Annotated in this window: 50 protein-coding genes and 1 tRNA gene; 23 read left to right on the top strand and 28 right to left on the bottom strand. The window is 73.2% G+C overall.

From position 1 onward, the window contains the following. Positions 1 to 99 precede the first annotated feature (99 nt). On the top strand, positions 100 to 1,200 hold the full coding sequence (locus ACZ4NB_RS20260; RefSeq protein ID WP_467663345.1) for a zinc-binding dehydrogenase: 1,101 nt from the start codon (positions 100 to 102) through the stop codon (positions 1,198 to 1,200). Positions 1,201 to 1,255: 55 nt separating this feature from the next. Here ACZ4NB_RS20260 and ACZ4NB_RS20265 read toward each other — a convergent pair whose 3' ends face one another. Then, complete coding sequence (locus tag ACZ4NB_RS20265; RefSeq protein ID WP_467663347.1) at positions 1,256 to 2,257, bottom strand: urea transporter; 1,002 nt, start codon at positions 2,255 to 2,257, stop codon at positions 1,256 to 1,258. A 72-nt stretch (positions 2,258 to 2,329) separates the two neighbouring features. After that, the gene (locus ACZ4NB_RS20270) at positions 2,330 to 2,986 is read right to left on the bottom strand and encodes a TetR/AcrR family transcriptional regulator (protein ID WP_467663349.1); all 657 of its coding nucleotides are present in this window, start codon (positions 2,984 to 2,986) and stop codon (positions 2,330 to 2,332) included. Between the two features lie 97 nt (positions 2,987 to 3,083). On the opposite strand from ACZ4NB_RS20270, the gene ACZ4NB_RS20275 reads away from it, so the two are divergent. Together ACZ4NB_RS20275 and ACZ4NB_RS20280 are read left to right on the top strand one after the other, a co-directional pair. Next, positions 3,084 to 4,235 carry an acyl-CoA dehydrogenase family protein gene (locus ACZ4NB_RS20275; protein ID WP_467663351.1) on the top strand — a complete coding sequence of 384 codons (1,152 nt, stop codon included), beginning with the start codon at positions 3,084 to 3,086 and terminating at the stop codon, positions 4,233 to 4,235. A gap of 152 nt (positions 4,236 to 4,387) precedes the next feature. Then, positions 4,388 to 5,041, top strand: coding sequence for a TetR/AcrR family transcriptional regulator (locus ACZ4NB_RS20280; protein ID WP_467663672.1), 654 nt, complete (start codon positions 4,388 to 4,390; stop codon positions 5,039 to 5,041). Here the strand turns inward: ACZ4NB_RS20280 and ACZ4NB_RS20285 are convergent. Further along, positions 5,022 to 5,483: a MaoC family dehydratase gene (locus tag ACZ4NB_RS20285; RefSeq protein WP_467663353.1), complete on the bottom strand. Its 462-nt coding sequence runs from the start codon at positions 5,481 to 5,483 to the stop codon at positions 5,022 to 5,024. The two genes, ACZ4NB_RS20280 and ACZ4NB_RS20285, sit on opposite strands and share 20 nt — an antisense overlap. 340 nt (positions 5,484 to 5,823) lie before the next feature. Between ACZ4NB_RS20285 and soxR the strand changes: the two genes are divergently transcribed. Then, a complete protein-coding gene (gene soxR / locus ACZ4NB_RS20290) occupies positions 5,824 to 6,381 on the top strand; it encodes a redox-sensitive transcriptional activator SoxR (protein ID WP_467663355.1) in 558 nt (185 codons plus the stop codon). A 25-nt stretch (positions 6,382 to 6,406) separates the two neighbouring features. On the opposite strand, the gene ACZ4NB_RS20295 is transcribed toward soxR, so the two are convergent. The 5 genes from ACZ4NB_RS20295 to ACZ4NB_RS20315 all read right to left on the bottom strand — a co-directional run bounded on the left by ACZ4NB_RS20295 (position 6,407) and on the right by ACZ4NB_RS20315 (position 10,596). Continuing rightward, positions 6,407 to 7,849 carry an amidase gene (locus tag ACZ4NB_RS20295; protein WP_467663357.1) on the bottom strand — a complete coding sequence of 481 codons (1,443 nt, stop codon included), beginning with the start codon at positions 7,847 to 7,849 and terminating at the stop codon, positions 6,407 to 6,409. Positions 7,850 to 7,942: 93 nt separating this feature from the next. Continuing rightward, positions 7,943 to 8,056, bottom strand: a complete 114-nt coding sequence (locus ACZ4NB_RS20300; protein ID WP_467663359.1) for an MFS transporter small subunit — start codon at positions 8,054 to 8,056, stop codon at positions 7,943 to 7,945. Next, positions 8,053 to 9,456, bottom strand: coding sequence for an OFA family MFS transporter (locus tag ACZ4NB_RS20305; protein WP_467663361.1), 1,404 nt, complete (start codon positions 9,454 to 9,456; stop codon positions 8,053 to 8,055). The genes ACZ4NB_RS20300 and ACZ4NB_RS20305 overlap by 4 nt, the downstream gene beginning before the upstream one ends. 105 nt (positions 9,457 to 9,561) lie before the next feature. Further along, positions 9,562 to 9,882: a 3-keto-5-aminohexanoate cleavage protein gene (locus ACZ4NB_RS20310; protein ID WP_467663363.1), complete on the bottom strand. Its 321-nt coding sequence runs from the start codon at positions 9,880 to 9,882 to the stop codon at positions 9,562 to 9,564. Between the two features lie 99 nt (positions 9,883 to 9,981). After that, positions 9,982 to 10,596 carry a hypothetical protein gene (locus ACZ4NB_RS20315; RefSeq protein ID WP_467663365.1) on the bottom strand — a complete coding sequence of 205 codons (615 nt, stop codon included), beginning with the start codon at positions 10,594 to 10,596 and terminating at the stop codon, positions 9,982 to 9,984. Between the two features lie 254 nt (positions 10,597 to 10,850). Here ACZ4NB_RS20315 and ACZ4NB_RS20320 point away from each other — a divergent pair, with 254 nt between their 5' ends. Continuing rightward, positions 10,851 to 13,691: a penicillin acylase family protein gene (locus ACZ4NB_RS20320; protein WP_467663367.1), complete on the top strand. Its 2,841-nt coding sequence runs from the start codon at positions 10,851 to 10,853 to the stop codon at positions 13,689 to 13,691. Positions 13,692 to 13,815: 124 nt separating this feature from the next. Continuing rightward, positions 13,816 to 14,838, top strand: coding sequence for a LysR family transcriptional regulator (locus ACZ4NB_RS20325; protein WP_467663369.1), 1,023 nt, complete (start codon positions 13,816 to 13,818; stop codon positions 14,836 to 14,838). Positions 14,839 to 14,890: 52 nt separating this feature from the next. On the opposite strand, the gene ACZ4NB_RS20330 is transcribed toward ACZ4NB_RS20325, so the two are convergent. Together ACZ4NB_RS20330 and ACZ4NB_RS20335 are read right to left on the bottom strand one after the other, a co-directional pair. Further along, positions 14,891 to 16,207: an MFS transporter gene (locus ACZ4NB_RS20330; RefSeq protein WP_467663371.1), complete on the bottom strand. Its 1,317-nt coding sequence runs from the start codon at positions 16,205 to 16,207 to the stop codon at positions 14,891 to 14,893. 299 nt (positions 16,208 to 16,506) lie between these two features. Next, a complete protein-coding gene (locus tag ACZ4NB_RS20335) occupies positions 16,507 to 17,784 on the bottom strand; it encodes an exo-beta-N-acetylmuramidase NamZ family protein (RefSeq protein WP_467663372.1) in 1,278 nt (425 codons plus the stop codon). Between the two features lie 201 nt (positions 17,785 to 17,985). Between ACZ4NB_RS20335 and ACZ4NB_RS20340 the strand changes: the two genes are divergently transcribed. The 3 genes from ACZ4NB_RS20340 (at position 17,986) to ACZ4NB_RS20350 (ending at position 21,213) form a co-directional block, all read left to right on the top strand. Next, entirely contained in the window at positions 17,986 to 18,756 is a 771-nt protein-coding gene (locus ACZ4NB_RS20340; RefSeq protein WP_467663374.1) for an SDR family oxidoreductase, read from the top strand. A 162-nt stretch (positions 18,757 to 18,918) separates the two neighbouring features. Beyond that, on the top strand, positions 18,919 to 20,580 hold the full coding sequence (locus ACZ4NB_RS20345; protein WP_467663376.1) for an AMP-binding protein: 1,662 nt from the start codon (positions 18,919 to 18,921) through the stop codon (positions 20,578 to 20,580). A gap of 27 nt (positions 20,581 to 20,607) precedes the next feature. Beyond that, positions 20,608 to 21,213: a TetR/AcrR family transcriptional regulator gene (locus ACZ4NB_RS20350; protein WP_467663378.1), complete on the top strand. Its 606-nt coding sequence runs from the start codon at positions 20,608 to 20,610 to the stop codon at positions 21,211 to 21,213. Positions 21,214 to 21,287: 74 nt separating this feature from the next. On the opposite strand, the gene ACZ4NB_RS20355 is transcribed toward ACZ4NB_RS20350, so the two are convergent. From ACZ4NB_RS20355 to ACZ4NB_RS20385, 7 genes are all read right to left on the bottom strand, one after another. Next, positions 21,288 to 22,502, bottom strand: coding sequence for an acyl-CoA dehydrogenase family protein (locus ACZ4NB_RS20355; protein WP_467663380.1), 1,215 nt, complete (start codon positions 22,500 to 22,502; stop codon positions 21,288 to 21,290). 7 nt (positions 22,503 to 22,509) lie between these two features. Then, positions 22,510 to 23,613: a phosphotransferase family protein gene (locus tag ACZ4NB_RS20360; protein WP_467663381.1), complete on the bottom strand. Its 1,104-nt coding sequence runs from the start codon at positions 23,611 to 23,613 to the stop codon at positions 22,510 to 22,512. A 157-nt stretch (positions 23,614 to 23,770) separates the two neighbouring features. Next, positions 23,771 to 24,700, bottom strand: a complete 930-nt coding sequence (locus tag ACZ4NB_RS20365; protein WP_467663383.1) for an MBL fold metallo-hydrolase — start codon at positions 24,698 to 24,700, stop codon at positions 23,771 to 23,773. A gap of 130 nt (positions 24,701 to 24,830) precedes the next feature. After that, positions 24,831 to 25,193: a DUF202 domain-containing protein gene (locus ACZ4NB_RS20370; RefSeq protein WP_467663385.1), complete on the bottom strand. Its 363-nt coding sequence runs from the start codon at positions 25,191 to 25,193 to the stop codon at positions 24,831 to 24,833. Positions 25,194 to 25,196: 3 nt separating this feature from the next. Further along, complete coding sequence (locus ACZ4NB_RS20375; protein ID WP_467663387.1) at positions 25,197 to 25,607, bottom strand: YidH family protein; 411 nt, start codon at positions 25,605 to 25,607, stop codon at positions 25,197 to 25,199. 43 nt (positions 25,608 to 25,650) lie between these two features. Next, positions 25,651 to 26,184 carry an NUDIX hydrolase gene (locus tag ACZ4NB_RS20380; RefSeq protein ID WP_467663389.1) on the bottom strand — a complete coding sequence of 178 codons (534 nt, stop codon included), beginning with the start codon at positions 26,182 to 26,184 and terminating at the stop codon, positions 25,651 to 25,653. A 123-nt stretch (positions 26,185 to 26,307) separates the two neighbouring features. Continuing rightward, the gene (locus ACZ4NB_RS20385) at positions 26,308 to 27,201 is read right to left on the bottom strand and encodes a DMT family transporter (RefSeq protein ID WP_467663391.1); all 894 of its coding nucleotides are present in this window, start codon (positions 27,199 to 27,201) and stop codon (positions 26,308 to 26,310) included. 212 nt (positions 27,202 to 27,413) lie between these two features. Here ACZ4NB_RS20385 and ACZ4NB_RS20390 point away from each other — a divergent pair, with 212 nt between their 5' ends. The 6 genes from ACZ4NB_RS20390 (at position 27,414) to ACZ4NB_RS20415 (ending at position 33,752) form a co-directional block, all read left to right on the top strand. Continuing rightward, on the top strand, positions 27,414 to 29,069 hold the full coding sequence (locus tag ACZ4NB_RS20390) for an FAD-binding dehydrogenase (protein WP_467663393.1): 1,656 nt from the start codon (positions 27,414 to 27,416) through the stop codon (positions 29,067 to 29,069). Between the two features lie 238 nt (positions 29,070 to 29,307). After that, positions 29,308 to 30,303: a hypothetical protein gene (locus tag ACZ4NB_RS20395; protein ID WP_467663395.1), complete on the top strand. Its 996-nt coding sequence runs from the start codon at positions 29,308 to 29,310 to the stop codon at positions 30,301 to 30,303. A gap of 89 nt (positions 30,304 to 30,392) precedes the next feature. Further along, positions 30,393 to 31,148, top strand: a complete 756-nt coding sequence (locus ACZ4NB_RS20400) for a molybdopterin-dependent oxidoreductase (protein ID WP_467663397.1) — start codon at positions 30,393 to 30,395, stop codon at positions 31,146 to 31,148. Continuing rightward, positions 31,132 to 31,761, top strand: coding sequence for a cytochrome b/b6 domain-containing protein (locus ACZ4NB_RS20405; protein ID WP_467663398.1), 630 nt, complete (start codon positions 31,132 to 31,134; stop codon positions 31,759 to 31,761). Before ACZ4NB_RS20400 ends, ACZ4NB_RS20405 begins: the two co-directional genes overlap by 17 nt. A 153-nt stretch (positions 31,762 to 31,914) precedes the next feature. After that, the gene (locus tag ACZ4NB_RS20410; RefSeq protein ID WP_467663674.1) at positions 31,915 to 32,478 is read left to right on the top strand and encodes a helix-turn-helix domain-containing protein; all 564 of its coding nucleotides are present in this window, start codon (positions 31,915 to 31,917) and stop codon (positions 32,476 to 32,478) included. After that, positions 32,475 to 33,752 carry an MFS transporter gene (locus ACZ4NB_RS20415; RefSeq protein ID WP_467663400.1) on the top strand — a complete coding sequence of 426 codons (1,278 nt, stop codon included), beginning with the start codon at positions 32,475 to 32,477 and terminating at the stop codon, positions 33,750 to 33,752. The genes ACZ4NB_RS20410 and ACZ4NB_RS20415 overlap by 4 nt, the downstream gene beginning before the upstream one ends. On the opposite strand, the gene ACZ4NB_RS20420 is transcribed toward ACZ4NB_RS20415, so the two are convergent. Next, a complete protein-coding gene (locus ACZ4NB_RS20420; protein ID WP_467663402.1) occupies positions 33,728 to 34,885 on the bottom strand; it encodes a sensor histidine kinase in 1,158 nt (385 codons plus the stop codon). The two genes, ACZ4NB_RS20415 and ACZ4NB_RS20420, sit on opposite strands and share 25 nt — an antisense overlap. Beyond that, complete coding sequence (locus ACZ4NB_RS20425; RefSeq protein ID WP_467663403.1) at positions 34,885 to 35,652, bottom strand: response regulator transcription factor; 768 nt, start codon at positions 35,650 to 35,652, stop codon at positions 34,885 to 34,887. Before ACZ4NB_RS20425 ends, ACZ4NB_RS20420 begins: the two co-directional genes overlap by 1 nt. 473 nt (positions 35,653 to 36,125) lie before the next feature. Between ACZ4NB_RS20425 and helR the strand changes: the two genes are divergently transcribed. Beyond that, positions 36,126 to 38,342: an RNA polymerase recycling motor ATPase HelR gene (gene helR / locus ACZ4NB_RS20430; protein ID WP_467663405.1), complete on the top strand. Its 2,217-nt coding sequence runs from the start codon at positions 36,126 to 36,128 to the stop codon at positions 38,340 to 38,342. 182 nt (positions 38,343 to 38,524) lie between these two features. Here the strand turns inward: helR and ACZ4NB_RS20435 are convergent, their stop codons facing one another. After that, on the bottom strand, positions 38,525 to 38,926 hold the full coding sequence (locus tag ACZ4NB_RS20435; RefSeq protein WP_467663406.1) for a (2Fe-2S) ferredoxin domain-containing protein: 402 nt from the start codon (positions 38,924 to 38,926) through the stop codon (positions 38,525 to 38,527). A gap of 84 nt (positions 38,927 to 39,010) precedes the next feature. Between ACZ4NB_RS20435 and ACZ4NB_RS20440 the strand changes: the two genes are divergently transcribed. From ACZ4NB_RS20440 to ACZ4NB_RS20455, 4 genes are all read left to right on the top strand, one after another. Next, positions 39,011 to 39,211, top strand: a complete 201-nt coding sequence (locus tag ACZ4NB_RS20440; RefSeq protein ID WP_467663408.1) for a hypothetical protein — start codon at positions 39,011 to 39,013, stop codon at positions 39,209 to 39,211. Continuing rightward, positions 39,204 to 39,515 carry an EthD family reductase gene (locus tag ACZ4NB_RS20445; protein WP_467663410.1) on the top strand — a complete coding sequence of 104 codons (312 nt, stop codon included), beginning with the start codon at positions 39,204 to 39,206 and terminating at the stop codon, positions 39,513 to 39,515. The genes ACZ4NB_RS20440 and ACZ4NB_RS20445 overlap by 8 nt, the downstream gene beginning before the upstream one ends. Positions 39,516 to 39,670: 155 nt before the next feature. Then, positions 39,671 to 41,098 (top strand): cytochrome P450, encoded by a 1,428-nt coding sequence (locus tag ACZ4NB_RS20450; RefSeq protein WP_467663411.1) that lies wholly within the window; start codon positions 39,671 to 39,673, stop codon positions 41,096 to 41,098. A gap of 365 nt (positions 41,099 to 41,463) precedes the next feature. Then, positions 41,464 to 43,098: an ABC-F family ATP-binding cassette domain-containing protein gene (locus tag ACZ4NB_RS20455; RefSeq protein WP_467663413.1), complete on the top strand. Its 1,635-nt coding sequence runs from the start codon at positions 41,464 to 41,466 to the stop codon at positions 43,096 to 43,098. Positions 43,099 to 43,108: 10 nt separating this feature from the next. Here ACZ4NB_RS20455 and ACZ4NB_RS20460 read toward each other — a convergent pair whose 3' ends face one another. The 8 genes from ACZ4NB_RS20460 to ACZ4NB_RS20495 all read right to left on the bottom strand — a co-directional run bounded on the left by ACZ4NB_RS20460 (position 43,109) and on the right by ACZ4NB_RS20495 (position 51,873). Continuing rightward, positions 43,109 to 43,783: an HAD family hydrolase gene (locus ACZ4NB_RS20460; protein WP_467663415.1), complete on the bottom strand. Its 675-nt coding sequence runs from the start codon at positions 43,781 to 43,783 to the stop codon at positions 43,109 to 43,111. Positions 43,784 to 43,891: 108 nt separating this feature from the next. Continuing rightward, positions 43,892 to 44,653, bottom strand: a complete 762-nt coding sequence (locus ACZ4NB_RS20465; protein WP_467663417.1) for a Bax inhibitor-1/YccA family membrane protein — start codon at positions 44,651 to 44,653, stop codon at positions 43,892 to 43,894. Positions 44,654 to 44,750: 97 nt separating this feature from the next. After that, entirely contained in the window at positions 44,751 to 46,115 is a 1,365-nt protein-coding gene (locus tag ACZ4NB_RS20470; RefSeq protein ID WP_467663419.1) for a hypothetical protein, read from the bottom strand. A 3-nt stretch (positions 46,116 to 46,118) separates the two neighbouring features. Then, a complete protein-coding gene (locus tag ACZ4NB_RS20475) occupies positions 46,119 to 48,662 on the bottom strand; it encodes a hypothetical protein (protein ID WP_467663421.1) in 2,544 nt (847 codons plus the stop codon). A gap of 28 nt (positions 48,663 to 48,690) precedes the next feature. After that, a complete protein-coding gene (locus ACZ4NB_RS20480) occupies positions 48,691 to 50,202 on the bottom strand; it encodes a caspase, EACC1-associated type (protein ID WP_467663423.1) in 1,512 nt (503 codons plus the stop codon). Between the two features lies 1 nt (position 50,203). Continuing rightward, positions 50,204 to 50,689, bottom strand: a complete 486-nt coding sequence (locus tag ACZ4NB_RS20485) for an effector-associated constant component EACC1 (RefSeq protein ID WP_467663425.1) — start codon at positions 50,687 to 50,689, stop codon at positions 50,204 to 50,206. Positions 50,690 to 50,718: 29 nt separating this feature from the next. Continuing rightward, the gene (locus ACZ4NB_RS20490) at positions 50,719 to 51,681 is read right to left on the bottom strand and encodes a pseudouridine synthase (RefSeq protein WP_467663427.1); all 963 of its coding nucleotides are present in this window, start codon (positions 51,679 to 51,681) and stop codon (positions 50,719 to 50,721) included. A 107-nt stretch (positions 51,682 to 51,788) separates the two neighbouring features. Then, positions 51,789 to 51,873, bottom strand: a tRNA-Leu gene (locus ACZ4NB_RS20495). A 308-nt stretch (positions 51,874 to 52,181) separates the two neighbouring features. On the opposite strand from ACZ4NB_RS20495, the gene ACZ4NB_RS20500 reads away from it, so the two are divergent. The 3 genes from ACZ4NB_RS20500 to ACZ4NB_RS20510 all read left to right on the top strand — a co-directional run. Further along, entirely contained in the window at positions 52,182 to 53,507 is a 1,326-nt protein-coding gene (locus tag ACZ4NB_RS20500; RefSeq protein ID WP_467663429.1) for a M20/M25/M40 family metallo-hydrolase, read from the top strand. A 148-nt stretch (positions 53,508 to 53,655) separates the two neighbouring features. After that, complete coding sequence (locus ACZ4NB_RS20505) at positions 53,656 to 53,889, top strand: chaplin (RefSeq protein WP_467663431.1); 234 nt, start codon at positions 53,656 to 53,658, stop codon at positions 53,887 to 53,889. A gap of 187 nt (positions 53,890 to 54,076) precedes the next feature. After that, the coding region (locus tag ACZ4NB_RS20510) for a chaplin (protein ID WP_467663433.1) at positions 54,077 to 54,521 on the top strand (445 nt) is incomplete at its 3' end.

Raw genomic sequence — 54,521 nt, forward strand, 5'->3', positions numbered from 1 at the left:
TCGCTGCAGTTCTGATCCTGCCGGGCGGCGGGGGCCACAGCGTCCCCCGCCACGAGGCCCGCCCGTCCCGCCCGCCGCCCCGCGCACCGAGGAGTCCTTGTGGTCCGCGCCGCCGTACTGCCCGCCGTCAACGCCCCGCTCCAGGTGACCGAGATCGACCTGCCCGAGCCCGGCCCCGGGCAGGTCCGTATCCGACTCGCCGCCGCCGGCGTCTGCCACTCCGACCTCTCGCTGTCCAACGGCACCCTGCGCCAGCCCGCCCCGGCCGTCCTCGGCCACGAGGGAGCGGGCACCGTCACCGCGGTCGGCCCCGGCGTGACCACGGTGGCTGCCGGCGATCCGGTCGTCCTCAACTGGGCGCCGTCCTGCGGGGACTGCCACTTCTGCGGGCTCGCCGAGCCCTGGCTGTGCGCCCACTCCGGCCTCGCCGCGAACGCCCCGTACGCCCGACTCGCCGCCGACGCCACCGAGCTCTACCCGGGCCTGGGCACCGCCGCCTTCGCCGAGGAGACCGTGGTGCCCGCGCACGCCGCGCTGCCGCTGCCGGCCGGGGTGCCGCTCGCCGACGCCGCGCTGCTCGGCTGCGCGGTGCTCACCGGCTGGGGCGCGGTGCACCACAGCGCGCGGGTGCGCGCGGGGGAGTCGGTGGTGGTCTTCGGCGTCGGCGGGGTGGGGCTGGCCACGCTGCAGGCGGCACGGATCGCCGGGGCGGGCCCGATCGTGGCCGTGGACGTCTCCCCGGACAAGGAGGAGCTGGCCCGCTCGGCCGGTGCCACCGAGTTCGTGGTGGCCGACGGCGCCGCGTTCTTCGAGAAGGAGGGCGCCAAGCGGATCCGCAGGCTCACCGGGGGCGTGGGCGCCGATGTCGCCATCGAGTGCGTGGGCCGCGCCGACACCATCCGGACGGCCTGGACCTCCACCCGGCGCGGCGGCCGGACGACGGTCGTCGGCATCGGCGGTCAGGACCAGCAGGTGACCTTCTCCGCCCTGGAGATCTTCTACTTCGGCCGGACCCTCTCCGGCTGCGTCTACGGCAACAGCGACCCCGCCCGCGACCTCCCCGTCATCGCCGCGCATGTCCGCTCCGGTGCCCTGGACCTCTCCGGCCTGGTCACCGACCGGATCGGCCTCGACGGCATCCCGGCCGCCTTCGAGGCGATGCTGGCCGGCAAGGGCGGACGGGCGCTGGTGGTCTTCTAGCGGAGGCCGGACGACCGACCGGACGACCGACCGGGCGGCGGCACCCGGCGCCGGCTCATTCCCCCGCCGGGTCCGCCGCCGCGGCCCTCCTCTCCGCCCTGCGCAGCCGGGGGAAGGCCGGTGCCGCGGTCAGGAAGGCCAGCGAGACCAGGACGAACGGCCAGGTGAAGGCGTGGCCGCCGGACGGTGCGAAGACGGCGGCCAGTGCCGGGGTGAGCACCGTCGCGGCGCCGGCGCCGGCCACCGCGTACGCCAGGCTCCAGCCGTCCGCGACGAGGAAGACCCCGCACAGCGCCATCGCGACCAGCACGGCGTTGTAGCCCAGCGCGCCCTCGGCCACCTGCTCGGCGGGGGCGCCCAGGGCCCATGCGGTGCCGATGCCGACGGCGCTGCCGACACAGGCCAGTGCGCCCGCCCGCCGGCAGGCGACGAAGATGCCGGCCAGGAAGATCAGGCCGACGTACCACTGCGGCATGAAGAAGATCTGCCCGACGTTGGCGAAGAAGGCGTGCCAGAGGTCGGAGAAGGTGAGGGCGGCGGGCCCGACGGCCGGGCGGGGCAGCGCGGCCGGACCCGCGTCCTGGTGCCAGACCCGCTGGAATCCCGGCGCGGCGATGGTCAGCGCGCTGGCCGTCAGGCAGAAGGGCAGGGTGAAGGCCGGCAGGTCCCAGGTGGCCAGTATCCGGGCGGCGGCACCGGTCAGTACGGTGACCACCGCGCTGCCGGCCAGGGCGAGCAGGGCGGTGGAGGGGCGGTCGGCGCCGAGGAACACCGCGCAGCCGACCGCCACCAGGCAGGCGTTGAACCCTTCGAGGCCCGCGGTGATCCGGTCCCGGTCCACGCCCAGGAAGCGGGCGGTGGCGGTACCGACGGCCGTGCCGATCAGCCCGTAGAGCCCGTAGCCCCAGCCCGCCGCGAACAGGCCGATCGAGAACACCGCGCCGGTCAGCGCGTTCGGCAGGAAGTCGACCTGCGCCTGTCCGCGCAGCACCTCGATGACGAACCGTCCGTAAGGCGTCTGAAAGGGGCCGTTGATGGCCGTGCCCCACTGGCGCACGCCGCCTCCTGCTTCCCGCACCGCGCCCCTGCCCGTCAGAGGCTGGTGCACTTTACAGCCGGCGACCGGTGCTCATGAGCGCGTGGGGCCCGGCGGCGGTGCCGTCTCGGGGTGCTGCAGCGCCAGGCCGTCCACCAGGGCGCGCAGACCGGTCTCGAACGCGCCCTCGTCCACCTGGCGCTGATGCTCCGCGAGCAGATGCGCCTGGCCCAGGTGCGGATAGTCGGCGGGGTCGTACGCGCTCGGGTCGTCCACGAAGCCGCGGGCGAACGAGCCCAGGGCGGAGCCCGCCACGAAGTAGCGGACCATCGCGCAGACCCGGGTGGCCTGTGCGGGCGGCCAGCCCGCCTCGACCATGCCGCCGAACGCCGCGTCGGCCATCTTCAGTCCGGCCGGGCGCCGGCCCGGCCCCTGGGCCAGGAACGGCACGATGTGCGGATGGGCGGCGAGCGCCGCGCGGTAGGAGCGGGCCCAGTCCAGCAGCCCGGCGCGCCAGTCCGTGCTCTTCTCGAATGTCGACACATCGACCTTGGCGATGACCGTGTCGGCGACCGCGTCGAGGATCTCGTCCTTGGTCGTGAAGTGGTTGTACAGGGACGGCCCGCTCACGCCCAGCTCCGCCGCCAGCCGCCGGGTCGACAGCGCCGGCAGCCCTTCGGAGTCGATCAGCGCAAGCGCCGTGGAGACGATGCGCTCGCGGCTCAGCAGGGGCTTGCGGGGTCGGGCCATGGCGCACATAGTAGAGGCGCCCAGCGAAAACTAGCAGTGCTAATTAACGGCGTGCGACGAGGGCGCGCGGCACTGCTCATGGTCAGGAGGGGGCCGGATGGATCTGGAGCTCAGCGCGGAGCAGGCCGCGGTGCGGCGGCTCGCCCGGGACTTCGTCGACCGCGAGGTCGCGCCGCACGCCGCCGCCTGGGACCGCGCGGAGAAGGTCGACCGCGGCATCGTCGAAAAGCTCGGCGACCTCGGCTTCCTCGGACTCACCGTTCCGGAGGAGTACGGCGGTTCCGGCGGCGACCACCTCTCCTACGTCCTGGTGACCGAGGAGCTGGGCCGCGGCGACTCCGCGGTGCGCGGCATCGTCTCCGTCTCGCTCGGCCTGGTGGCCAAGACCATCGCCTCCTGGGGCGAGGAGCGGCACAAGCGGGAGTGGCTGCCGCGGCTGACCTCGGGCGAGGCGGTCGGCTGCTTCGGCCTGACCGAGCCGGGCACCGGCTCCGACGCGGCGCAACTCGCCACCCGGGCGGTCCGGGACGGGGACGACTACATCGTCGACGGCGCCAAGATGTTCATCACCAACGGCACCTGGGCCGATGTGGTGCTGCTCTTCGCCCGCACCGGCGACGCCCCGGGCCATCGGGGCATCAGCGCCTTCCTCGTGCCGACCGACAGCCCCGGCCTGACGCGCCGTGAGATCCACGGGAAGCTGGGGCTGCGCGGCCAGGCCACCGCGGAGCTGGTGCTGGACGGCGTACGGGTTCCGGCCGCCGCGATGCTGGGCCCCGAGGGCAAGGGCTTCTCGGTGGCGATGTCCGCGCTGGCCAAGGGGCGGATGTCGGTCGCCGCCGGCTGTGTGGGCATCGCCCAGGCCGCACTGGACGCCGCGATCGGCTACGCGGGCCGGCGCGAGCAGTTCGGCAAGCCGATCGCCCGGCATCAGCTGGTGCAGGAGCTGATCAGCGATATCGCGGTGGATGTGGAGGCCGCGCGGCTGCTGACCTGGCGGGTGGCCGATCTCATCGAGCGCGGTGAGCCGTTCGCCACCGCCGCCTCCCAGGCCAAGCTGTTCGCCTCCGAGGCCGCGGTGCGCGCCGCCAACAATGCGCTCCAGGTCTTCGGGGGCTATGGCTATATCGACGAGTACCCGGTCGGCAAGCTGCTGCGCGACGCCCGGGTGATGACCCTCTACGAGGGCACCAGCCAGATACAGAAGCTGGTCATCGGCCGTGCGCTGACGGGGGTCTCGGCGTTCTGACCCCCTCGTGCGGGCGCCGGGCCGCGCGCCGCGGCCCTCGGGCCTGTCCGGTCCCGCCACCGGACAGGCCCTAAGCGCTTGCTCAGTAGCGCGGTATGGTGTTCGATCCGTCCAAGGAACGTCCCTGGCGGATCGAGGAGCGGGGTGCGGCGATGGGTGCGGCGGCGGAGCAGGCTGCGGAGGAGAACCAGGAGTGGGCCGGGGTGACCCCGGACGCAGCGCGGCGGCTGGTCGGCGCCGCCGTCGAGGCGTTCGCCGAGCGCGGCTACCACGCCACCACCACCCGCGACATCGCCGGCCGGGCCGGTATGAGCCCGGCGGCCCTCTACATCCACTACAAGACCAAGGAAGAGCTGCTCTACCGCATCAGCGGCATCGGCCACGAAAAGGCCCTGCGCATCATGGGCGCCGCCGCCGAGGCCGAGGGCGGCGCCACCGAGCGGCTGCGCGACGCGGTGCGGACCTTCGCCCGCTGGCACGCCGAGCACCACACCACCGCCCGGGTCATCCAGTACGAACTCCAGGCGCTGAGCCCCGAGCACTACACCGAGATCGCCGGTCTGCGCCGCCGGACGGACCATCTGCTGCGGCAGATCATCCAGGACGGCGCGGACAGCGGGGAGTTCCGGGCCGACGACGTACCGGGCACCACCCTGGCGGTGCTGTCGCTGTGCGTGGACGTCGCCCGCTGGTTCTCGGCGGACGGCCGGCGCACCCCCGACGAGGTCGGCGCGCTCTACGCCGACCTCGTGCTGCGGATGGTGGGCGCCGACCCGGCGGGCCCCGCTACAGGTAGAAACGGCTGACCGACTCCGCGACGCACACCGGCTTGTCGCCGCCCTCGCGCTCGATCGTCACCACCGTGGTGAGCTGCACACCGCCCGTGACCTCGGCGACGTCGGCGATCTTCGCGGTGGCGCGCAGCCGCGAGCCGACCGGCACCGTGGCCGGGAAGCGCACCTTGTTCGTGCCGTAGTTGATCCCCATCTTCACGTTGTCGACCCGCATCAGCTGCGGCACGAAGGCGGGCAGCAGCGACAGCGTCAGATAGCCGTGCGCGATGGGGGTGCCGAACGGGCCCGCCGCGGCCCGCTCCTGGTCCACATGGATCCACTGGTGGTCGCCGGTGGCGTCCGCGAAGAGGTCGATCCGCTTCTGGTCGATCTCCAGCCAGTCGCTGGTGCCCAGTTCCTCGCCGACCGCGGCCCGCAGCTCGTCGAGCGACGCAAACACTCGGGGCTCTGCCATCTCCGTCTGCCTCCTTGGATCCACCTACGCCGCCGTGCACCGGGTGCCGCCGTCGCACACCGGGCCGACGCTGAGCAAGCACTTACTAAGCGCTTGCTCAGCATGCGGGTGCGGATACCCGCTGTCAACGCTTGCGGAAGAGCCGCGGCTACGGGCCAGCCCTTAGGGCCTGTCCGATGGATCCTGGCCGGGCCCGCGGCTTCTGGCACGGCACCTCGCGGCGTTGCCGAATCATCCCGATAGCTCCGCTATCGAGACGCTCCGGCGCCTTGCGATGCACCGCACCAGACGCCGCGGTCTTTCCGACCCTGACCCATCGGACAGGCCCTAGGCTGGAGAAGTGCCCCAGCTTCCGTTCAAGGTTCATGAGCTCTCCGTCGGCCAGCTCTCCGCGCGCAGCGGCGCCGCGGTGTCCGCGCTGCACTTCTACGAGTCCAAGGGGCTGATCAGCAGCACCCGGACGGCGGGCAACCAGCGCCGCTACTCCCGGGACGCGCTGCGCCGGGTCGCCTTCGTACGGGCGGCGCAGCGGGTCGGGATCCCGCTCGCGGTGATCCGGGACGCGCTGGCGGAGCTGCCGGACGAGCGCACCCCCAACCGCGACGACTGGGCCCGGCTCTCCCAGGTGTGGCGCTCCGAGCTGGACGAGCGGATCAGCCAACTCGTCGAGCTGCGCGACCGGCTGACCGACTGCATCGGCTGCGGCTGCCTCTCGCTGGAGAAGTGCGCGCTGTCCAACCCCTACGACAACCTCGGCGAACAGGGGCCCGGCGCCCGGCGGCTGCGGGTCGACCGCCGCGCCAAGGACCCGGAGCCCGCGCCGTCCGGACCCGAGGACGGCTTGCCGCGTCAGGAGGCCGTGCCGTCGCCGTGCGGCCCGCAGGGCGCGCAGGGCTGAGCGCGGGCGGTCGTCGGGCCCGCACTCACCACAGGGCCGGCTTGCGGGCCGCCCACGGGCGGGCCTGCTCCAGCTGTGCGGACAGCGCGATCAGCGTCGCCTCGTCGCCGTACCGGCCGGCGAACATCACACCGATCGGCAGCCCCTCGGAGTTCCAGTGCAGCGGGACGTTGACCGCGGGCTGGCCGGTGGCGTTGCAGAGCGCGGTGAACGGGGTGAAGCCGCCGAGGGCGGCGAACTCGGCCTGCGGATCGTCGTCGTTGCGCAGTGCGCCGACGGCCACCGGGGGCGTCGCCAGGGTCGGCGAGAGGATCACGTCGTAGCCGGTGCCCGGCGGCATCAGGCCGTCGGCGAGGGACTGGGCGAGCATGCGGAAGGCGTACATCGAGCGCGCGAACTCCGTCCCGGAGACCTGCCCGCCGCGCTCGCGCAGATAGCGGGTGAGCGGCATCAGCAGCTCCTCGCCCTCCGGCGGGACCGGCTGGTTCGCGGCCATCACGGACCAGACACGGGTGAACGCCTCGCGGATCGAGTCGTCCGACGGCAGCGAGAGCTGCTCGACCTCGTGGCCGAGGCCGGTCAGCAGCGCGGCGGTGTCGTCGGCGGCCGTGCGGCAGTCGGGGTGGATCTCGACGCCCGGGATGGGCGCCCCGGTCAGGCAGGCGATCCGCAGCCGGCCGGGATCGCGCAGGGCGTACGAGGCGAAGGTCTCGCCGGGCGGCAGCGACGGCGCCGCGTACGGGTCGCCGGGCATCGTGCCCGCCATGACGTCCAGCAGGGTGGCCGCGTCGGCGACCGTACGGGCCAGCGGGCCGGAGGTCGCAAGTCCCGTGATGTCGTGCATCAGCGGACCGCTGCTGATCCGGCCGCGGCTGGGCTTGATGCCGTACAGCCCGCAGACCGACGCCGGGATGCGGATCGAGCCGCCGCCGTCGCTGGCGTGCGCGACGGGGGCCAGGCCGCCGGCGACCGCCGCGGCCGCGCCGCCGCTGGAGCCGCCGGCCGAGCGCGTCAGGTCCCAGGGGGTGCGGGCGGGCGGGGCGAAGCCGTTCTCGGTGTAGCAGGGCAGCCCGAATTCGGGGGTGTTGGTCTTGCCGAGCAGGATGGTGCCGCCCGCCCGCAGCTTGCCGGTGACGTGGTCGTCGACCGCCGGCACGTTCTCGGCCAGCGCCTGCGAGCCCATCGTGCAGCGCACCCCGGCGACCTGGTGGAGGTCCTTCATGGGGACCGGTACGCCGTGCAGCGGCGGCAGTTCGCGGCCCTCGCGGCGGGCCGCGGCGGCCTCGCTCTCGGCCTCCGCGGCCTGCTTGCGGGCGATCTCGGGGGTACGGGTGATGAAGGCGCCCAGTGTGTCGTCGAGCCGATCGATCCGCGCGAGGTAGTGCTCGGTCAGCTCCACGGGGGAGAGCTCCCCGGACCGGATCCCCTCGGCCTGTTCGAGCGCGGACAGATCGTGTAGCTCGGCCATGGACGTCTCCCTCCTACGGGTGCCCGCGCGGCCCTGGTGCCGTACGGGCGCGGGGGCCGGTGCCCGCGCCGGGTGCGCTGCCGGTGCGGGTGATCAGCCCGTGAACAGTTGTTTCAGCTTGAGGGTGAGTTCGTAAAGGCCGTACAGGAAGGGGACGGCCACCCACAACCAGACCAGGGCGAGGAGGAGGGCGCGGCGGGCGGTCACTGCTCGGCTCCCTTCACATCGGCGGGCGCGGACCCGGTCGCGGCACGGCGGCCGGCGGCCGACCGCTCGTCGGACGCGGGTGGTTGGCGGTGGCGGGGGTGCACGGGCCGGACCAGCTCGTTGGCGGCGAAGCCCACGGCCAGCAGCCCGATCATGATGAAGAAAGAGGTGGAGTACAGGTCCGGGCCGCTGCGGCCGGCGGCCTTCCGGCTGTCGGCGACGGCGTTGACGATCAGCGGGCCGAGCACGCCCGCGGTGGACCAGGCCGTCAGCAGCCGGCCGTGGATCGCACCCACCTGATACGTGCCGAACAGGTCCTTCACATACGCCGGGAGGGTGGCGAACCCGCCGCCGTAGAACGACAGGATCACCGCCGCGCAGACGATGAACAACGGCTTGGAAGCATCGCCGGCCAGCGCGATCAGCAGATACATCAGGGCGCCGACGCCGAGGTAGAGACGGTAGGCGTTCTTGCGGCCGGCCAGGTCGGACGCGGAGGACCAGACGATCCGGCCGAGCATGTTGGCCAGCGAGAGCAGGCCCACGAAACCGGCCGCGGCCGACGCGCTCACCGGTGCCGCGGTGCGGGCGAAGAAGTCGGAGACCATCGGGGCGGCCTTCTCCAGGATGCCGATGCCCGCGGTGACGTTCATGCAGAGGACCACCCACAGACACCAGAACTGCGGGGTGCGCAGCGCGCCGCGGGCCGAGACCCGGGCGGTGGTGACCAGTGGCCGGGCCGTCGAGGCGCCCGCGGCCGGTCGGCCCGGCGGCTCCCGGTCGTCGGCGGGGACCCGCACCAGCAGCACGCCCAGGGACATGAAAACCGCGTAGGCCAGGCCCATGACCAGGAGGGTCCGGGCGATCCCGGAGGTGTCCGAACCCAGGGCGGCGAGCAGGTGGGTGGTCCAGGGCGAGGCGATCAGCGCGCCGCCGCCGAAGCCCATGATGGCGATGCCGGTGGCCATCCCGGGGCGGTCGGGGAACCACTTGATGAGGGTGGAGACGGGGGAGATATAGCCGATGCCCAGGCCGACGCCGCCGATGGCGCCGTATCCGAGGACGATCAGCCAGTACCGGCCGGTGGCGGCGCCGAGGGCGGCCACGAGTAAGCCGCTGCAGAAGCAGAGGGCCGAGACGGACATCGCCCAGCGCGGGCCGTTGCGTTCGACGAGGGTGCCCCCGAACGCGGCGGAGAGCCCGAGCATCACGATGGCCAGCTGGAAGGGGAGCGCGGAGGCCGTCCCCGACAGCTGGAGGGCGGACTCCAGGGGCGGTTTGAACACGCTCCAGGCGTAGGTCTGTCCGATGGCGAGATGGATGGACAGGGCGGCGGGCGGGACGAGCCACCGGCTCCACCCCGGAGGGGCGACGGTGCGGGAACGGGCGGGCGCGTTCATGCGGCGGAACGTACCTCGCCGGTCACCCTCCGGGAAGGCCGCACGCCGAAGTCGCCGCGGCGCGCACCAATGCGGCGTTGCCGTCGGCCGGGGTGCCGTCGGGCATCAGGAGGGTGTCCTCGATGCCATGGGGCACCTCCAGGATCTGATCCGGTCCACCCGGCGGTGGGGGAGATCCGGCTCGGTCCAGGCGCCGGTCGTCACGCCCACCGGGACGTCCACCGCCGCCCGGACGGCCTCCAGGGCGGGGCCGACCACGCGCGGCGAGAGGGAGTCACGGCCGCACGGGGTCTTGGGGTGGACATGGACGTCCTCGGCGCCGGCCGCCACCGCCTGCCGCGCCGCCTCGGCGAGCGCCGCCGGAGACATCGGCACCGCGCCCGAATCGGCCGCGGTCCGCGGTCCGTTGAGACATACCTGCAACATGCCTTCGATGATGGCACCGGGGGCCGACAACGACTCCGGCCGCGGTGCCGGACCGCTCCTGCGGCGGCAGGCGGCGGCAAGCAGCGGCGGCCGACGGGCTCAGGCCGCGGCGAACGCCCCCGCGCCATGGGCCCGGCCCGCCGAGGTCAGCGCCTCACGGGTCAGCACCGACACCGGGGCCAGCACCCCGCACTGCCGGCAGGCCGGCCCGGGCGCCGGGGCGTCGGCGGTCTCCGGGAGCCAGGCGAAGCGCGTGCCGCCGCACACCGGGCAGTCCCGGCGCGGCCGCCCGGTCTCCATCGCCACGATCATGCGGCGCAGCACCACCGCGAGCCGGGCCGCCGGGTGCCGCTGCGGGGACTCGCACGGCACGATGTCGCAGCCGCCCCAGGTCCGCCGGTGCCAGTCGTCGATCGCGCTGGGCTGCCGGATGCCGTCGTGCTTCTCCTTGCGGCGCCGGGCGGCGAACTCCTCCTCGTACGTGAGCCAGAGGGCGCGGGCCTCCTCCAGCTCGGTCAGCGCGGCGACCAGCCGCTCCGGGTCCGGATCGCGGTCCTGGGTCGCGATACCGGCCCGGGTGCACAGATGGTGCCAGGTCGCCCGGTGTCCGTAAGGGGCGAAGCGTTCAAGGCACTTGCGCAGGGCGGTGCGCCGCTGAGCTGCGACGAGTCGTGGATTGCGGACCTGTTCTGCGAGGGCTCTGAAACCGGCCATTTCATCCCACCTCCGGGGGGAGGACCCGACTGGACGGGGATGGGACGTAGCCGGCCGCCGCCTGGATCCATCGAACTTTCGTGCGGTTCGCCGGTGTTGCCGTGAGATGTCACGCCGGTGGCGGCCGTTGCGTGTGGGGAAGAGGAAAAGATGACTGTTGTTCATCTTCCCGCCAGGGATAACCGCCGGTAACGTCCCGCCCACCCTCCCCCGAGTTCGTGAGGAGCAGGGGGGACCCCCATCGAGGAGCAGGGATGCGACGACGTACCGGAAGGCTCAGGACCGCCGCCGCGGCGGCCCTGTTCGCCTTGGGTGCCACGGTCTTGGCACCACCCCCCACCGCGGCCGCCGCGCCGAGCGATGCCCACGACTACTGCGAAGGCCAGTGCGCCGACATCCTGCCGCCCGGCGCCACCGGCAACGCCACCCTGGTGGAGATCCTCGGCAACAAGCTGTTCGGCACCCACCCCGAGCACTCCACCGACCAACTCGCCCCGTACGGCGCGCTGGCGAGCGGCTACCAGTCGCTCACCGACGACACCCTCACCCAGTTCTTCAACGACGCCTCCTTCGGCGTCCCCGACGGCCAGGTCGGCAAGGTCACCGCGCCCCGCGACGACGTCACCATCACCCGCGACAAGAAGACCGGCGTCCCGCACATCAAGGGCACCACCCGCTACGGCACCGAATTCGGCGCCGGATTCGCCGCGGGCCAGGACCGGCTCTGGCTGATGGACCTCTTCCGCCACATCGGCCGCGGCGAGCTGACCTCCTTCGCCGGCGGCGCGCTCGCCAACCAGGGCCTGGAGCAGCAGTTCTGGCCGCAGGCGCCGTACACCGAGAAGGACCTCCAGCAGCAGGTCGACTACATCAAGGACCACAACGGCGAGCGCGGCAAGCAGGCGATGGCCGACGCCCAGGCGTACGTGGACGGCATCAACGCCTACCGCGAGCAGTCCAAGAACGGCCGCTACTTCCCCGGCGAGTACGTGCTCACCGGGCATATCGACGCGATCACCAACGCCGGTGAGATCGCGCCCTTCAAGCTCACCGACCTGATAGCGCTGGCCTCCGTGGTCGGCGGCCTCTTCGGCAACGGCGGGGGCGGCGAGGTCACCAACGCGCTGTCCCTGCTGGCCGCCCAGCAGAAGTACGGCGCCGAGAAGGGCACCGAGGTCTGGGAGTCCTTCCGGGAGCGCAACGACCCCGAGGCGGCCAAGACCCTGCACGACGGCAGCAGCTTCCCGTTCGCCGTCAAGCCGGCCGAGGCCAAGGGCACGGCGCTGCCGGACCGCGGCTCGGTCACCCCCGAGCCGCTGGTCTTCGACCGCACCGGCGCTGCGACCACCAAGAGCGGTACCCCGCCCCGGGACCCGGTCGCGGCCCCGAAGAAGTTCCGCAAGCTGGAGGGCCTGTTCAAGGACGGGGTGCTGCCCAAGGGCAGCTTCAACCCCAACCAGCGCCGCGGGATGTCCAACGCCCTGCTGGTCTCCGGCAAGCACACCGCCAGCGGGCACCCGGTCGCCGTCTTCGGCCCGCAGACCGGCTACTTCGCGCCCCAGCTGCTGATGCTCCAGGAGATCCAGGGGCCCGGCATCAGCGCCCGCGGCGCCTCCTTCGCGGGCGTCGGGATGTACGTCCAGCTCGGCCGCGGCCAGGACTACGCCTGGAGCGCCACCTCCGCCGGCCAGGACATCACCGACACCTACGCGGTCGAGCTGTGCAACGCCGACGGCTCGCCGGCCACCAAGGACTCCACGTCCTACCGCTACCGCGGCTCCTGCGTCCCCATGGAGAAGCTGGAGCACACCAACTCCTGGAAGCCCACCATCGCCGACCCGACGGCGGCCGGCTCGTACCGGATGCAGGTCTTCCGGACCAAGTACGGGACCGTCACCCACCGCGCCACCGTCCGCGGCAAGCCCGTCGCCTACACCGCGCAGCGCTCCACCTACCGCCACGAGGCCGACTCGATCATCGGCTTCCAGATGCTCAACGACCCCTCCGCGGTACGCGACGCCCGGTCCTTCCAGAAGGCCGCCCAGCACATCGGCTACGCCTTCAACTGGTTCTACGCCGACTCCCGCGACACCGCGTACTACAACAGCGGCCTCAACCCGGTCCGCAACCCCGCCGTCGACCCGTCGCTGCCCATCACGGCGGACGACGCCTATGAGTGGCAGGGCTACGACCCCGCCACCAACACCACCGACTACACCCCGCCCGCCCAGCACCCGCAGTCCGTCAACCAGGACTACTACATCTCCTGGAACAACAAGCAGGCAAAGGACTACGACTCGGCCGGCTTCGGCAACGGCTCGGTGCACCGCGGCAACCTGCTGGACGACCGGGTGCGCGCGCTGACCAAGGAGGGCGGGGTGACCCGGGCCTCGCTGACCCGGGCGATGTCCGAGGCCGCCGTCACCGACCTGCGCGGTGAGGACGTACTGCCCGAACTCCTGCGGGTGCTGGGCAGCAAGCCGGTCACCGACCCCCGGCTGAGGACCGCGGTCCAGCAGCTCCAGGCATGGGCCAAGGACGGCGCCCAGCGCCGGGAGACCGCCGCCGGCTCGCACACCTACACCCACCCCGACGCGGTCCGGTTGATGGACGCCTGGTGGCCGCTGATGATCGAGTCCGTCTTCAAGCCGGGGCTGGGCGGCGACCTGTACGGCGCGCTGGGCGCCAACCTGGCGATCGACGAGTCGCCGTCGGCCGGCCACGGCCCGACCGGGGCGCACGCAGGATCGGCGTTCCAGTACGGCTGGTGGAGCTACGCGGACAAGGACCTGCGCTCGGTGCTCGGCGACAAGGTCCAGGGCCCGCTCGCCCGGCGCTACTGCGGCGGCGGCGAGCTGTCCGCCTGCCGTGACACCCTGCTGGCGACCCTTGGGCAGGCGAGCGGCAAGACGGCCGAGCAGGTCTATCCGGGCGACGCGAGCTGCAAGGCCGGTGACCAGTGGTGCGCGGACGCCATCATCCACCGCGCGGTGGGCGGTCTGACCCACGACACCATCAGCTGGCAGAACCGGCCGACCTATCAGCAGGTCGTGGAGTTCCCGGCACACCGTCAGACGGGTACCGGACACCGGTAGACGGGTACCGGACACGGTTTCCGGCGGGTGAAGGCCCCGGGGCGGGACCCCGGGGCCTTCGCATGTGTGCGCGGGTATGCTGCACAGTCCTGATCTCCGGGGAGGGAAAGCGAGTTGGGCGCGCATGACCGTGTCAGGTCCCAAGCAGTACCCGCCGGAGCTGCTGGACACCACCATGGACCAGCTGCGCACACTGATCGTCGTCCATGAGACGGGTACCGCGCTGGGCGCCGCGCGCCGGCTGGGCCGCGGGCAGTCCAGCGTGCAGAAGCAACTGGACACCATGAACCGCACCTTCGCCGCACTGTGCGGCGAGGAGCTGGTGCTCAAACAGGGGCGGGGGAGGGACGCCCTGTTCACCGCGACCGGCGAGGCGCTGGTCGACCTGGCGCGGCGCACCCTCGGCGAATGGTCGGACGGCGTACGCGACGCCCGCCGCCGGCTCGGCAGGACGCTCTCCGTCGGCACCACCCGCTACACCCTCGGCTTCCTGCTGGACGCGGTGGAGCGGGTCCGCGAGGACTACGAACGCGACGGCGTCGACCTCAAGGTCACACACGTCCGCACCGGCGACCTCTTCACCAAACTGCGCTCCAAGGAACTCGACCTGGTCTGCGGCAGCGTCGTGGTCACCGAAGGCGCGGAGGCCGAACTGCTGGCCCCGTACGAGGTCATGGAGTGGCGCCGCAGCGGCCTGTCGCTGCTGACGAACCTGCCGCCGGAGCGGCTGCCCGGCACCTCCCTCGGCGCGAGCGAGCTGCCCCGGCTGCCCCTGGTGATCTCCGCGCGCGGCCTCATCGGCCGCTTCCTGACCGCGTGGTACGGCCCCGACTACCGCCAGCGGCTGTCCGTCGCGGCCGAGATCGAGGCCGCGCACTACGGCTTCGAGCTGCTGCGCTCCGGGGTCGTCAGCGGGGCGATGCTGGTCACCCGGGGCATCGGGGAGGCGGCCGCGGACGGTCGCCTCCCGGAGGCCGGCGGGCTGCGCACCCTGGAGATCGTCGGGGAGACGGAGCCCCTGACCGAGGTGCTGGTCGGCGTCTTCACCCGGCGCGGGGAGCGGGCGTCGTATCCGCCCGGCCACCCCCTCAACCTCCTGTGGGACGCGCTGTCGAGGGAGAGCGGCCGGTGGTGGCTCAGCTCGTGAGGCCCGCGCCCCGGTCCGCCGGCACCCGACCGCGGGGCGCGGCGCCGGGCCCTCAGGCCAGTTCCCGCTCCCGGGTCTCCGGCAGCGCCAGGACGCACAGCAGCGAGACGACCGCCATGGCGCTCACGTACCAGCCCACCGACGCGGAGCCGAACGCCGACTGGAGCCGGGTGGCGGCCAGCGGCGCCACCGCCCCGCCCAGCACCCCGCCCAGGTTGTAGGCCAGCGAGGCGCCCGAGTACCGCACCGCCGTACCGAACAGCTCCGGTAGATACGCGCCCATCGGGCCGTACACCACGCCCATGCAGAACAGCGCGCCGCCGAGGCCGAGCGCGATCAGCGCCGGCTGCCGGGTGTCCAGCAGCGGGAAGAGCACCAGGCCCCACAGCACGGCCAGGCCGCTGCCCGCCAGGACCAGCCTGCGGCGGCCGGCGCGGTCGGAGCGGGTGGCGGCGAGCCAGGTGCCGGCGGCCAGGAAGAGGCAGGCGATCAGCGAGAGCCCCAGCATGGTGTTGCGGGAGACGCCCAGCTCGCCGGTCGCGTAGGACAGGCAGTAGGTCGTCGCGGTGTAGAAGAGCCCGTAGGCGACGATCATGCCGCCCGCGCCCAGCAGCAGTTCGCGCGGATGCCGGCGCAGCACATCGACCGCGGGGACCCTGCTGGCCTCCTGGGCGTCCCTCACCTTCGCGAACACCGGCGTCTCGCTGATCTTCAGCCGTACGAACAACCCGACGCCGACCAGCAGGAACGACAGCAGGAACGGCACCCGCCAGCCCCACGAGCGGAACGCCGCGTCGTCCAGCACGGACGACAGCAGCCAGAACACCCCGGTCGCCGCGAGGAATCCGACGGACGGGCCGAGCTGCGGGAAGGCGGCGTAGAGCCCGCGGCGTCCGCGCGGCGCATGCTCGACCGCGAGCAGCGCGGCCCCGCCCCACTCGCCGCCCAGGCCGATGCCCTGCAGGAAGCGCAGCGCGATCAGCAGCAGCGGCGCCCAGAGCCCCAAGGTGCCGTAGCCCGGCAGCAGCCCGACCAGCGCCGTGGACAGCCCCATCAGCAGCAGCGAGGCGACCAGCACGGACTTGCGGCCCACCCGGTCGCCGAAGTGGCCGAAGACCACCGACCCGATCGGCCGCGCGGCGAACGCCACCGCGTAGGTGGAGAACGCCGCCAGGGTGGCGTTGACCGGCGAGAGGGTCGGAAAGAACGCCTGGTTGAGGACGAGCGCGGCGGCCGTCCCGTAGATGTAGAAGTCGTAGAACTCGATGGCCGTCCCGATGAACGAGGCCACGGCCACCCGCCGCAGACTCTCGCCCCCGTCACACGCACCGTCCGCCGTCTTCCGTACCTCTGTCGCGTCATTGTTCACCAGCGCACTTTCCTGGTCGGTGTACCGGGCAGTCAATACCCGAACGCGCCGTCCCGGTACGTGAGACGGGCGGCCTCCGGTGCAGCGCGCCGGCGGCCACGGCCCGTTGTCAGTGCCCTGTGGAACACTCGCCGGCACGGTTCGAGCAAGGGGCCGAACAGGCTGTAAACCAAGGGCTCGTCGCCTTCTTCTCCGCGGCGGCCGAGGGCGGACATGGGGCGTTCATGAGCTTCAGCTTCTACGGGCCGGTCGATCGGACGGGCCGTGCGGGGCGTTCCCGCCGCCGTGCGCCGCCCCGGTCAGTGAGGTGACGGGTAGCGGAGATAGCGGGCGCGTACGGCGCGGAATTCGGCGAGATCCGCCTGCCAGGCGGCGACGATCTCGTCCGGCTCCGCGCCCGCGTCGATCATCTTGCGTACCGTCGACGATCCGGTCAGCCGGTCGATGCCGTTGTCGGGGCGCCAGGCGAAGCCGTCCCAGACCCGCTTGGCGGTCACCAGCAGCGCGATACCGGTGCGCACCGGGTCGTACGCCTCCCGGTCGTGCACATGGAGCTGGACTCCGCCGATCGTCCTGCCCTGGAACTTGGAGAAGGTGGGCGCGAAGTAGGTCTCCCTGAAGTGCACGCCGGGCAGGTCGAGTGCGTTGGCGGCCGCGGCCCAGCGGCGGTCGACGCCGTCGGCGCCCAGCAGCTCGAAGGGGCGGGTGGTGCCGCGACCCTCGGAGAGGTTGGTGCCCTCGAACAGGCAGGTGCCGGCGTAGACGAGGGCGGTGTCCGGGGTGGGCATGTTGGGGCTCGGGGGCACCCACGGCAGGCCCGTCGCGTCGTAGAAGTCGCCGCGCCGCCAGCCGGTCATCGGCACGGTCTGAAGCTCCACCGGCCGTCCGGCGGCCGCGGGGACGAACTCGCCGTTGAACAGCAGCGCCAGTTCCAGCACCGTCATGCCGTGCGCCTGGGAGATCGGCTCGCGGCCGATGAAGGAGGCGTACGCCCTGTGCAGCACCGGGCCGCTGGCGAAGCGGCCGGTGACCGGATTCGGGCGGTCGAGGACGATGAGGCTCTTGCCGGCGAGGACGGCCGCGATCATGCAGTCGTAGAGCGTCCAGATGTAGGTGTAGAAGCGCGCGCCGACGTCCTGGATGTCGAAGACGACGGTGTCCACGCCGGAGGCGGTGAAGACGGCGGCCAGTTCCTTGCCGCTCTTGTTGTAGGTGTCGTAGACCGGGAGCCCGGTGGCGGGATCGTCGTAGCGGCCCTCGGAGCCGCCCGCCTGCGCGGTGCCGCGGAACCCGTGCTCGGGGCCGAAGACGGCGGTCAGCCGCACCCGGTCGTCGGCGTGCAGGACGTCCACGATGTGCTCGGCCGTACGGGTGATGCCGGTGGGGTTGGTGACGATGCCGACCCGGCGGCCGTCCAGGAGGCGGTAGCCGTCGGCGGCCAGCCGCTCGAAGCCGGTGTGCACCCGCCGCCCGCCGCCGGTCGCCGGCTGTGCGGCCCGTGCGGCCGCGGCCAGTGCCGTACCGGCCGCTCCGGTCGCCGCCAGATGCCCGAGCAGAACGCGTCTCGACAGAGCCATCCGTACACCTCCGTGTTCAGCCAAGCAGGGGGAGCAGGGGAGCCGGGGAGCAACCGGTGCGTGCCGTGTGCACGCTAGCCCGCCGGGCGCCGTGGGGGAACGGACCGGGCCGCGGCGATGGGGACGGACTCTTCCGCCAGGACATACCGACTGGTTAGTCTGCCTGTCAGTCGAACCGATGCGACCGAGGGAGACCCAGCAGTGGAAGCCGTACGGGACAAGGCCGTCGTCGTGACCGGGGCGGGCGGGGGGATCGGCGCCGCCCTGGCCCGCCGGTTCGCCGCCGAGGGGGCCCGGGTCGTGGTCAACGACCTGGACGAGGCCAAGGCGAAGCAGACCGCCGAGGAGATCGGCGCCCTTGTGGTCCCCGGCGACGCCTCCGCCGTCGTCCCGGCCGCCCGCGAGGCGCTCGGCGGCGCGATCGACGTCTTCTGCGCCAATGCCGGGGTCGGCACCGGGGGCGGGCCGGACGCGCCCGAGGAGGACTGGGAGCTGGCCTGGGACGTCAACGTCATGGCCCACGTACGGGCGGCGAAGGCGCTGCTGCCGGAGTGGCTGGAGCGCGGCCGGGGGCGCTTCGTGTCGACGGTCTCCGCGGCCGGCCTGCTCACGATGGTCGCCGCGGCCCCGTACAGCGTCACCAAGCACGGCGCCTACGCCTTCGCCGAGTGGCTCTCGCTGACCTACCGGCACCGCGGCATCGACGTGCACGCCATCTGCCCCCAGGGCGTCCGCACCGACATGCTGGCCGCCACCGGAACCGCCGGGGAGCTGGTGCTGACCCCCACGGCCGTCGAGCCCGCTGACGTCGCCGACGCGCTCTTCACGGCGATGGAGCAGGGCCGCTTCCTGGTGCTGCCGCACCCCGAGGTCGCGGACTACTACGCCGCGCGGGCCACCGACCCCGACCGCTGGCTGGGCGGTATGAACCACCTCCAGCGGAAGCTGGAACAGACGGAGGGACGCGCCTAGGGCCCGGCCAGGACCCATCGGACAGGCCCTAGGGACCGAGGCCGGACCGGAGACCGCAGAAAGGGGCGGCGGGCCGGGCCGGGCCCGGGCCGCCACCCCGCGTCACCCCAGGTGTTCCCCGCAGGGATGATCAGGCGATCAGGAAGAAAGGGCCGCACCCCGATGACCTCCTACCAGGACAAGCCGTGGCTGGCACAGCTCACCGACGCCCAGCGCGCCCCCGTCCGGCCGCACTCCTCGATGCTGCACGCCTTCCGGGCCGCGGTCGGCCGCGCCCCCGACCGCACCGCGCTCGCCTACTTCGACGGCCGGCTGTCCTACGCCGAGACCGACGCGCTCTCCGACGGCATCGCCGCCCACCTCGCCGGGCGCGGGTTCCAGCGCGGCGACCGGGCCGCGGTCATGCTCCAGAACACCCCGCACTTCGTGCTCGCGGTGCTCGGCGTGTGGAAGGCCGGCGGGGTGGTCGTGCCCCTGAACCCCATGTACAAGTCCGCCGAGGCGCGGCACATCCTCAACGACGCCGAGGCCACCGCCGTCCTGTGCGCCGACCGCACCTGGGACGGCTATCTGCGCGCCACCGCGGCCGAGGCCCCGTCCGTACGGATCGCGCTGACCACCTGCGAACGCGAGCTGCAGACCCGCGACGACGCCCGGGTGCTGCGCGGCGAGCCGCTCGGGCCGCAGGAGGGGGCCGACGACCTGCTGACCGCCGCCCGCGCCGCCGGCCGGCTGCGCGCGGTGCCCGCCGACCCCGAGCTCACCGCCGACGACCTCGCGCTGATCTGCTACACCTCCGGCACCAGCGGCACCCCCAAGGGCGCCACCAACACCCACGGCAACATCACCTACAACGCCGAACGCCAGCGCACCGGCCTGAGCCTGCCCGAGGGCGCCACCTACTTCGCGCTCGCCCCGCTCTTCCACATCACCGGCATGGTCTGCGAACTGGCCGCCTGCATCGCAGGCGCCGGCACCCTCGCGCTCGCCTACCGCTTCGAGGCGGGCGTCGTCCTGGACGCCTTCCTGGAGCACCGCCCCGCCTACACGGTCGGCCCCTCCACCGCCTACATGGCGCTGATGGCCCACCCCGAGGTCACCCGCGACCACTTCGCGTCCTTCACGACGATGTCCTCCGGCGGCGCGCCGCTGCCGCCCGCCCTCGTCGAGAAGTTCCGCGCCGACTTCGGCCCGTACCTCCACAACGGCTACGGCCTGACCGAGTGCACCGCGCCCTGCGCCAGCGTCCCCCCGGGCAGGCGGGCGCCGGTCGACGAGGCGTCCGGCACGCTCGCCGTCGGGGTGCCCGGCCCCGACACGGTCGTGAGGATCATCGGCGAGGACGGCCGGGACCTGCCGTTCGGCGAGCAGGGCGAGATCGCGGTGCGCGGCCCCCAGGTCGTCCCCGGCTACTGGCGCCGCCCCGACGCCACCGCCGAGGCCCTCCCGGACGGCGAACTGCGCACCGGCGACATCGGCTTCATGGACACCGACGGCTGGCTGTACGTCGTCGACCGCAAGAAGGACATGATCAACGCGGCCGGCTTCAAGGTGTGGCCGCGGGAGGTCGAGGACGTGCTCTACAGCCACCCCGCGGTGCGCGAGGCGGCGGTCGTCGGCGTGCCCGACCCCTACCGCGGTGAGACGGTCAAGGCGTATGTCAGCCTGCGTCCGGGGAAGGCTCCCGAGCCCGCCGAGCTGTCCGCCTACTGCCAGGAGCGGCTCGCGGCGTACAAATACCCCCGTGAGGTGGAGATCCTGGCCGAGCTTCCCAAGACCACGAGTGGCAAGATCCTCCGACGGGAGCTGCGCCACCGCGCATGACGTACGCACGAAGGACAGGTGAGGGCGATGGCCGGCACGAAGGACGGCAACGGCAACGGCGGCGCGAAGCCGGTGGCCCAGAGACTGCTGGCCACCGCCACCAAGCTCTTCGCGGAGCAGGGCTATGACCGCACCTCCGTCCAGGAGATCGTCGACGCGGCGGGCGTCACCAAGGGCGCCCTGTACCACTACTTCGGCTCCAAGGACGATCTGCTGCACGAGGTCTACGGCCGGGTCCTGCGGCTCCAGCAGGAGCGCCTGGACCACTTCGCGGACGCCGACGCACCGGTGGAGCGGCGGCTGCGCGACGCCGCCGCCGACGTCGTGGTCACCACCATCGAGAACCTCGACGACACCAAGATCTTCTTCCGCTCGATGCACCACCTCGGCCCGGAGAAGGACAAGCAGGTGCGCGCCGAGCGGCGGCGCTACCACGAGCGCTTCCGGGCCCTGATCGAGGAGGGCCAGCGCAGCGGGGTGTTCGCCGCCGGCATCCCCGCCGACCTCGTCGTGGACTACCACTTCGGCTCGGTGCACCACCTCGGCACGTGGTACCGCGAGGACGGCCCGCTCAGCCCGCAGCAGGTCGCCGACCACCTGGCGGACCTGCTGCTGCGCGCCCTGCGGCCCTGAGAGACGACGGACGGCGCCGAGCCCCGCGGGCCCACGCCGCGGGGCTCGGCGCCGTGTGCGGCGCTGTCCGTCGCCTACAGGTACTTCTTGAGCTCACGGCGCGCCAGCGACCGCTGGTGCACCTCGTCCGGGCCGTCCGCGAGCCGCAGCGTCCGCGCGCCCGCCCACAGCTCGGCCAGCGGGAAGTCCTGGCTGACCCCGCCCGCGCCGTGCAGCTGGACCGCCTTGTCGAGGATGTCCACGACCGTGCGCGGGGTGGCGATCTTGATGGACTGGATCTCGGTGTGCGCGCCCTTGTTGCCGACGGTGTCCATCAGCCAGGCGGTCTTCAGCACCAGCAGCCGCAGCTGCTCCACCGCCACCCGGGCGTCCGCGATCCACTCCTGCACCACACCCTGCCGGGCCAGCGGCTTGCCGAAGGCCGTACGGGCGACCGCGCGCCGGCACATCAGCTCGATGGCGCGCTCGGCCATGCCGATCAGCCGCATGCAGTGGTGGATCCGGCCGGGACCGAGCCGGGCCTGGGCGATGCCGAAGCCGCCGCCCTCCTCGCCGATCAGATTGCCGGCCGGCACCCGTACGTCGTGGAAGAGCACCTCGGCGTGGCCGCCGTGCCAGTGGTCCTCGTAGCCGTAGACCTGCATGGCCCGCTTGACCTCGACGCCGGGGGTGTCGCGCGGCACCAGGACCATCGACTGCTGGCGGCGCGGGTCGGCGCCGTCCGGGTCGGTCTTGCCCATCACGATGAAGATCCGGCACAGCGGGTTCATCGCCCCGGAGATGTACCACTTGCGGCCGTTGATGACGTACTCGTCGCCGTCCCGCGTGATCTGCGTCTCGATGTTGGTGGCGTCCGACGAGGCCACCTCCGGCTCGGTCATCGCGAACGCCGACCGGATCTCGCCGGCCAGCAGCGGCTCCAGCCACTGCTTGCGCTGCGCCTCGTCGCCGAACTGCGCCAGCACCTCCATGTTGCCGGTGTCCGGCGCCGCGCAGTTCAGCGCGGTGGGCGCCAACTGCGGGCTGCGGCCGGTGATTTCGGCCAGCGGCGCGTACTGGAGATTGGTCAGCCCGGCGCCGTGCTCGGCGTCCGGAAGGAAGAGGTTCCACAGCCCCTGCCGGCGGGCCTCGGCCTTGAGGTCCTCGACGATCGCGGGGGTGTCCCACGGCGAGGCGAGCGCGGCCCGCTGCTCACGGGCGGTCTCCTCGGCCGGGTACACATGCTCGTCCATGAACGCCAGGAGCCGGGCGCGCAGCTCCTCGGTGCGGGCGTCGAATGCGAAGTCCATGGGTGCCTCAGCCTTCCTTGAGGGTGGTGAGTCCGCGGTCGATGAAGACGGGGACGAGTTCGCCGATCCGGTCGAACCCGGCGCCGACGGTCTGGCCGAGCGTGAAGCGGTAGTGGATGCCTTCGAGGATCACGGCGAGCTTGAACCAGGCGAAGGCCGTGTACCAGGCGATCGAGGAGGTGTCCCGGCCCGAGCCCGCGGCGTAGCGCTCGATCAGCTCCTCGGGGGCCGGGTGGCCGGGCGCGCCGCTGGTGGTGCTCACCGGCGACTCCGGCAGGCCCAGGTCGGAGCTGTACATCACCAGCAGCCCGAGGTCGGTCAGCGGATCGCCGAGCGTGGACATCTCCCAGTCCAGTACGGCCTTGATGCTGTCGGCGCCGCCCTTCGGCTCGTTCGCCTCCGGGGCGCGCCCCTCCGGCTCACTCGCGGCGCCCACCAGCACGTTGTCGAGCCGGTAGTCGCCGTGCACGACGGCCGGCGCGGGGGAGGCGGGCAGCGCCCGGCCCAGCGCCTGGTGCAGCTCCTCGATCCCCGGCAGGTCGCGGTTCTTCGACGCGCCCAGCTGCTTGCCCCAGCGCCGCAGCTGACGCTCCAGGAAGCCCTCGGGGCGGCCGAAGTCGCCGAGCCCGGCGGCCTCGGGGTCCACGGCGTGCAGCGCCACGAGCGTGTCGACCAGGGAGAGCACCACGGCGCGGGTGCGCTCGGGGCCGAGCGCGGCGAGCTGAGCGGCCGTGCGGTACGGGGTGCCCTCGACCAGCTCCATCACATAGAAGGGCGCACCGAGCACCGACTCGTCCTCGCACAGCAGCAGCGCCTCGGGCACCGGCACCGGAGTGTCGTGCAGCGCGCTGATCACCCGGTGCTCGCGCCGCATGTCGTGCGCGGTGGCCAGGACATGGCCGAGCGGCGGCCGGCGGACGACCCAGGAGGCCGCGCCGTCGGTGACGCGGTAGGTGAGATTGGACCGCCCGCCCTCGATCAGCCGCGCACGCAGCGGGCCGCCGGCCAGCCCCGGCCGCTCCCGGTCCAGATGCGCGCGCAATCGGGCCAGGTCGAGACCGGGAGGATCCTCCCGGTCCGGGGCCTGAGGGGGAGGGGTGGCCTTGCTCATCGTGCTCCTCCGTTACGCAGTCGGCGGTCCATCGGTCGATCGCAGCCCCGATCATGCCGACTAGTCGGTATGGAGTCCAGTGCCGGTGCGTGGGGCGTCGGTCACGCACCGCCCCGGGCGGGGGTTTTCCGCCACCTGGCCACCGCCCGCCCGCCGCTCACGCGTGGCAGGCCACCGGCACCCCGCCGTTCATCGCCGTCATGTCGCCGAACCCCACCAGCGGGTCCAGCGGGGCGCCCGGCTCCCCGCCCGCCAGCTCCGCGTACGCGCGGTGCAGGTTCGCCACCAGCCGCTCGCTCTCCGCCAGCTCCGCAAACGGCCCCAGATCCGCGGCCCGGGCCACCTCCAGCGGCGTCCGCCCCGCGGCCCGGCCCTCCTCCGCCAGCTGCCCGACGAACCGCAGGTAGCGCTCGATGACGTCGTACACCTCGGGGCCGGTCACGGGACCGTGCCCGGGGACGACGGTGTCGGCGTCCAGCGAGCGCAGCAGCTCGATCGCGCGCAGCGAGCCGGTCAGCGACCCCATGAAGACGAACGGGGTGCCGCCGTGGAAGACCAGGTCCCCGGTGAAGACGATGCGCTGCCGGGGCAGCCAGACGAGGGTGTCGCCGGGGGTGTGCGCCACGCCCGGGTGGATCAGCCGCGCCTCGATGCCGCCGACGTGCAGGGTCAGCTCGTCGGTGTAGGTCACCTCGGGCGGGGTCAGGCGGATGTCGCCGTACTCCACCTGCGGCCACACCGCGTGCAGCTGGTGGCCGGCGGCCAGCAGCTCGCGGCGGCAGGCGGCGTGCCCGATGACCGTCGCCTCGGGCGCGAAGACGCCGTTGCCGTAGGTGTGGTCGCCGTGGTGGTGGGTGTTGACCACGGTGCGCGGCGCCGGCGCGCCGCTCTCCTCGATCCGCCGGCGCAGCAGCCGGGCCCGGCGTTCGGTGGCGGCGGTGTCCACCACCAGGGTGGCGTCGCCGTCGGTGAGGAAGCCGGCGTTGTTCAGGCACCAGCCGCCGTCCGGCTGGATGAAGGCGTGGACGCCGGCGGCCAGTTCGGTGAGGTACGGCTCCGCCGTGATCGGTGCGCTCGCGTCACCCATGCGGGTTCTGCCCCCTTGCTAGATGGTTCGTCACGACCCACCACCGGGCCGCGAGTTGGTCCGCTCCGGCGCCGCGAGGGTCGCGCCACGGTACCTCCGCCGCCGGCCTCGGCGGGGGCCCGGGCCGTCGTCAGCGGCCCTGCCGCACCAGTATCGCCGCGCCGCACAGCGCCACCGCGAGCGTGCAGACGACCAGCAGCAGGGCGGTCCGCGGCGGCAGTCCCGGCGGCCGGCCGGTGGCCATCGCCCGCATCCGGCGGTGCGCGAGTGCCACGAAGGCGAGCCACAACAGGCCCGTCACCACCGCCAGCAGCGCCTCCACCGGTCCGGGCGCCCGGCTCTGCAGCAGCTGGCGGACGGCCAGCACCGCCATCGCCGTGGCGGACAGCGTCGTACGCCGCCAGGCCAGTCGGGTCCGCTCCGGCTGCAGCCCGGGATCCCGGTCGCTCGCCGGACAAGGCCCCGGCCCGCCCGGCCGCGCTCCGCCCGCCATCGGCTAGCCGGTCCAGCCCAGCAGGACCAGCACGGCCACCGCCGCCCCGAGCACCCCGACGGCCAGCGCCAGCGCCGTCGGGAAGCGGGAGACCGGCAGGTCCTCGCCGCGCCGCATCGCCCGCTCGCAGCGCACCCAGTGGTTGACCGCCCGCAGCGCGCACAGCGCCCCGCCCGCGAGCAGGACCACGGTGAAGGCCAGCCGCACGCCGGGGTGCAGCCGGGGCAGGAACTGGTCCACCGCGAACCCGCCGCCGATCAGCGCCAGCCCGGTGCGCAGCCAGGCCAGAAACGTGCGCTCATTGGCGAGCGAGAAGCGGTAGTCGGGGGTCGTGCCCTCCTCGCGGACCCGCGCGGGTGAGCACCACAGCCGCACGGCCGCGACGGCCGACCGCAGTCCGTCGGTGAGGATCATGGCCGACACCCCCTACGGCCTGTCCGTGGCACGGCCCGTCGCATCAGACCGCGCCCGTCTCCCGCAGCTCCAGCAGCCGCCGGTACGCGGCCATGCCGTCCGGCGTCCAGGGCCACTCGTCGAGCCGCCGGATCAGCTCCTCCTCGGACAGGAAGGCATACCAGTCGATCTCCGCCTCCTGCGGGGCGACCGGCAGGGTGCAGCGCACCTGGTAGACGGCGGACCACCAGGTGTGCTCCGCGGTCTCGTAGAGGAACTTGAACAGCGGCTCCGGCGGCGTCAGCCCCTGTACGCCCAGCTCCTCCTCCGCCTCGCGCAGCGCCGCCGCGTCATAGCTCTCGCCGGCGCCGACCACCCCGCCCACGAACATGTCGTAGTGCGCGGGGAAGACGAGCTTGTGCGGGGTACGGCGGTGCACGAAGATCCGGTCCTCGGTGTCCCGGACGAGGATGAAGGCGCAGCGGGTGCGCATCCGGCGGGCGTAGGTCTCGCCGCGCGGGGCCTGCCCCACGACCTGATCGTTCTCATCGACGACGTCGAGGATCTCGTCCGCGTTGAGCGGTTGCTGATCGGCCATGGGGCCATGCAATCACCACCTGGGCGGGGCGCACCCGCCGGGGCGGGCGGCCCGGGGACACCCCGCCGGTGCCCGGTCGGGCCGGTGGTCCGGCCGGCGCCTCCGCGTAGCGCGCCCGCCGCGTCAGCGCGGCTGCATCTCCACCGCGTCCTCGGTCCGGCCCGTCCCCGGCGGCATCGCCGGATGGGTGCCGATCAGGACGATGCCCGCGACGACGGCCATGATCCCGGCCACCTCCCACGCCAGCGCCCCCGCCGTCACCTGGAGCCGGTCGCCGAGGAAGCCCACCCCGCAGGCGATCCCGGCCAGCGGCTGGGCGGCGGTCAGCGCCGGCAGCGACAGCCGCAGCGGCGCCGACTCGAAGGCGCTCTGCACCATGACCAGCGCCAGCACCCCCAGCCCGATGATGGCGTACGGCTGCCAGCTGGTGACCAGCGCCGGCCAGCCGCCCCGTTCGAAGTGGTCGCCGCTGATCCGGGTCAGCGCGTCCTGCACGCCGTAGACCAGGCCCGCCGCGATGCCCAGCAGCGCGGCCTCCAGGCTCACATGGGTCCGCTCCCGTTTGGCGACGGCCGCCAGCAGCAGGGCGGTGCCCAGCACCATCCCCATGATCAGCCACTGCCACAGATGGTCGGGGCTGCGGGACCCGCCCTGCGGCCGGCCGGCCACGATGAAGGCGGTGACCCCGCCCGCCAGCAGCCACAGCCCGGCCCACCCGGTGCGGCCGAGCCGCTGCCGGGTCAGCCGCCGGGACAGCGCCATCGCGAACAGCAGATTGGTCGCCAGCAGCGGCTCCACCAGAGTGATGTCGCCCATCCCCAGCGCCAGCGCGCCCAGCGCCATCCCGACCACCATCAGCCCGATACCGGCCAGCCACACCGGCATCCGCACCAGGTCCAGCAGCAGACGCAGGGAGAGGTAGTCCTTCATCGGCGCGCGCTGCGCCGCGGCCTGCTGGAGCACGAAGCCCGACCCCAGACAGCAGGCCGCTCCGAGGGCGAGCAGTATCACCGTCACGTCGCACACCTCGTATCACGCGGGGCGGGGATGCGCCTGAGGATTGCCATCCGGCGGCGGGGGTGGGGTGGCCCTGATCACCCCCCATTCTCCCGCGCGCCCCTGCGTACTGCGCGGTAATCAAACGGTTGACGCGGCCGTCGGGCGCGCTGAGGATCGTTCCACCACGGCGGCCGGCGCGCGCCGGCGTGCCCCGGTGAGGAGATGCAGAGATGGCGTACGACGCGGATGTGATCGTGATCGGAGCGGGGCTCGCGGGGCTGGCGGCCACCGCGGAACTGGTGGACGCCGGGCGCAGGGTGATCCTGCTCGACCAGGAGCCCGGGCAGTCCCTCGGCGGGCAGGCGCACTGGTCCTTCGGCGGCCTCTTCCTGGTGGACTCGCCCGAGCAGCGCCGGCTGCGGATCCGCGACAGCCACGCCCTCGCCTGGCAGGACTGGCTGGGCACGGCCGGCTTCGACCGCCCGGAGGACCACTGGCCGCGCAAGTGGGCCGAGGCGTACGTCGACTTCGCCGCCGGGGAGAAGCGCTCCTGGCTGCACCGGCAGGGCGTGCGCTTCTTCCCCGTCGTCGGCTGGGCGGAGCGCGGCGGCTACGGTGCGACCGGGCACGGCAACTCCGTCCCCCGCTTCCACGTCACCTGGGGCACCGGGCCCGGCCTGGTCGCGCCGTTCGAGCGCCGGGTGCGCGCCGGGGCCGCCCGCGGCCTGGTCGACCTGCGCTTCCGGCACCGCGTCACCGGGCTCTCGCGCAGCGCCGGCAGCGTGGACACGGTCAGCGGCGAGATCCTCGCGCCCTCGGACGTGGCGCGCGGCAGGTCCAGCAGCCGCGAGGTGACCGGGGCCTTCGAGCTCAGGGCACAGGCCGTGATCGTCACCTCGGGCGGGATCGGCGGCAACCACGAGCTGGTGCGCGCCAACTGGCCCGAGCGGCTGGGCACGCCCCCGCGGCGGATGCTGTCCGGCGTGCCCGCGCATGTGGACGGCGAGATGCTGGGCATCGCCGAGGCGGCCGGCGGGCGCCTGATCAACCGCGACCGGATGTGGCACTACACCGAGGGCATCGACAACTGGGACCCGATCTGGCCGATGCACGGCATCCGGATCCTGTCCGGCCCGTCCCCGCTGTGGCTGGACGCCCGCGGCAAGCGGCTGCCGGTGCCGCTGTTCCCCGGCTTCGACACCCTCGGCACGCTCGAACACATCCTGCGCACGGGCCATGACCACACCTGGTTCGTCCTCACCCAGAAGATCATCGAGAAGGAGTTCACGCTCTCCGGCTCGGAGCAGAACCCGGATCTGACCGGAAAGAGCATCCGCGAGGTCCTCGGCCGGGCCCGGGGCGGTGCGCCGGGGCCGGTGCGGGCGTTCATGGACCACGGCGCGGACTTCATCGTCGAGCGCTCGCTCGCCGACCTCGTACGGCGGATGAACGCGCTGACCGGGAAGGCGCTGATCGACGAGGCCGCGCTGCGCGACGAGATCGTGGCCCGGGACCGCGAGATCACCAACTCCTTCACCAAGGACCTCCAGGTGACCGCCGTGCGCGGGACCCGCAGGTACCTGGGCGACCGGCTGATCCGCACCGCGTCCCCGCACCGCCTGCTCGACCCCAAGGCCGGCCCGCTGATCGCCGTACGGCTGCACATCCTCACCCGCAAGACGCTCGGCGGCCTGGAGACCGACCTCTCCTCGCGGGTGCTGGCCGACGGCGGAGCCCCACTTCCCGGCGTCTACGCGGCGGGCGAGGCGGCCGGTTTCGGCGGCGGGGGCGTGCACGGATACCGCTCGCTGGAGGGCACCTTCCTCGGCGGCTGCCTGTTCTCCGGGCGTACGGCGGGCCGGGCGGCGGCCGAGGCGGTGGCCTGACGGGGGGAGCCGATTCCGGCAGATGGCCGGGCAATCCCGCGATAGGGAAGGGGAGTTGGCGGATCCGGTCATTCCCCTTCCCGCCTTGACGCGGAGCTCTGCGTAGCGCTTTGCTGTGGGTGATGACTGGTGCGGACCAGTCCGTCACCCTCTGCACAGGCGCGTGCGGATCGGGCCCCACCCCCTGACGACGGTGCGGTGCCCGGCCGGCGCGGCGCGCCATGGAGCCCCCTGACCCGTGACTTCGACGTCCCCTTCCCCTCTGCCCTCAGCCGCCCCGCCGGCCCTGCGCCGCGCCCGCTGCCCGGACGCACCCGTCCTCGCCCCGGCCCTGGACGACACCGAACTGGCCATCGCCGCCGACGCGCTGGCGCTCGGTCAGTGGGCCCGGGTGCGCACCCTGCTGGCCGATACCGGCGCGGACTGGGACCGGCGCGGACACCGATTAACGGTCCTGGCCGGCTGCCCCGGCGTCGCCGCCTGGGCCGGCGACTGGCGGCTCGCCGAGCCGGACAGCGGTGACGCCGCCACGCTCGTGGCCGTCGCCACCGTCCGGCTGGCCCTGCGCGGCGAGGCCGGGATCGACGCCGCCGCCGCGGCCTGTGCGGCCGCCGCCCGGATGCTGCCCGACGACCCCACCCCCTGGCTCGGCGCGCTGATCCTCGCCCGCCGCACCGGCACCCCGGAGGACCGCGCCCACGCCTTCCGGCAGATACGGACCCGCCACCCCGACCACCACCACGCCCACCACCTGATGACGGCCTGCCTGGCCGAGCAGCACCCGGCCGGCGCCGACGACGCCGGGCACCCGGCCGACGCGTTCGCCGCCCGCGCCGCGGCCCGCGCCCCCGCCGACTCCCCGCTCGCCCTGCTGCCCGTCGTCGCCCACGCCGAGCGCTACCGCGTACGGGCCGCCGCCGGCCTGGAGCCCCCCGACCCCGCGGACTCCGGCCACTGGTCCACCCGTCGCGCCCACCGGCTGCTGCAGTCCGCCTTCGACTGGTGGCTGGAGTGGGAGGGCGAGGACCATCCGCGCTCCAAGGTCGACCTCAACTTCCTCGCGCATGCGACGTTCCACGAGGGGAGGATGGCCGAGGCCGCCGCCCTCTTCCAGCGCATCGGCCCGCATCCGACGCGTGCGCCGTGGTCGTACGCGGGCCGCGACGCCGAAGGCGCCTTCCAGGCCGCCCGCGACACCGCCCTGCGCCGGGCCCGGCGCCACGCGGACCGCTGACCCGCACACCCCGCGGGGGCAGATGACGAAAGTCTGACGGCGGCGCCCGGACGCTGGCCCCGGGGCGCGCGCGGTGTTCGAATCAGGGGGTGACCCAGGACCCGAATCCGGCCCGCCCGGCGGACCGCGACGGCGAGGACGGGCGCGGCACCCCCGTGGGGCGCCGCGTGGTGCTCGGCATGCTCGCGGCCGGCGCCGCCGGCGTCGCCGCCGCCCCCCTCCTCCAGCGCGCCTACGACAACACCATCGGCGCCGCCGCCCAGAAGGACCCCACCGGCCTGTCCGGTCTGCTCCCGGCCGGCGGCGGTTTCCGCTACTACTCGGTGACCGGCTCCGTACCGCACAAGGGCGAGCGCGACTACCGCCTGACCGTCGACGGCCTGGTGCGCCACCGCGCCTCCCACCGCCTCGCCGACCTGCGCGCCATGCCGCAGACCCGGCTCGTCCGCGACGTCCAGTGCGTCACCGGCTGGCGGGTGCCGCACACCGCCTTCGAGGGCGTGCGCCTGGCCACCCTCCTCGACGCCGCCGGCGTCCGCCCCGAGGCCGGGGCCGTCCACTTCACCTGCTTCGACGGCGCCTACCGCGAGTCCCTCACCCTCGAACAGGCCCGCCGCGACGACGTCCTGGTCGCGCTGCGGATGCAGGACCGGCCGCTCGGCCACGACCACGGCGGACCGGTGCGCCTCTACGTCGGGCCCATGTACTTCTACAAGTCGGCGAAGTGGCTCTCCCGCATCACCGTCACCGACCGGGTCCGGCCCGGCTACTGGGAGGAGCGCGGATATGACGTCGACGCCTGGGTCGGCCGCTCGAACGGACGCGACGATGTCCCGACCACCTGAGCAGGCCGCGGCCCGCCCCCGGGTGCCGCGCTTCACCCGCGCCGAACACCGGGTGCACCGCGCCACCGCCACCCTCATGGCCGTCTGCGTCCTCACCGCGGGCTGCCTCTACCTCCCCTTCCTCGCCCAACTTGTCGGCCGCCGCGCCCTGATGGTGACCGTCCACGAGTGGTCCGGCCTCCTGCTGCCGGTCCCCCTGCTGCTGGGCCTGGCCTCCCGCGCCCTGCGCGCCGACCTGCGCCGCCTGAACCGCTTCGGCCCGCACGACCGCCGCTGGCTGCGCGCCGCGCTCCGCCGCAGAAGGGACCGCCCGGCCGGCAAGTTCAACGCCGGCCAGAAGCTGTACGCCGCATGGCTCGCCGGCGCGGTCCTGGTGATGCTGGGCACCGGTCTGCTGATGTGGTTCACGGACCTTGCGCCCTTGGTGTGGCGCACCGGCGCCACCTTCGTCCACGACTGGCTCGCCCTCGCCCTGGTCCTCGTGGTCGCCGGCCATGTCGGCAAGGCGTACGGCGATCCCGAGTCCCGCCGCGGGATGCGCACCGGCTCGGTCGACGCCCGATGGGCCGCGCGCGAGCATCCGCTGTGGGAGCCGGAGAGCAAGTCCGAGTAGCCGCAGCCGAGTTGCCGAGAGAAACCCAGAGACTTCTCTGCAGAGACCACTATGCAGAGAAGTCTCTGCAACTCTACGCTGGCGCCCATGAGCGATGCCCCGCAGCAGCCCCCGGTCCCCGAAGGGCCGCCCGCCACCCGTCCCGTGCGCCGCATGGACGCCCGCAGCCTCCGCGGTCTGGCCCACCCCCTGCGGATGCGCATCCTAGACCTGCTGGCCCTCGACGGCCCGGACACCGCCACCGGGCTCGGCCGCCGCCTCGGCGAGAACACCGGCACGGTCAGCTGGCATCTGCGCCACCTCGCCGACCACGGCTTCATCGAGGAGGAGACCGGCCGCGGCACCAAACGGGAGCGCTGGTGGCAGGCGGTCCAGGTGGCCCGCCGCCTGGACACCAACGACTTCCGCGACGACCCCGACAGCCGCGGCGCGCTGTCGGTCTATCTGCACGAGACCGTCCAGCGGGACTTCGAGCAGGTCACCACCTACCTCGCCGAGGACTGGGACCCGCGCTGGCGCGACGCCGGCACCCTCCTGCGCCGCCAGGACCTCCGGCTGACCCCGCGGCAACTCAAGGACCTGAACGCCGAGTTGGAGCAGGTCATCGACCGCTACCGGAACCCGGCCCCCGACCCGGCCGGTGCGGCCCGCGAGGACGCCCGCCCGGTCCTCGTCCAACTCCAGTCCTTCCCCCGCAGGGAACGGGACGGCGGATGAGCGGACTGCTGCGCCGGCACCGCGACTTCCGGCTGCTGTGGTGCGGGGAGACCGCGGGCAGGTTCGGAGCGGCGGTCACCGGCGTGGCGATGCCGCTGGTGGCGGTCTCCGCCCTGCACGCCTCCACCTTCGAGGTCGGACTGCTCGGCGCCTGCGGCTGGCTGCCCTGGCTGCTGATCGGCCTCCCGGTCGGGGCATGGGTGGACCGGCTGCGCCGCCGCCCCCTCATGCTGGCCGCCGCCGCGCTGTCGGCGGCGCTGCTCGCCGCCGTACCGCTGCTGGCCCGGTCCGGCCGGCTCGGCCTCGGGCCGCTGATCGCCGCGGCCCTGCTGACCGGCGCCGCCGCGGTGGTCTTCCAGACCGCGTACAGCGCCTACCTGCCCACCCTGCTCGCGCCGGCCGAGCGGCCCGAGGGCAACGCCAAGCTGCACGGCAGCGCCTCGGCGGCGCAGATCGCCGGCCAGGGGGCGGGCGGTCTCATCGCCCAGCTCACCGGCGCCGTCAACGGCCTGTTCGCGCATGCCGCCACGTTCCTCGTCGCGCTGCTGTGCCTGCTCGGCATCCGGCACCGCGAACCGTCCCCCGCGGCGTCCGGCCGCCCGGCGCGGTCGCTGACCGGCGAGGTCGCCGAGGGGCTGCGGCTGGTCGCCGGCGACCGGTGGTTTCGCACCCTGACCCTCTTCGGCGCCACCTCCAACCTCGCGCTCATGGGCTACCAGTCCCTCCTGACGGTCTTTCTGGTCCGCGACGTCGGCCTGCCACCCGGCGCGGTCGGCGGACTGCCGGCACTGGCGAGCACGGGCGGTATCGCGGGTGCCTTCGTGGTGCGCCGCACCGCCGGCCGGCTCGGTACCGCCCGCGCCATGCTGCTGTTCGAACTCGGCATCCCCTGCACGGCGTTGCTCATCCCGCTCGCCTCCCCGGGCGCCGGGTCGCTGCTGTATGTGGCCGGCGGCTTCGGCGTCTCCGCCGGGGTGGTGGCCGGGAACATCCTCAAGACCGGCTTCCAGCAGGGCTACTGCCCGCCGCCGCTGCTGGGCCGGCTGGTGGCCGGCAGCGCGTTCCTCGGCTACGGCGCCCTGCCGCTGGGGGCGCTGCTCGGCGGTGCGCTGGGCTCGGCCCTCGGTGTCCGCACCGCCATGTGGATCACCACCGCCGGCGTTCCGCTGGCCGCCCTGATCCTGCTCTTCTCGCCGGTCCGGACCGTCCGCGACCTGCCCACCCGCCACGCCGAACCGGACCCGGCCGCTCAGGCCGTCGGCGGCTCCGGCTGAGGCTCCGCCGGCGCCTGGGCCGATGGCAGGGTGACCTCGAAACGGCAGCCCGCGCCGGTGTTGCACACCGTCGCCCGGCCTTCGTGCGCCACCACGATGCCGCGCACGATCGCCAGGCCCAGCCCCGCGCCGCCCTCGCCGTCCGCCCGCGGCGTACGCGCACTGCCGCCGCGCCAGCCGGTGTCGAAGACCCGGGCCAGATCCTCCGGCGGGATGCCGCCGCAGCCGTCCTCGACCGCGAGCACCACCCGGCCGTCCTCGTGCCGTGCGCTGACCGCGACAGTGCCGTCGGCCGGCGTCGCACGGATCGCGTTGACCAGCAGATTGCCGAGCACCCGAGTGATCTGCTGGGCGTCCACCCGCACCGGCAGCGGCAGCACCCCGCCGTCCACCAGCCGCACCCCGCGCGCCCGGGCCAGCGGCCTGGCCCCCGCCAGCGCGTCGTCCACCAGGTCGTACACCGACACCCGCGAGAACGTCAGGGCCAGCGCCCCGGCCTGGATACGGGACAGTTCGAAGAGGTCGTCGACCATCGCGGCCAGCCGCTCCACCTCGATCCGCATCCGGGAGTGGTAGCGCGCGGTGTCCTCGGCGACGCCGTCCTCCAGCGCCTCGGCCATCGCCCGCAGCCCCGCGAGCGGCGTCCGCAGATCGTGCGAGATCCCGGCGATCAGCTCGCGTCGGGAGGTGTCCAGCGCCCGCTCCCGCTCCCGTGCCTCGGCGAGGCGGGTGCTGGTCTCCTCCAACGCCCGGGACAGCGCCGCCAGTTCGGCCGTCGGCGGCTCCGCGGGCGCCACGAATCCGCCCTCGCTGCCGACCGTACGGGCCGATCGCGCCAGCTCCCTGCTGCCCGCCGCGATCCGCCGCCCGAAGAGCAGCGCGGCCGCCAGCGACACCACTCCGGAGACCGCGACCACGGCCATCACCACGCCCAGGTCGTGCCCGGACAGGAACATCGCCTGGGCGACCGCCACCGTCCCCGCCGCCATCGCGGCCACCGCCAGCGCCGCCACCGCGAACAGCGACAGCACGACCGAGCGCCGCCGCAGCGCCCGTACCGCGGGCGCGGCGAGCAGCCCCGCCAGCGCCGCGCCGAGCGCCGCCAGCGCCACGATGACCAGGAAGTCCGTCATCACTCCGGCTCGCCTTCCTCCGCGGGGTCGAAGCGGTAGCCGGCGCCCCAGACCGTCGTCACCAGCCGCGGTGCCGCCGGGTCCGCCTCGATCTTCTCGCGCAGCCGCCGCACATGCACCGTCACCGTCGACAGATCGCCGAACTCCCACCCCCAGACCCGGTGCAGCAGCTCCTCACGGGCGAAGACCCGCCCCGGGTGGCGCATCAGGAAGACCAGCAGGTCGAACTCCCGGGCGGTGAGGGCGAGTTCACGCCCCGCCCGATGGGCCCGCCGCCCGCCGGGGTCGGCGGTGAGGTCACCGGCCCGCAGTACGGGGGCGGGTGCGGCGGCCGGCGGCGCGGACTCCGCGCGCCGCAGCACCGACCCGATCCGCAGCACCAGCTCCCGCGGGCTGAACGGCTTGGTCACATAGTCGTCCGCGCCCAGCTCCAGGCCGAGAATGCGGTCCGCCTCCTCGCCGCGCGCCGTCAGCATCACCACCGGCAGCGCCGGGCCGCCGTCGGCGCGGCGCAGCCGGCGGCACACCTCCAGGCCGTCGATGCCCGGCAGCATCAGGTCGAGAACGACCAGATGCGGGCGGAACCGTGCCGCCCGGTCCAGGGCGGCGAAGCCGTCGGCGGCGTGCGCGGTGGCGTAGCCGGCCCGGGAGAGGTAGCCGGTGACGACCTCGGCGACGGTCGGGTCGTCCTCGACGACCAGGACACGGCGCGGCGGCCCGTCGGCGGGGGCGGGCGGGGGAGCGGAGGGCGGAGTGGCACGGTGCACGGCGTCAGCGTGCCCTTCTGGTCCTGTAGGTCATGTCCCAAGCCAACACCAGCGCTCACCGCCGTGCGAGGCCGGCCCCGCTTCCGTAAGACACCGGTAAGGCACAGGCGGGACACGCACAGGCGAGGCGCAGGTATGCGGTACGGGGCAGCGTCACGATCCGACGCTGCCGGGGGAGCAAGGGGAGAGAAGAAGGGCAAGGGGGCGTACCCACTCCTTGCCACTCTCAACGTATAGCGCACAGGGGGGCTTGCGGCAAGGCCCCGGGGATGCCGCAAAATCACTGGCCAAAGCCAGAACCTGAGCAAACGGGGGGATTCACGAAGTGCGTACGTGTTTGTCGGTCATGGAGTCCAGTGGTGGTGTCGAGCCGGCGGCGGCACTCGCCTGCCGTCGCGGGCGCTCGGCGCCCAGGTGCGGCCATCCGGGCCCGCTGGACCTCGCGGGCCCGACCTCGGATCGGAGCTGACGCCATGAACCCCCTGACCACCAGCGCGTTCGACCTGCCCGACCGTCTTCTGCCCAAGGCCGACCCGTCGCTGATCGCCGGCGACGAACGGCACTTCGCGGCCGTCGCGGAGAGCCTGGACCAGGCGATCGCCGAGGTGTCCGACCGCCTCGACGCCGAGCGCAGGGCGCCCGGCGGCATCGGGCGGCAGGCGATGGACCGGGACGCCGAGATCCACCGGCTGACCGCCCGCCTGCGCGCACTGCGCCGCTTCGGCCTGGACCTGTGCCTGGGGCACATGGTGAGCGCCGAGCACCCCGAGCCCGTGTACGTCGGACGGCTCGGCCTGACGGACGGCGAGGGGCGCCGACTGCTGGTCGACTGGCGCTCCCCCGCGGCCGAACCGTTCTTCGCGGCCACCCACGCCCACCCGATGGGCCTGGCGAGCCGCCGCCGGTACCGCTGGACCGGCGGCCGGATCAGCGACTACTGGGACGAGGTGTTCACCTCGGACGGTCTTGTCGGAGACGAGCTGATCGGGCGCTGCGCCGGGCGCGCCGCGCTCGACGACCAGTCCGCCTTCATCGCCAGCCTCGGCGCCAACCGGTCGCCCCGGATGCGCGATGTGCTCGGCACCATCCAGGCCGACCAGGACGCCGTCATCCGGGCGGGCTCCCGCGGCGCCCTCGTCGTCGACGGCGGTCCGGGTACCGGCAAGACCGTCGTCGCCCTGCACCGCTCCGCCTACCTCCTCTACTCCGACCCGCGCCTGGGCCGCCGTCGCGGCGGGGTGCTGTTCGTCGGTCCGCACCAGCCCTACCTGGCCTACGTCGCCGACGTCCTGCCCAGCCTCGGGGAGGAGGGCGTACAGATCTGCACCCTGCGGGACCTCGTCGCCGAGGGAGCCGGAGCGGCGATCGAGACCGACCCGGAGGCGGCCCGCCTGAAGTCGTCCGCTGACATGGTGCGGGCGATCGAGACGGCCGTGAGGTTCTACGAGGAGCCGCCCGCCGAGGGGATGACGGTCACGACCGACTGGTCCGACCTCTGGCTGAGCGCCGAGGACTGGGCCGAGGCGTTCGGCGCACCGGAACCGGGTACGCCGCACAACGAGGCGCGCGAGCAGATCTGGGCGGCGCTGGTCGAGATCCTGCTGGACAAGTACGACGGCGACGAGGTCTCGCCCGACCTGTTCCAAAGGTCGCTGCGGCGCGACGAGGAGCTGGTCACCACCCTCCACCGCGCCTGGCCGCTGCTCGAAGCCGCCGACCTCGTCGCCGACCTGTGGTCGGTGCCCGCCTACCTGCGGCTGTGCGCCCCCTGGCTCAGCCGCGACGAGGCGCGCACGCTGCGGCGCAAGGCGGACCCCCAGGGCTGGACGGTGTCCGACCTGCCGCTCCTGGACGCGGCACGGCAGCGCCTGGGCGACCCGGAGGCGGCCCGGCGCAAGCGCCGGAACGAGGCCGTCCTCGCCGCCCAGCGCGTGCACATGGCGCAGGTCGTCGACAACCTGATCGCGGCCGCGGCCGACTCCGGCGCGGACGGCGACGACGGCGAGGGCCTGGTGACGATGCTGCGCGGCGAGGACGCCCGGGTCAGCCTGGTCGACGAGGCCGAACTGCCCACCGCCGAACCGGATCGGCTGGCCGGCCCGTTCGCGCACATCGTCGTGGACGAGGCGCAGGAACTGACCGACGCGGAGTGGCAGATGCTGCTGCTGCGCTGCCCGTCCCGGAGCTTCACCATCGTCGGGGACCGCGCTCAGGCCAGGCACGGGTTCGCCGAATCCTGGCGGGAGCGGCTGGAGCGGATCGGGCTCGACCGCATCGACGTGGCCTCGCTGAGCGTCAACTACCGGACGCCGGAAGAGGTCATGGCCGAGGCCGAGCCGGTCATCCGCGCCGCGCTCCCGGACGCCAATGTGCCGACCTCCATCCGCACCGCCGGCGTCCCCGTCGTCCACGGATCCGTCGCGGATCTGGACGCGGTCCTCGACGCCTGGCTCGTCGCCCACGACGAAGGGACCGCCTGCGTCATCAGCGCCGGCGACCTGGGCACCGGCACGTTCCGGGAGAGGCCCCGCGTCCGGTCACTGACCCCCGAGCTGTCGAAGGGGCTCGAATTCGACCTGGTCGTCCTCATCGACCCCGAGGCGTTCGGCGAGGGCGTCGAAGGCGCGGTCGACCGCTATGTCGCGATGACCCGGGCGACCCGGCAACTCGTTGTCCTGAGGAGCCCCTGACGCCGGCACGGGCCCTGGCGTCGGCACGGGGCCCTGGGCGTCGGCACGGAGCCCTGGACGCCGGCCGGGACGACGCGAGCGCCGGAGAGCCGGTCACCGGCTCAGGAACCGGAGCGAACCGCGTCGTCCCAGGCGAGCCTCGCGCGATCCGGCGAAACGGCCTGGGACCCATCGGACAGGCCCTAGCCCTCCAGCCCCTCCCGCACCCGCCGTGACACCGTGATCGTGTACAGGTCGAGTACTCCCGGCGGCTCCGCGAGGCCCGGGCCGCCGGCGCGTATCCAGGAGGCGATGTCGGCCAGCGCGTCGTCGTCGTTGACCAGCCCCAGCCAGACCGGGCGACCGCCCGCCGCCCGGCCCGCGGCCGACGGTTGGACCACGACCACGTTCGCCTGGTCGCAGACGTCCAGGCACTCCGAGGCCCGTACCGGCGCCGCATCGTCCAGCGCCGCCCGGAGCCGGGGGATCTGGCCGGCGTGGTCGACGCCCGGAATCTTGGCCGCGTCGCCGCAGCAGCAGCCGCGGCAGACGGTGACCCGGCACGGGGCTGCGGTGGCCGCTCGGCCGGCACGCTTGCTGATCATCCGGCTCATGCTACGTGGGCCTCCGAAAGCCCCTCGCCCCCTCCCCGGCACGGAGCCCTTCGTCCGCGGCGAGACCCGGCCGCGGTGGACGACGACCAGGATCAGGAATGTCGGGCGAAGATAACGCAAAGCCGCCCGCCGGGCCGCGACCGACACGACAATGTGGCCATGCCGAGTTTTCCCGAGGGCAACTTCACCCTCGTCACCAACGAGACCGGCCGCTGTGTGCGTGCGCTTCTCGGCAAGACCGTCGACCCTGATCTGGACGGAGGTCGTCATGCATAGGTTGCTGGTCCTGTATCCCAAGCCCGCCGACCCTGACCACTTCCGCGACTACTACGTGACCAACCACCTTCCGCTGATCAGGAATTGGCCCGGCCTGCTTGCGTGGCGCTACAGCTTCGACGTGGCGGCGCTCACGGGAGAAGCGCCGTATTTCGCGGTCTTCGAAGGCGACTTCGCCGACGCCGCCGCCATGGCCGCGGCGCGGGCGTCGCCGCACGGCCGGCGGGTGGCCGCCGATGCCGCCAACTACGCCACCGGCGGTGTGGTCGTCATCCACTATCCGGTGCAGGACGGCACCGGCTGAGGCACGCCGGTACGCGAACCGGTGCACGCGGCGCCGCGATCGCGAACCGGTGTACGCGGCGCCGGATCGGGAGCCGGTGTACGCGGCGCCGGATCGGGAGCCGGTGTACACGGCGCCGGGATTAGGCGGACACGCAACCGGGATAGAGATCCCGTATGTCCCTCATCGATTCCCAGCCCCAGCCCGGTTCGGCACCGCGGACCGAGATACCCGGCCCGGCCGGGCTCCCCGTTCTCGGCTCGATGCTCGACCTGCGGCGCGACTCCCTCAGCACGTTTTTGAACGCCCAGCGCGCACACGGCGGTGTGGTGCGCCTGGAGGCCGGTCCGCCCGGTCTGCGCAGTGTGTTCCACGCCGTGTTCACTCCCGAGGGCGTCCAGCAGATCCTGGCCTCCCAGGCCGCCAACTTCCGCAAGGACCACCCGCTGTACGAGGAGGTCCGGCAGTCCTTCGGCAACGGCCTGCTCACCAGCCAGGACGACGACTACCTCCGTCAGCGGCGGCTGGTGCAGCCGCTGTTCACCAAGCGCCGGGTCGACGGCTACGCCTCGGCCGTGACGACCGAGGCCGAGGCCGTCGTCGACCGCTGGCGGACCGCGCCGGCCGGCACCGTCGACCTGGTCCCCGAGATGAACCGGCTCGCGCTGCGCACCGTCACCCGGATCCTCTTCGGCCTGGACACCGAAGAGGCCGTGGAGGCCATCCACCGGTGCTCCCCGGTCATCAACGCCTATGTCGTACAGCGCGGTTACGTGCCGGTGAAGGTCCCGCGCGGCTGGCCCACCCCCGGCAATCTGCGGGCGCGGGCCGCCACCGACGAGCTGAACGCGCTGTGCGACCGGATCGTCGCGGACCGCCGGGCGGCGTCCGGGGCCGCGGACCGCGGGGACGACGAGGGCCACGGCGAGGATCTGCTCTCGCTGCTGATCGCGGCCGGCAACGACGAGGACGGCTCCCTCGACGCGACCGAGGTCCGCGAACAGGTCCTGATCTTCCTGCTGGCCGGGCACGAGACCACCGCGACGTCCCTGGCCTTCACCCTGCATCTGCTCGCCCGGCACCCCGAGGAGCAGACGAAGGTCCGCGAGGAGATCGACCGGGTCCTGGGAGACCGCGTTCCCACGGCCGCGGACCTGGACCGGCTGCCGTATCTGACGCAGGCGCTCAAGGAGTCCATGCGGCTGTATCCGGCGGCGCCGGTCGTCAGCCGCCGGGCCGTGGCCGCCACCGAGATCGACGGCTACCGCATTCCGGCCGGTGCCGATGTGGTCGTCTCGTCCTGGGTCACCCACCGCGACCCGGCGCTGTGGGAGGACCCGGAGCGTTTCGATCCGCGCCGCTTCGCGCCCGAGCGGGAGGCCGAACGGCACCGCTACGCGTGGTTCCCCTTCGGCGGCGGCCCGCGCGCCTGCATCGGGCAGCACTTCTCGATGCTGGAGTCGGTGCTGGCGCTGGCGACGCTGCTGCGCGGGTACGAACTCGACGCCGTGGACCAGGAGGTGCCGGTGGCCGCCGGCATCACCCTCCAGGCCACCGGCCCGGCCCGGGTGCGGCTGCGCCCGCGCGACGGGGCGGGGGAGTAGCCCCGTAGCCCCCGGGGCCGGCCCCCCCGGGCCCCGGGCCTCGGGGGCGCCGCCTTCGGCGAGGAGGAGGCCGCCGGTCTCCTCCACCGCCCGCGCGACCCCCATTCGGCTAACGCAACGAAAATAGCGTTTGCATTTCGGCGGCGCCCCCCGTACCGTCGTTGTCGGTCCCATTGCCGCCGATTGGAGAAGGCCGTTGCTCGTCTGAGGTCCCTGAGACACCGCGCCCGCGAATGCCCCGCATCGCGTGGCCCTGTCCGTGACCTCGGAGTGCCCTACGGCGTACCCCGGCGCATCTCGGCGTTCCCGCGGTGTCTCCCCGCGCAGTCCCCCCGCTCACGCACCCCGCGCATCTGGAGACCTGTATGTCAAAGTCGCCCGCCTCCGCGTCCTTCGCGGCCGCCACCTCCATCGTCTGCACCGGCCTCGGCTTCGCCTGGCCCGACGGCAGCCTCGTCCTCACCGACTTCCCACTCGCCGTGGGACCCGGCCGTACGGGCCTGATCGGCCTCAACGGATCGGGAAAGTCCACCCTGTTGAAGCTGATCGCGGGCGAGCTGACGCCGACCGCGGGCAGCATCAAGGTCGCCGGCGAGGTCGGCTACCTCCCTCAGCACGCCCCGCTCGACACCCACCTCCGCGTCGACCAGGCCCTCGGCATCGCCGCGACCCGCGCCGCCCTGCACGCCATCGAGAACGGCGACGCGAGCGAGCGGCACTTCACCGCCGTCGGCGACGACTGGGACGTCGAGGAGCGCGCCCGCGCCACCCTCGACCAGCTCGGACTGCCCGGCGTGGACCTCGACCGCACCATCGGCGAGGTCTCCGGCGGCGAGTCCGTCCTGCTGCGGCTGGCCGCCCTGCTGCTGCGCCGCCCGGACGTACTGCTGCTCGACGAGCCCACCAACAACCTCGACCGGGCGGCCCGGCAGCGGCTGTACGACGCGGTCGCCGGCTGGTCCGGGGTGCTGGTGGTGGTCAGCCACGACCGGGAACTCCTCCAGCTCGTCGACCGGATCGCCGACCTCCGCGGCGGAGAGATCCACTGGTACGGCGGGAACTTCAGCGCCTACGAGCACGCCCTGGCCGTCGAACAGGAGGCGGCCGAGCGCATGGTGCGGGTCGCCGAGGCCGATGTGCAGCGCCAGAAGCGCGAACTGGCCGACGCCCACATCAAGTTGGCCCGCCGGGTCCGCTACGGCAACAAGATGAACGCCAACAAGCGCGAACCGAAGATCGTCATGAACGAGCGCAAGAGGGAGGCCCAGGTCTCCGCCGGCAAGCACCGCATCATGCACACCGAACGCCTCAAGGAGGCCAGGGAGCGCCTCGACGAGGCCGCCGAGGCCGTCCGCGACGACGACGAGATCCGCATCGACCTGCCGCACACCGCCGTACCGCCGGGCCGCACCGTCCTCACCCTCCAGGCCCTGCGCACCCGTTACGGCGCCCGCGCCGACGTGGAGCTGCGCGGTCCCGAGCGGATCGCGCTCACCGGCCGCAACGGCTCCGGCAAGACCACCCTGCTGCGCACCGTCGCCGGCGAGATCCCGCCCGAGGAGGGTACGGCGCAGGTCCATGTCCCCTACCGCTTCCTCCCGCAGCGCCTGGAGGTCCTCGACGACACCCTGACCGTCGTCGAGAACGTCGCCCGTTTCGCCCCGGACGCCACCAACAACCGCATCCGCGCCCGGCTCGCCCGCTTCCTGTTCAAGGGCGCCCGTGCCGACCAGGTGGCCGGCACGCTCTCCGGCGGCGAACGCTTCCGCGCCTCGCTCGCCGCCCTGATGCTGGCCGAGCCGGCCCCGCAGCTGATGATGCTCGACGAGCCGACGAACAACCTCGACATGGCCTCGGTCCGCCGGCTCGTCACGGCACTGGAGTCCTACGAGGGCGCGCTCCTGGTCGTCAGCCACGACCTGCCGTTCCTGCGGGACATCGGCATCACCCGCTGGTTCGCCGTCGAAGGCGGTGAACTGACCGACGGCGAACCGCTGTAGACGAGACGGGTCAGAAGTGCTGCAGCAGCTCGCCGAACGCCGAGAGCTGCAGCACCTTCTCGTCCTTGGGGTCGAGGGCGCTCTCCTCCAGTACCCAGGTGTGGTCGTTCGGGATGAACACCGCGTTGAGGCCGGCGGAACGGGCCGGCAGGATGTCCGACTTGGGGGAGTTGCCGATCATCCAGGTCGAGGCCGGCACCAGGTCGTAGGCGCGGGTCAGCTCCTCGTAGGTGGCGACGTCCTTCTCCGCCACGATGTGCACGCCCCGGAAGTGCCCGGTCAGCCCGGACGCCGCCACCTTCCGCTCCTGCTCCTCGGTGTCGCCCTTGGTCAGCAGCAGCAACTCGTGCCGCCGGGACAGCTCGGCGAGCGTCTCGGGCACCCCGGGGATCAGCTCCACACGGTCGCCGCCGAAAGCCGCCGCCCATCCGGAGATCCGCGCCGACTCCTCGGCGGTGGCCGCCCGGCCCCGCAGCCGCGCCACACACTCCCCGAGGCTGTGCAGGAACACCTTGCTGCCGTATCCGAGGGTCGGCGCGTTCGCCGCCTCGATCCCGTCGAGGACGGCCCGCACCCCCGCGCGGTCGAGCTCGGGATGCACCATCCAGTCCAGGAACTCGTCGATGACCCGCTCGAAGATCACGTTGTTCTCCCACAGCGTGTCATCGGCATCGAAGATCAGCATCCGCCCAGCCCTTCCTCACACTTCAGCGACCCGCGCACCCTACGCACGCCCGGGTGACGCCCGCATCGCAAATTCGGGGGAGCGGCCCCCTGCGACCGGCCGCCCGACTCACCACCACCGCAGGTACGACAGCAGCCGCAGCAGCTGCAGATAGAGCCAGACCAGCGTCATCGCGAGGCCGAAGGCCACGTACCAGGCCCATCGGTACGACGCCCCGGACTGCAGAAAGCGGTTGGCGGCCTCGAACTCCACCAGGAAGAAGAAGGAGGCCGCGGCGATCGCCAGCAGTCCGACGAGGACCGCCACCACTCCGCCGTCCCGCAGTCCGAGATCCGCGCCGAAGACCGCCGACGCCACCAGCTCCGCCAGGGCCAGCGCCAGCAGCCCGATCGCCAGGCCGACCGCCCAGCGCACCAGCTTCGTGCCGACCCGCACCACGCGGGTGGCGTACGCCGTCAGCGCACCGGCGAAGATACAGCCGGTGCCGAGAACGGCCTGTGTCCCCACGCCCGGGTGCAGGGCGTCGAAGAACCGGGTCGCCTCGCCGAGCACGATCCCCTGTAGGGCCGCGAACAGCAGCGCCAGCCCGGCGCTCGGCCGGGGCCGCACGCCCAGATAGATGCCGATGCCCAGCCCCGCCAACAGGGCGGGCAGGGCCAGGAACCCGAGTTCCAGGAAGACCGTGAGGACGGCGCTCAGCGTCAGCACGCCCAGCACGGCCAGAGTCTTGACGACGATGTCGTCGAGCGTGATCGGACGGTCCGGGGCGGCCGAGGGCGCGGCGCCGCCGGAGCGGACGGTGCCGGCCGGCGCGACCGCACCGTCCAGCGTCAGCAGGTTGCGGATCGCGGGGTTGCTCGTCGTGGGCACCGGCCCTCCCGGAGAGTGCGGAACGTACGCATCTGGGCTGCTCGACTCCTCGTATGCGAGGCGTAGTCGGCCGACGGCCGAGGCCGGGGCCGCGGCCTCACTCCACCTCCACGACCGGCCGCGACGCGGGAACGCTCGCGCGCAGTGCGCCGGTCACCTCCGCCACCTCCGGGAACACGCTGTCCCCGCCCGGCGGTGACCCGTACGGCAGCGCCGTCCCCAGGTGATCGCGCCAGGGCGCGGGCACCGCGACCGGCTGGCGGATGCCGGTGAGCACCACGCACTGCACCGCCTCGGTGCTGTGGCGGTGCAGCGCCGCGCGCAGCCGGCCGGGCAGCCCCACCCGCTGCGGCACCGAGGTGTTCAGCAGCCGCTCGCCCAGACTCCCGCCCTGCGGGGCGAGGTCGCTGCCGCGCAGCTGGTGGATGGTGTCGCGGATCGCGGGGTAGTGGTCCGGCAGCACGCCGCGGCAGCGCAGTACGAGCAGGGGGTGGGCCTGCCCCTCCACCTCGCAGGCGATGTCGAACGACATCCGCCGCTTCAGAAAGCCGTAGCGGACCTCGTTGATCACCTGCAGATTCGCGTCGGGCCTCGGCTTCCCGCTCTCCGGGGGCGGCTGGCTGTGCAGGCCCTTGAGCTGCTCGCCGACCGTCACCGAACCGGCGAACAGCCGCCGCATGCCCACGGCCACCGCATGGTGCTCGTACAGCTCCAGCCACGCGGGCAGCCGGCGCACGCTGGTGAGGTCCGGCGCCAGCCGCGCGGCCTCCTCCGCGTGCTCCAGCGCGTCGCCGCGCAGCTGCTCGCCGAGCAGGCCGATCCGCCGGCGCAGCTCGATCAGCGCCAGCGCGTCGAACCGCGCCGCCCGGTCCGCGTCCTGCCGCCCGCCGACGCCCTCCAGCACACCGGCGAGGATCTGGGTGGGGCCGGCGTCGGCGGACCAGCCGCGCCGCCGGGCCAGTTCGGTGAGCCGGTCCAGCGCGTAGGGCGTCAGCCAGGCCCGGCTCTCGACATAGCCGCCCCAGTCGCGCGACTCCAGCCCGTGCCGGGCGGCGAGCCGGGGCAGCCGGGCCAGCAGCGCCAGCAGCAGCAACTCGGCGTCGTCGATGCCGTCCTGCCGGTGCCCGGCCTCCCGCAGCGCCCGGGCCAGCTGAGGCGAGTCGAAGAGCGTCGCGAAGACATCGGGCTCCGGGCACTGCAGGACCTCCGCGAGCAGCGGCTGAGCGGTCGGCCCGACCAGCAGGTGCAGATGCCGCGCGGTGAACGTGGCCGGCAGCTCCGGCGGGGTGAACGCGGCGTGGATCCGCGCGGCCAGCTCCGCCAGCCGGCTCTCCGCCTCGCTGAACCGCCCGATGCGGTGCAGCAGATCCTGCGCGGCGAAGTTGCCCAGCGCCTCCTCCACGGCCGCCATCGCCCGCTCCGACGTCCGCACCATCCACACGACGTACAGCTCGTTGTCCATCGCTCACCTCCCCGCGACCTGGCCGTAGCGCGGCGGTTCCTGCCCGGAGAGGACCTCGAACAGCTCCTCGGCCGCACCGCGCGAGCCCCCGACGTACGGCCCCACAAGAATCTCCTCCAGCGCCCGGCCCAGCTTGGCCAGCGCCGCGTCCACGGCCTCCTGGTGCTCGGCGAGCTCCTCCCCGGCCTCGTCCAGCTGCCGGGCCAGCCGGGCGTTCTCCACCGCCCGCCGGAAGAGCCACACCCCGTACTCCCGCTCGGCGCTCACCTTGTTCAGCGGATCCCCCTTGCAACTGGCCCGCGCCCGCGGCACCCCCTGGAACAGCCGCCGGATGCCCTTGTCCAGACCGGCCTCCGGCAGCGCGTCCAGCCAGACCTCGGTGAACTCCCGGTCGGCGGTGCCCGCCTCGTCCAGGGCCTGTTGCGCCGTTTCGGGCAGACCGGGCATCTGATGGCCGAGCAGCTCCGGGATCTCCCGGGCCTCCAGCCGGGCGGCGCGGCACTCCACGATCGCCCGCAGCAACCAGGCCCGCGCCTGCCAGCGCGGTTCGCCGCGGAGGTCGTCCAGGCACTCGCGGGCGGTGAGGAATGCCTCGGTGCGCATCGCCAGCAGCGCCCGGTCCATCCCCTCGCTGATCGAGGTGTGCCGCTCGGCGGCCCGCAGCGCCGTCTCGATCTCGTCCGCCTCGGCCGAGCCCGGCCCGGCCGGTTGCAGCGCCTCCACCATCCGGCGGGCCACACCGTACGGCTGCGCGCGCAGCGCCTCGATGAAGCGGCGGCCGAACTCCTCCTCGGCGTGCGGCTTCTCGGCCAGCCGGGCCAGCTCGTCCCAGAGGGTCTGCGCGGTGGGGCCGGCGGCGTCGGACGGCGCGGGCTCGGCGTGGTCGGTGGCGTCGCGCACCACCACCACGGCGCGCCCGGCGTCGGCGAGCACCGCGGAGCGGGCGGTGTCCACCAGCGTGTACGGATGGACGAACAGCAGCGCCGGGTCCTCGCCGGCCGGCGGCAGATAGCGGCTGATCAGCACCGTGTGCGGGGTGAACACATCCGACGGCGCGACGCCCTGCGCCCGCAGCGCGCAGCGCCACTCGAACCACAGCAGCGGCGCGACGTCCTTGCGCCAGGCGAGGAAGGCCCGTTCGGTGGCGGCGCTCTCATCGGGCGCCACGTCCCGCAGGGCGGCGTCGAGGAACCGCCCGGCGGCCACCTGGCGGGCCGGTGCGTTGGGACGGTGCACCGCCGTCTCCAGCTGCTCGACCAGCTCGGCCATCCGCCGGGCCCACTTCTCCCGCATCGTGATCAGCTGCGGCACATTGACCTGGTAGTACTGCTCGGTCTCCCGCTCCTCGGGCTCGGTCAGCCGGATCGTCCGGCCGGTCGGCTCGTCGAACCGCTCCACCAGCAGCACCGTCACCGGCCACAGCGCCCGCCGCTCCTCCGGCGTCGCCCCGTCGAACGCCTCCAGATCGGCCGTCAGCTGCTTGATCTCGGCCTCCAGCTGGTCCAGTCGCAGCCGCGCGTCCATGGTCAGCCGCTGGGACAGCACCCGCTGATGGGCCTGCTCGACGCCGAGATAGGCGTCCGTGGTGAACAGGTCCGGGCTGAACTCCACCCCCACGGTGGCACCGTGCCCCCTCGCCGTGCGCAGATACGGCTGGAGGGACACCAGGTTCGTGGCGCCCGGGGCGCCCGCCTCCCGGGGGGAGCGCAGCAGGGCCCGGTCGGTCTCGGCCGCCGCCCGGTCGGCGAGCGCCCGCATCCCCTGCGCGTACGCCACCAGCTCCCCGTACGCGATATCGGCGACCTCCACCAGGCTCGTCTCGTGCGCCAGCGACCGCAGCAGGCCGACGAAGTCGCGCAGCGCACCACGGGCCGTCGAGGACGAGCCGTCCGCCACCGTCACCGACCGCGCGCGGAAGACCGACGGCAGGTCGAGCGAGGGCTGGGTGCCGGACAGCCCGGCCGTCACCCGGATCAGCCCGACGCCGAGATGGTCCCCGACGAAGTCCCCGCTCTCCGGGTCGCTCAGGCCGTTGACCCGCAGACAGGTGGTCAGCGCCGCCTGCACCACCTGCTGGCGGATCTCCGGAACGCCCCGGCCGACCACCAGCACCTCGACCGGACCCTGTTCGTCCCCCGCCACCCACGCCCGTAGCAGCGACGACGCGAGCGCCGCCCGCACCTGGGGCGCCAGCGCCGCCTTCGGCCCCCAGGGCGGCGGCGCGGGGAACAACGGCCCGCAGTCGGCGGACTCCCGGGCCCGCCGGACGCACTGCGCCACCGCACCGTCGTCGGCCCCGATCTCCCCTCCGGGAACCCGCAGCCCCAACGCCCGCGCATGCAGCACCAGCGCCAGATCGTCCTCGGTGTCGCCGAACAGCGGCTCGTCCGGGCACTGCTGGAGCCAGTACTGCCACACCCTGCTCACCAGGCGCTTCGGCACCGCCGGCCGGCTCTCCCGGAACCGCTGCTTGACCTGCTCGGCCTCGTCGGCCGTCCAGGTGTGCGGCAGGCGCCCCAGCACCTCCTCGACGCCGTCCCCCCGCATCGGACCCCCTCCTCGTCACGCCTCGTCGTCACACCGCACCGGCACAACGGAATCCGGTGTTCCCCCGGCACTCGGCCGGTGACCGTGGCGAGAGCCGCTCCCGCAGACGTGTGACGGGAGTGTCGTAGGCGCCGCCGCGCAATACCGGTGAGCCCGCGTCGTCCACGCAGATATCCCAGACGTTACCGAGCAGGTCGCCGATGGTGTACGGATTCGGCGGGAATTCCCCGACTGCGGCCAACTCCCCCAAGGTCCCACGGAAGTTGACCCGACCCGCGACGATCTCCTCGCGCCACCACTCCCCGTCCCGACCGGCCCGCGCCGCCAGCTCCCACTCCCGTGCCGTCGGCAGCCGCAGCGCCGTCCCGAGCCGCCGCCCCGCCCAGTCCGCGTACGCCCGGGCGGCGTCGGCGCTCACCCCGACGACCGGATGTCCACCGCGCCCCACCGGGAACTCCGGACCGCACCAGCCCCGCAGATAGCCGTCGTCGACGTACCTCCCTGCCGCCCGCGCCTCCTGCGGACGCCAGTGCGCGTTCGCCGGATCGCACAGGAACTCCCGGAACTGCGCATGGGTGACGGGGTACCGCCCCAGCCGTACCACGGGCGCGTCCGGCGGCACGGGTACCAGCTCCGGCAGCGACGGCCACCGCTCGAAGGGCCGCGGCCCGCCGCTCGGCCGTTCCTCGGGCGGCCGCACCCGCTCCGGCGCCGGCGGGGCGGCGGCGCGGCCGGGCCGGTCCGCGACCGCGGTGCGCACCGCCCCGTCCGCCGTGCCCTCGCGGTGTGCGTGCCCGCCGCGGTTGCGGAACAGGCAGATCCGCCCGGCGTGATCGCTGTGGGTCTGCCGGGGCAGCGGCCGCCCCTTCGCGGTGAGCGCCCGCGCCACCGCCTCGTAGAGCGCCGTCATGCTCAGCAGCGCCGGCCCGTTCGCCACCCCGGAACCGATGACGTCGATCAGCTCACCGGAGAAGGCGGTGTAGGTCTCTCCCGGTACGGCCAGCGCCTGGCGCGTCGCCGCGGTCGCGGTCAGTACATAGGCGCCGTGCACGGCGGCCGCGGGCGCGAGGTCGCCGGCGCTCATCCCGCCCAGCGCCAGCCCGCTCCAGCAGCAGTCCAGGACGACCACCTTGCGCCGGGCCGAGGGGCGCCCGCCGCCCGGGGAGAGCAGGATCGACCGCAGATCCTCGTAGCGCACCGCCGTGTGCGGCCGGTCCGGATCCGAGTCCGGCAGCGCCAGATACAGCTCCCCGGACTGCGGGTGCACCAGACCGTGGCCGGCGTAGTACAGCAGCACGGTGTCCGTGGCCTCGGCGGCCGCGTCGTACAGCGTGTTCAGCATGTCCCGGGACGGTTGCGCCAGCACCTCGCACCGCTCCGGCGCCAGCCCCCACGCATCGGTGTCGCGGAGCAACTCGCCCAACCGCTCCAGGTTGTTGCGCACCGCCGGGAGGTCGCCCAGCTTCGGATGCGTATAGGTGTCCGTACCGATCAGCACGGCGCGCGAACGCGACGGATCGGACAGCTGCGACTCCGGCACGCTAGTCCCGCTGCGGAGTCGGGTCCACCGGTGCCCCGGGCCCCTCGTCGTCCCCGCTCCGGGGGTCCGCGCCCTCGCCGAGCGCCCGCAGGACCCGCGCGACGGCCTCGGGGTCCCCACCGTCGACGGTCACCCTGACCCCTGCCCGCTCGATGTGCACCCGGTCGCCCCGCCGCCGCGTACTGCGCCAGCCGGCCACCGCCACCACCAGCGACGCCAGCTGCACCACGCTGTCGAACACCGCCTGGACGGCCTCCGGCACCGGCCCCATCCGCCCCGGCTCCTCGGCGCGCCGCACCAGCGACAGACCGGCCGCGCCGGCCACCTCGGGATCGCCGCTCAGCCAGGCGTACAGCGAGCGCACCGCCTCTCCGGCGTCCTCGCCCCGGCCGTCCGCGACCCCGCCGTGGTCCACCCCGATCCGTACCCGCACCGCCGCCCCCGCTGCCGTTCCGCGCCCCTGAGCCCGGGCCTCAGCGGTCAGCATAAGTGGCGTTCGTCACCCCGGTCTCACGATCAGGCCAACGGCCGCGCGTCCCACACCGCCAGCCGCAGGGCGCTTTCGAACCGCCGCTCCCGGCCGTCCACCGGATCCCTGAACTCCAGCGCCCTCGCCAGCAGTTGCAGCGGCGCGCCGAAGTCCTCCGCCTCCGCGTCCCCGGCCCCGGCGGGCCGGTCCGGGGTGCCCGGATAGAGCGGATCGTTGAGGATCGGCAGCCCGAGGCGGTTCATGTGCACCCGCAGCTGATGGGTGCGCCCGGTCTCCGGCAGCAGCCGGTAGCGCCCGAGCCCGCCCCGCCGCTCGACCAGCTCGATGCGGCTGACCGCGTTGACCTCGCCGGCCACCTCCCTGGCGGCCGGCACCCCGCGCTCCTTGACGATCCGGCTGCGCACCTCCGCCGGCAGTGCCACGCCCCCGTCGTACGGCGCCACCGCCTGGTACTCCTTGCGCACCCGCCGCGCGCTGAACAGTCCCTGGTACGCGCCCCGGTCCTCGGGCCGTACGACGAACAGCGCCAGGCCCGCCGTGAGCCGGTCGAGCCGGTGCGCGGGCTGCAACGCGGGCAGCCCGAGATCGCGCCGCAGCCGCGCCAGCGCGGTGTCGGTGACATGCCGCCCGCGCGGGGTCGTGGCCAGGAAGTGCGGCTTGTCGGCGATCACGATCCGCTCGTCCCGATGGACGATCCCCACCGCGAACGGCACCGGCACCTCCGGCGCGAAGTCCCGGTGGAACCACACATACCGCCCGGCCAGATACGGCTCGTCCCCGCTCAGCACCCCGTCCACCCCGACGAACCGCCCCGCCCCGAGCATCTGAGCCACCCGGCCGGCCCCGATCGCCCCCTGGAAGCGCGCCACGAGGTGATCCCCGACGGTGCGCCACGCCCCGTCCGGATCGGCGGGCAGCCGCACCCGCACGGGATCGATGCCGTCGCGCTGGGGGAGCGGGGCGGGGGGAAGGGGAGATCTGCGTCTCATGGGTGGAGGCACCTCGGCTCGGATGGTTCGCCTGTCACGGCGCACCGCATGCGAAAACGACCAACGCCCGCCTGGCCGGAGCCGGGGCGGGCGCTGATCTTCAAGAGTGTCCGAGGGGGGACTTGAACCCCCACGCCCGATAAAGGGCACTAGCACCTCAAGCTAGCGCGTCTGCCATTCCGCCACCCGGACAAGGTGTCTGCCGTTTCGGCCTGGGCCGTTCCGACGTGGAAAACAATAGCAAACCTTCCGGGGTGGTCGATCACCTGCGCAGTTGGCCGGGTCCGGGCCTGTGACCAGCGCATGTCGGGCGTATTACCGCCTTGGGCGAAGCGGGCGGCGGGTGGAGGATGGCCGAGGACCCCCCGCCGCCCGGCGCCCCGCTCGGAGCGCGCGGCGGGACCGTGACCAAGAGGAGGCAGTGTGAGTGAGCTCTGCAAGCGAATCATGGAGGGGTGCGCGCTTCGTGCATCCGGGCCCGGGCGAAGCGAGGTTCAGGCATGAGCGAGACGCAGCCGGCCCGTACGGTCACCGCCGAGGACGAGGTGGTCGACCTGTGTCGGGATCTGATCAGGATCGACACCAGCAATTACGGAGACCACTCGGGTCCCGGTGAGCGGGCCGCCGCCGAGTACGTGGCGGAGAAGCTCGCCGAGGTCGGCCTGGAACCGCAGATCTTCGAGTCCCACAAGGGCCGTGCCTCGACCGTCGCCCGGATCGAGGGCGAGGACCGCTCGCGGCCCGCGCTGATGATCCACGGGCACACGGACGTGGTGCCGGCCAACGCCGACGACTGGACCCACCACCCGTTCTCGGGGGAGATCGCGGACGGCTGCGTCTGGGGACGCGGCGCGGTCGACATGAAGGACATGGACGCCATGACGCTGGCCGTCGTCCGCGACCGGCTGCGCAGCGGACGCAAGCCGCCGCGGGACATCGTGCTGGCGTTCCTCGCCGACGAGGAGGCGGGCGGCACGTACGGCGCGCGCTACCTCGTCGACAACCACCCGCACCTCTTCGAGGGCGTGACGGAGGCGATCAGCGAGGTCGGCGGCTTCTCCTTCCAGGTCAACGAGCAGCTGCGGCTCTACCTCATCGAGACGGCCCAGAAGGGCATGCACTGGATGAAGCTGACCGTGGACGGGTCGGCCGGCCACGGTTCGATGATCCACAAGGACAACGCGATCACCGAACTGTCCGAGGCCGTCGGGCGGTTGGGCCGCCATGAGTTCCCGGTCCGGGTGACCAAGACGCTGCGGGCCTTCCTCGACCAGCTCGGGGACGCGCTGGGCACCGAACTCGACCCCGAGAACATGGACGACACCCTGGCCAAGCTCGGCGGTATCGCCAAGCTGATCGGCGCCTCGCTCAGGAACACCGCGAACCCGACGCAGCTGGGCGCCGGATACAAGGTCAATGTGATTCCCGGGCAGGCCACGGCGCATGTCGACGGGCGCTTCCTGCCCGGTTACGAGGAGGAGTTCCTGGCCGACCTGGACCGGATCCTGGGGCCGCGGGTCAAGCGCGAGGACGTGCACGCGGACAAGGCGCTGGAGACCACGTTCGACGGCGCGCTGGTGGACGCGATGCAGTCGGCGCTGCAGGCCGAGGACCCGATCGCGCGGGCCGTGCCCTACATGCTCTCGGCCGGTACGGACGCCAAGTCGTTCGACCGACTGGGGATTCGCGGATTCGGGTTCGCTCCGCTGAAGCTGCCGCCGGAGCTGGACTTCGCCGGAATGTTCCACGGGGTCGACGAGCGCGTTCCGGTGGACGGACTGAAGTTCGGGGTGCGGGTGCTGGATCGTTTCATCGACCAGAGTTGAGGCTGAACACGGCACGGATTATGTGTTGTTCGAGTCGGCTTAGCTGAAAAGAGTGAATGACTAGATGTGTTCGTAGCTTCAACGGCCTTTTCCTCGTTGTGGTGGATGCGATCCGCGGCTGGGGTCGCCTTGCCTACAAGGAGGAACAATGATCAAGAAGATCGTCGCTGCTGCGGCGGCCGCCGGCGGCCTGGTGCTCGCCGGTGCGGGCCTGGCCTCTGCTCACTCGGGTGCCCAGGGTGCCGCCGTGAACTCGCCCGGCGTCGTTTCGGGCAACAACGTCCAGGTCCCGGTGCACGTTCCGGTGAACGCCTGCGGCAACACGATCTCCGTGGTCGGGCTGCTGAACCCCACCTTCGGCAACACGTGCGTCAACAACTGACCGTCTGAGTCGCTTTGGCGTCGTACCTGTACCCGAAGGCGCCCGATTCGGCTCGGCTCCGGAATGCATGCCATGCGTTCCGGAGCCTCTGGGTATTTCGGAGTGCGGGTGGACCTTTCCTGGAACTCTCCATGGATATCGCTGCTCGCATCCATTCCTGTAAGGCACAAGGCAGGGGAACGAACATATGAGACAGGTCGCACGAAAGGGCCTGATCACCATGGCGGCGGCCAGCGGCGTACTCGCCGCGGCCGCCGGCTATGCGCACGCGGACGCGGGTGCCGACGGAAGCGCGGCCAACTCGCCCGGCATCGCCTCCGGCAACAACGTCCAGGCGCCGGTCGACGTACCGGTGAACGTCTGCGGCAACACCGTCGATGTCGTCGGGGTGCTGAACCCGACGTTCGGCAACCACTGCGCCAACGGTGGTGGCGGGCACGGTCACCACCAGGGTCACGGTCACGGTCATGGCGGGGGGAGTGCCACTGGTAAGGCGTCCGACTCGCCTGGTGTCGGGTCCGGGAACAATGTCCAGGCGCCGGTCGATGCGCCGGTGAACGTCTGTGGCAACTCCGTCGATGTGGTCGGGGTGCTGAACCCGACGTTCGGCAACGACTGCGCCAACGGTGGTG

The organism is Streptomyces sp. NPDC026575 (genome assembly GCF_055567415.1).

Coding starts and splice junctions, on each gene's coding strand:
- ACZ4NB_RS20435 (WP_467663406.1), bottom strand. CDS start 38,926: ATGATCAGCAAGCGTGCCGGCCGAGCGGCCACCGCAGCCCCGTGCCGG.
- ACZ4NB_RS20490 (WP_467663427.1), bottom strand. CDS start 51,681: ATGAGACGCAGATCTCCCCTTCCCCCCGCCCCGCTCCCCCAGCGCGAC.
- ACZ4NB_RS20475 (WP_467663421.1), bottom strand. CDS start 48,662: ATGCGGGGGGACGGCGTCGAGGAGGTGCTGGGGCGCCTGCCGCACACC.
- ACZ4NB_RS20485 (WP_467663425.1), bottom strand. CDS start 50,689: ATGCTGACCGCTGAGGCCCGGGCTCAGGGGCGCGGAACGGCAGCGGGG.
- ACZ4NB_RS20355 (WP_467663380.1), bottom strand. CDS start 22,502: ATGGACTTCGCATTCGACGCCCGCACCGAGGAGCTGCGCGCCCGGCTC.
- helR (WP_467663405.1), top strand. CDS start 36,126: ATGAACCCCCTGACCACCAGCGCGTTCGACCTGCCCGACCGTCTTCTG.
- ACZ4NB_RS20470 (WP_467663419.1), bottom strand. CDS start 46,115: ATGGACAACGAGCTGTACGTCGTGTGGATGGTGCGGACGTCGGAGCGG.
- ACZ4NB_RS20500 (WP_467663429.1), top strand. CDS start 52,182: ATGAGCGAGACGCAGCCGGCCCGTACGGTCACCGCCGAGGACGAGGTG.
- ACZ4NB_RS20310 (WP_467663363.1), bottom strand. CDS start 9,882: ATGTTGCAGGTATGTCTCAACGGACCGCGGACCGCGGCCGATTCGGGC.
- ACZ4NB_RS20295 (WP_467663357.1), bottom strand. CDS start 7,849: ATGGCCGAGCTACACGATCTGTCCGCGCTCGAACAGGCCGAGGGGATC.
- ACZ4NB_RS20445 (WP_467663410.1), top strand. CDS start 39,204: ATGCATAGGTTGCTGGTCCTGTATCCCAAGCCCGCCGACCCTGACCAC.
- ACZ4NB_RS20335 (WP_467663372.1), bottom strand. CDS start 17,784: ATGGCTCTGTCGAGACGCGTTCTGCTCGGGCATCTGGCGGCGACCGGA.
- ACZ4NB_RS20350 (WP_467663378.1), top strand. CDS start 20,608: ATGGCCGGCACGAAGGACGGCAACGGCAACGGCGGCGCGAAGCCGGTG.
- ACZ4NB_RS20345 (WP_467663376.1), top strand. CDS start 18,919: ATGACCTCCTACCAGGACAAGCCGTGGCTGGCACAGCTCACCGACGCC.
- ACZ4NB_RS20455 (WP_467663413.1), top strand. CDS start 41,464: ATGTCAAAGTCGCCCGCCTCCGCGTCCTTCGCGGCCGCCACCTCCATC.
- ACZ4NB_RS20285 (WP_467663353.1), bottom strand. CDS start 5,483: ATGGCAGAGCCCCGAGTGTTTGCGTCGCTCGACGAGCTGCGGGCCGCG.
- ACZ4NB_RS20360 (WP_467663381.1), bottom strand. CDS start 23,613: ATGAGCAAGGCCACCCCTCCCCCTCAGGCCCCGGACCGGGAGGATCCT.
- ACZ4NB_RS20420 (WP_467663402.1), bottom strand. CDS start 34,885: ATGACGGACTTCCTGGTCATCGTGGCGCTGGCGGCGCTCGGCGCGGCG.
- ACZ4NB_RS20305 (WP_467663361.1), bottom strand. CDS start 9,456: ATGAACGCGCCCGCCCGTTCCCGCACCGTCGCCCCTCCGGGGTGGAGC.
- ACZ4NB_RS20375 (WP_467663387.1), bottom strand. CDS start 25,607: ATGATCCTCACCGACGGACTGCGGTCGGCCGTCGCGGCCGTGCGGCTG.
- ACZ4NB_RS20275 (WP_467663351.1), top strand. CDS start 3,084: ATGGATCTGGAGCTCAGCGCGGAGCAGGCCGCGGTGCGGCGGCTCGCC.
- ACZ4NB_RS20405 (WP_467663398.1), top strand. CDS start 31,132: ATGTCCCGACCACCTGAGCAGGCCGCGGCCCGCCCCCGGGTGCCGCGC.
- ACZ4NB_RS20390 (WP_467663393.1), top strand. CDS start 27,414: ATGGCGTACGACGCGGATGTGATCGTGATCGGAGCGGGGCTCGCGGGG.
- ACZ4NB_RS20320 (WP_467663367.1), top strand. CDS start 10,851: ATGCGACGACGTACCGGAAGGCTCAGGACCGCCGCCGCGGCGGCCCTG.
- ACZ4NB_RS20460 (WP_467663415.1), bottom strand. CDS start 43,783: ATGCTGATCTTCGATGCCGATGACACGCTGTGGGAGAACAACGTGATC.
- ACZ4NB_RS20270 (WP_467663349.1), bottom strand. CDS start 2,986: ATGGCCCGACCCCGCAAGCCCCTGCTGAGCCGCGAGCGCATCGTCTCC.
- ACZ4NB_RS20315 (WP_467663365.1), bottom strand. CDS start 10,596: ATGGCCGGTTTCAGAGCCCTCGCAGAACAGGTCCGCAATCCACGACTC.
- ACZ4NB_RS20415 (WP_467663400.1), top strand. CDS start 32,475: ATGAGCGGACTGCTGCGCCGGCACCGCGACTTCCGGCTGCTGTGGTGC.
- ACZ4NB_RS20450 (WP_467663411.1), top strand. CDS start 39,671: ATGTCCCTCATCGATTCCCAGCCCCAGCCCGGTTCGGCACCGCGGACC.
- ACZ4NB_RS20370 (WP_467663385.1), bottom strand. CDS start 25,193: ATGGCGGGCGGAGCGCGGCCGGGCGGGCCGGGGCCTTGTCCGGCGAGC.
- ACZ4NB_RS20280 (WP_467663672.1), top strand. CDS start 4,388: ATGGGTGCGGCGGCGGAGCAGGCTGCGGAGGAGAACCAGGAGTGGGCC.
- ACZ4NB_RS20410 (WP_467663674.1), top strand. CDS start 31,915: ATGGACGCCCGCAGCCTCCGCGGTCTGGCCCACCCCCTGCGGATGCGC.
- ACZ4NB_RS20505 (WP_467663431.1), top strand. CDS start 53,656: ATGATCAAGAAGATCGTCGCTGCTGCGGCGGCCGCCGGCGGCCTGGTG.
- ACZ4NB_RS20325 (WP_467663369.1), top strand. CDS start 13,816: ATGACCGTGTCAGGTCCCAAGCAGTACCCGCCGGAGCTGCTGGACACC.
- ACZ4NB_RS20380 (WP_467663389.1), bottom strand. CDS start 26,184: ATGGCCGATCAGCAACCGCTCAACGCGGACGAGATCCTCGACGTCGTC.
- ACZ4NB_RS20365 (WP_467663383.1), bottom strand. CDS start 24,700: ATGGGTGACGCGAGCGCACCGATCACGGCGGAGCCGTACCTCACCGAA.